Here is a 56719-nt window from a genome sequence, read left to right as displayed (position 1 = left end):
GTAGCGTTGGATGGCCCCCAAGGCCCCGCTGCCAAGGTCCATGACGATTTTCCATTTGCGCTCACCATCATGTGCGGTGAGCAAATAGCATGACGCGGGCGATCCCGGACCAGGAAATGAACCCGTACAGCCAACGATGGTCAATTTCACTGGATGCGGCCCCCGCGTGATGAGCCGAATTCGTTCCCGGCAAAGGGTGCGGGGGAAACGAAGTTGGACGTCCTCGCGTGCTGGCCGCCGGCGCGTGCGGCCTCCAGCATCTCCGGAGTGATCCGCGCGAGGCTTCCCGTGGGGTACTGGGCCGCGACGTGGTCAACGTGGCGGACCGAGAGCACCTCGGGACCGAGGAAGCGCCGGGCGAGGGTTTCGAATTGGGCTGCATCGCCCGTGGCCATGAAGTCGTGCTTGGGCTGGCCGGAATCGCTGCGTTGAATCCCGTGGGTGGCGAGCGCCCGGTAAACGTCCTTGGCGGTTTCCTCGGCACTCGATACCAAGGTGACGTCCTCGCCCATGACATACGAGATGACGCCGGTGAGCAGCGGATAGTGCGTGCACCCCAGGACCACGGTGTCCACTCCGGCAGCCTTGAGTGGTTCCAGGTATTCGTGCGCGGCGGCCAGGAGTGCGGGACCGGTGGTGATGCCGGCTTCCACGAAGCTCACGAACTCCGGGCAGGCTGCGGACGTGATGTCGAGGTCGGGAGCGGCGGCGAAAGTGTCCTCGTACGCCCGTGAGCCCACTGTGGCTGAGGTGCCGATGACGCCGATTTTCCCCGACCTCGTCGCGGCGACGGCACGCCGAACTGCCGGCTGGATTACTTCGATCACCGGAATTCCGTAACGCGCCGTGTAGCGTTCCCGGGCATCGCGCAACACCGCGGCCGACGCCGAGTTGCAAGCTATGGTCAGGAGCTTGACTCCCGAATCCACCAGTTCGTCCATGACACCCAGCGCGTTGGCCCGGACTTCGGCGATAGGCAACGGCCCGTACGGGCCGTTCGCGGTGTCCCCCACATAGATGATCGACTCATTCGGCAATTGGTCGATGATTGACCGCGCGACGGTGAGTCCGCCTACGCCGGAGTCGAAGACACCGATGGGCCGTGATCCCAGCAAAGCCTTGTCCGCATTGTCGTGTAAGGACTCCGGCGCCGTGGCGGCGCCCTTTCCGTCAGATACCAAATCCGATGCTGAGTTCATGATTCTTAGAGAATAAGGCAAGGCATGAGCGGCAGCCATGACTTGTGGTCCGGCCCTCGTGTCTGTTTTGTCACACGAAAGGACGCGGGCGCGCCGTCTCCGCCTTAGCCTTTCCGGTCCATCGAGGCCATCATGGCCTGGACCAGCGACTCCTGGAGCCAGGTGGTGAAGTTGTATACCAGCGCCAAGTAGCTCTCGACGTCGTCCGCCTGCGACCAATCCTGCATGGCGTGCACGTGGTCCGCGTCGGCTTCGTCGCGGATGTCGAGGCGTTCAGCCAAGACGAGCCGGACATCGTTAAAAGCCATCGACCACAGCCTCGCCTCCTCCGGCGTGAGGACGAGGTCGTTCCGATCCAAGCCCATCGCCGTCGCCCGGAGCGCACCGATTTTGGTCTCCCGCAGGGAACGCTCGGTGAGTTGCCGGAACTCAAGGGACGCGGCGCCGTCGTTCTTCATGACGTTCGGCAAGAGCCGCAGCAAGGCGCGGTCGGACGGTTCCCGCACGTTCATGTCGAGGCCGATCAGGGCGGTCAACGGGTCCTCGTCCGCCGACGATTGCGGTTCGAGCATCGAAATGACGTCGTCCACAAGGCCGCGAAGGAGTTCGCGCTCGGTAGGTTCGAGGTAACCCGTGATGCCTTTAAGTCCGTACTTGAAGGCCTTAGCCACGCGAACCGCCCTTCCGTCCTTGGCCGTCTCCACTGCTGCTCGCCTTTTCGACCGTGGCCCACAGCCCGTATCCGTGCATGGCGACGGCGTGCTGCTCGACCTGTTCCTTGCCGCCGTAAGCGACGATGGAGCGGCCCTTCCGGTGGACCTCCAACATGAGTTTGTTGGATTTGGCCTCCGAATAGCCGAAGTAGCTTTGGAACACGTAGCTCACGTAGCTCATGAGGTTGACGGGATCATTCCAGATCACCAGGTTCCATGGAACGTCCGCCGCGGTCAGGAGGTCGGTAGCTGACTCCTGCGCGAGATCCGTGCGTTCTTCTCCCTTTAAGCCTGCGTCTGTCACTGCGTTGGTTCCTGTACAGGTGCCAGAGGCAAGCCCGGGGGCAACGGTAGTGGTCATCTGTCCATTCTAAGGCGAGGGACGGGCCCACGACGGCGAGGGCCCCACGTCGAGCGGAGCGAGACGAGGGAGCCGGTGGGTGGGCCCACGACGGCGAGGGCCCCACGTCGAGCGGAGCGAGACGAGGGAGCCGGTGGGGACTAGAGTAAATTTCGTGAGTAGATCCGTTGCTTGGGACCACCCCCGCACGTCGCTGTACACCGATCATTACGAGCTGACGATGCTGGAGGCCGCCCTCCGCTCAGGTGCGGCGCACCGGCGCTCCGTCTTCGAAGTGTTCGCCCGTCGCCTTCCCGACGGCCGGCGCTACGGGATTGTCGCCGGAACCGGCCGCCTTCTGGAAGGGATCAAGGACTTCAAGTTCGGCGACGCCGAACTCGCCTTCCTGGACCAGCACGAAGTCGTGGATAAGGAAACGCTCGACTACCTCGCGGACTACCGGTTCTCCGGCGATATCTGGGGCTACCCGGAAGGGGAAGCGTACTTCCCCCACTCCCCCATCCTGATCGTCGAGTCGACGTTCGCGGAAGCATGCATCCTCGAAACGTATGTCCTTTCCGTCCTCAACCACGACACCGCCATCGCCTCGGCGGCCTCCCGGATGACCAGCGCGGCGGGGAACCGCCCCTGCATCGAGATGGGCTCCCGGCGCACCCAGGAGGAATCGGCGACGGCGGCGGCCCGCGCCGCCGTCATCTCCGGCTTCGGCAGCACCTCCAACCTCGAAGCCGGCCGGCGCTACGGGATCCGGACGGTGGGTACCGCGGCCCACTCGTTCACGCTCCTGCACGATACCGAGCGCGAGGCCTTCGAAGCCCAGATCTCCGCTTTCGGCCCGGGCACCACCCTTTTGGTGGACACCTACGACGTCGACGCCGGAGTGCGGACCGCCGTCGAACTCGCCGGAGACAAACTCGGCGCAGTCCGCCTCGACTCGGGTGACCTCGTCGCCCAGGCGCAATGGGTCCGCGAACTCCTGGACAACCTCGGAAACGTCAATACCCGGATTGTGGTCACTTCAGACCTTGACGAATACGCGATCGCCGCCCTGCAGTCGGCACCCGTGGATGTCTACGGCGTCGGCACGTCCCTGGTCACCGGATCTGGAGCCCCGACGGCAAGCATGGTCTACAAACTCGTGAGCCGTACCAACGATGCCGGCGAATTCATCTCGGTGGCCAAGGCCGCGAAGAACAAGGCGAGCGTCGGCGGACGCAAGTATGCCCTCCGCAAGCTCGATGAGCACGGAATCGCGACGCACGAGGTCGTGGGAATCGGACACCCGCCCGAAGACGACGGCAATGACCGGCCCCTCCTCCAGCAGTTTGTGAAGAACGGCGAACTACTCCCGGGGTGGACTGGACATGAGGGCGTGGTCCGGGCACAAAAGCGGCACGCGGACACCATGGCCGAACTCCCACCCGTGGTCCGGCGGCTGCAACGCGGCGAACCGGCGATCCCCACCATCTACGAGGAGGACTGAATGTCCCGCGCCTTGATCATCGTCGATGTCCAGAACGACTTCTGTGAAGGCGGTTCCCTCGCGGTGGAGGGCGGCGCGGCCACGGCAGCGGCCATCAGCGAGTACCTCGACACCCACTACCAACAGTTCGACCACATCGTGGCCACCCAGGACTGGCACGTGGAACCCGGCAGCCACTTTTCGGATAGTCCGGATTGGGTGGACAGTTGGCCTCCGCACTGCCGGGCCGGAAGCAAGGGGGCTGAACTCCACCCCGACCTGGACGCCGAGTACATCCAGGCCTACTTCCGCAAGGGACAATTCACGGCCGCCTACTCCGGATTCGAAGGGATCCTGGCTCCCGAGGACGAAGTGCCCACCGGCGAACTCACTCCCGGCGTTGCCGCTTCGCTTGAAACAGACGAAGACGCCCTAGGACTCGATGACTGGCTGCAAAGCCACGGCGTGGAAGACGTCGTGGTGGTGGGCATCGCCACCGATTACTGCGTCAAAGCGACCGCCCTCGACGCCGTCCAGGCCGGCTACGCCGTGACAGTGATCGGTGACCTCACCGCCGGAATCGCCGAGGACCTCGGCGACACCTATGCGGAACTCGAAGAGAACGGCGTCGAACTCAGCCAAGGCTGACGCCGACGCCGGACCTCCGGTTCCACCGGGGTGGGTTCCACCGGACTACTTGCGCCCGACGAACCAGTCCTGGAGCTTCCGGAGCCGGGCCTGCAGTTGTGCTTCGTTCGCTTGGGCAACGGCCGGTCCGCCGCACACCTCGCGCAGTTTGGTATGCACAACGCCGTGCGGCGTACCCGTCCTGGCGGACCAGGCGGAAACGTTCTTGGCGAGCTCATTGCGAAGGTCCATGAGCATGCGGTGGTCCGGAACGGCCGGCGCCGCCGGTTCGGACGAGGCGCCCTGGCGCTTCTTGCGCGACTGTTGGTCGTGCTGCCGCTGCCGCAGCAAGGTTCCCACCTGCTCAGCGTCGAGAAGACCGGGAATTCCTAGGAAGTCCAGCTCGTCCTCCGAACCGATATCCGCTCCCGTACCGAACTCGCCGCCGTCGAACAGCACGCGGTCAAAGGACGCCTGGGAATCGAGTGCCTCGAACTTGCCCTTTTCCAGGGAGTCCGAAGCCTTCTCCTCACGGTTGGCTTCATCCATGAGGCTCTCTTCGGGGTTGAAGAGTCCGTCCGGATCTTCCTTCTCGGGCCGGTCCAGCGCGTGATCGCGCTCGGCCTCCATGGAGTTGGCCAAGATCATGAGCGGTGGCACGGACGGCAGGAAGACAGAAGCCGTTTCCCCGCGCTTACGGGCACGGACGAAGCGGCCCACAGCCTGCGCGAAGAACAGCGGCGTGGAGGTGGACGTTGCGTAGACCCCGACCGCAAGCCGGGGAACGTCGACGCCTTCGGACACCATGCGGACGGCCACCATCCAGCGTTTGTCGCTGGCAGTGAATTCCTCGATCTTGTGCGAAGCCTTCGAATCGTCCGACAAGATGACGGTGGGTGACTGGCCGGTGATTTTCTTGAGTTGTCCCGCGTAGGCGCGGGCGTCATCGTGGTCGGTGGCGATCACCAGTCCGCCCGCGTCGGGTACCGTGCGCCGCACTTCGCTGAGGCGCTTGTCCGCCGCCGCAAGGACAGCGGGGATCCACTCACCGTTCGGGTTCAGGGCGGTGCGCCACGCTTGGGAGGTAACGTCCTTCGTCACAGCCGCTTCGCCGAGGGATGCGGCCATTTCGTCACCGGCACTGGTCCGCCAGCGCATCTGGCCCGAGTACGCCATGAACAAAACCGGACGGACAACGTGGTCCTTCAGGGCGTTTCCGTAGCCGTAGGTGTAATCGGCCTTCGAGCGCCGGATACCGTCGCGGTCCTCGGCATACTCGACGAACGGAATGGGCGAAGTATCGGAGCGGAACGGAGTACCGGTGAGGGCGAGGCGGCGCGCTGCCGGGTCAAAAGCTTCCCGAAGGCCGTCGCCCCAGGACAACGCTTCGCCGCCGTGGTGGATCTCATCCAGGATCACCAAGGTCCGGGCGGCTTCCGTCTTGGCCCGGTGCAGCATGGGCTTGCTGGCCACCTGGGCATAGGTCACAGCGACGCCGATAAATCCCCGGCCGTGCTGACCGTCGGAATTCTTGAAGTTGGGGTCGATCGCGATGCCCACCCTCGCCGCCGCGTCCGCCCACTGCCGCTTCAAGTGATCGGTCGGGGCGACGATCGTCACCCGGTTCACCGTTCCGTTATCGATCAGGGTGGAGGCGATGCGGAGCGCGAAGGTGGTCTTTCCGGCGCCCGGCGTTGCCACCGCCAGGAAGTCCCTGGGACTGGCGTTCATATACAGGTCCAGAGCTTCCTGCTGCCAGGCGCGAAGCTTCGGGGCAGTTCCCCACGCAGCCCGCTCCGGGTAGGCAGGAGGCAGCGCGGGGCCGCCGAAAAGGGTTTCGGTCATGCGGAATTAACACCAATCTGTTCCGGATGCGCAGGATCACGCTGGGGCAGAAACAAAGACTCAGGCTAAGCGCCAAGCGAGCGGCGCACAAAATAGCGGCCACCGCGAACGGCGGCCATCACCCGCGGGGTGGATGGCCGGCGCGGCAGGCATCATTGCCGGCGGACGAAGGCCCGCCTACTTGTTGTTTCCCTTGTCTCCGCCGTCGTTTCCAGGGCGAAGTCCGTCATAGATTTCTTTGCATTCCGGGCAGATGGGGAATTTCTGCGGGTCCCGGCCTGGAGTCCACACCTTACCGCACAAGGCGATGACGGGCTCGCCGGTCATCGCGGATTCCATGATCTTTTCCTTGCGGACGTAGTGCGCGAACCGCTCCCGGTCGCCGGGCTCCACTTCCTGGCGCGTTTCCTCGCGCTCAATGGTTGCAGTGGAAGTTCCGGCTCCGGAAAGCTCGCGCATGGGGTCGTCTTCGAATGGGTCCGGAGGCAGCGTTGTCATGCCTTCCATCTTAGCGGCTCGGCCTTCGCCGTCAGATGACCTGCCATTTCGGCTTGTTGTCATAGGTGTGGCGATAGTAGTCGGCAAGCTTGAGGGACGAGGCAGCAGCTTCGTCGATCAGGATGGTCGCGTGCTGGTGCATCTGGAGCACGGAAGCAGCACAGATGGCGGCGACCGGACCTTCCACAAAATCCCGGACTGCCTGGGCTTTCTGTGCTCCAGTGGCGATCAGGACAACGTGGCGGGCATCCATGATGGTGCCAAGCCCCTGGGTGACTACGTGGTGCGGGACCTCGTCGATGTTCTTGAAGAAACGGGCGTTGTCCTTGCGCGTCTGCTCTATCAAAGTCTTGATCCGGGTCCTCGAGGCGAGCGAGGATCCCGGTTCGTTGAAGCCGATATGCCCGTCGGTGCCCACGCCCAGGATCTGGAGGTCGACGCCGCCAAGCGCCCGCATGGTTTCCTCGTACGCTTCGCAAGCCGCGGGCAGGTCAGCCGCCATACCGTCAGGGCTGTGGACATTGGCGGGATCGATGTTCACCTTGTCGGTGAACTCACGGCGAATCACTTCCCGGTACGACTCATGGTGGCCTGGCTCAAGCCCGACGTATTCATCCAAGGCGAATGCGTGGGCTTGGCTGAAATCCAAGCCGTTTTCCCGGTGACGCCGTGCGAGTTCGTCGTAGACGGGCAATGGCGACGATCCGGTGGCCAGGCCGAGGACGGCGTTCGGCTTTCGCCGCAGCAGCGCCTCGATGGCGTCGGCCGCGAGCGCCCCGATCTGCTTGCTTCCCGTCAGGATGACAATTTCCATCGGCGAGGACCTCTCTGGTGGTGTTTCCGGCGGTGGATCAATTCTAATTCGAGGTTATCCCATGTCCCATGACTTGTCACTGTTGCGCATTGTCATCGGTTGACGATCAGTTGGGCAAAAAGTTCGGGGCCGCGGCGGTCCAACCATCCGCCGCCAATGCGGATTCCAGTCGCGAAAAGCACCGGACCGAGCACAAGGCCGATGCCAAGGGTGACCCAGCCCCAAGCGGACTCGCCCGTGGCGGCTTGAACGATCACGAAAACCACTTCCGGAACAACGAGCAGCAAAAGCACCCCCATGCCACCCAGTTGGACGGCGAGCGTCTGGGCGACATTTCCCGGAGGCTTCTTGAAAGGACTGTCTCCAGGAAGCGGCACGCTTGAGGTATATCGCGCCGAGACGATCGAAGACAAGCCCAATCCCGAGAACAAGACTCCAAAGGACAATCCCAGGATGCCAGGCAACCAGGCCCAGTCACCCGTCAGGAAGAAGGGACCGACTGCGAAAATCAGCACTATCGGAAAGGCGAGCGAAAGGCACGCCAACGCCCTTCCCAAACGGTCGTGGACCCCACGCACGCCGGTCGCCAGGTGCAAGGCGAACGCGGTGTTGTCGTAGGAAACGTCCGCGGCAATCGACCACGCGAGGATGAAGGCTCCCATGGGGCCGAGGATGACAAGCATGGAGTAACTGCCGGCCTGGGCGGACTGGAAGAGGAAAATGACCGGCAGCAACGGAATGACCAGCAGGGATGCGGCGTACCGCGGGTCCCGGATCCAGTAGCTGAGCGAACGTGCCGCGATGGCACCGGTAGGCGTCGCCGGAAACAGCCCGAACAAGCCGAGCTTGCCGCCGCGCTTTCCCGATCCCCCGGAGTATGGCGGAGTGACCAGTGCACGCTTGAGCAACGCGTTCCAACAGACGAACAGGACCCCGAGGGTTGCAAGGGAGATGAGCGCTTTCACGATTGCGGCCAGGACATCGCCGGACGCCAGGTCTCCGCCGATGGACCAGGGAGCACCAAGCGGTGTCCAGGACACGGTCCGGGCCAAGTCCGGTAGATAGTAGGTGGATCGGGAAACGCCCTGCACAACGCTGGCAAAAATCGGCCCCATCAGTATCAGCGGGACAAAGATAACGATGCTGCTCACGTCCTTGAAGCGACGGGACGCGGCCAGGCTCGACGTCGCCGTCGTCACCACCTTGGACAGGACCACGCAACTGAGGACTCCAACGACGGCCCCCAGCAGCGCACCGCCCACGGCAGGAACGCTGCGCCACCACGTCACGGTAGTGAACAACGCCACAACCAAGGTGGCGGCACCCGGCAGTCCGATCAGGCCGGCAAGGGCCAGGCCGGCCAACAACTGCCGCATGGGGATGGCCGACGTCGCGAAACGGGCGGGATCCAGGGTCATGTCAGCAGCCGAAGCAAGCAACGGGACCAAAACCCACCCCAACATCGCGGCCGCCCCGCCGAGGACAACCGCGCTGTGGGCGGTCTGCACGTCCGCCCACCGCAACACGACAAGGGCCACAGCGAGCCCTGCCGCGGCTCCGAAAGCGTAGAGCGCGCCGATCGCCATGCCGACGAGCTGCGCCGGACTTCGGCGGACGCCATTGAGCAGGAGCCGCCACTTCAAGCTCAGAAGGTGCGCAACCATTCCAGGCCTTCCGTCCGGGATCCGCCGCCCACCAACTGCACAAAGCGGTCCTCGAGCGACGCGTCGCCGCGCAGCTCGTCCACCGTTCCCGCCGCCAGGATCCTGCCAGCCGCCACCACAGCGACATGGTCACACATGCGCTGTACCAGGTCCATTACGTGGCTCGACACAATCACGGTGCCGCCCGAGGCCACATAGCTCTCAAGAATTCCCCGGATATTGGCAGCCGACACCGGATCCACCGATTCGAAGGGTTCGTCCAGGACCAGCAGCCGCGGGGCATGGATGAGGGCCGAAGCCAAGGCGATTTTCTTGGTCATGCCGGCGGAGTAGTCCACCACGAGGGTGCCCGCGTCGCCTCCGAGATCCAGCGCCTCCAGCAGTTCGCCGACCCGTTGGGCAACGACTTCCTTGTCCATCCCCCGCAAAAGTCCGGCGTAAGTGACAAGTTGCTCACCGGTCAACCTGTCGAAGAGGCGCACGCCGTCAGGCAGGATGCCCATCAGCTTCTTGGCTTCCAACGGCTTGGCCCAGACGTCCACCCCGTGGATGAACGCCGTGCCGAAGTCCGGGCGTAGAAGGCCGGTTGCCATAGACAAGGTGGTCGTCTTTCCTGCACCGTTAGGTCCGACTACTCCGTAGAAGGAACCGGCGGGGACGTCCAGGTTGATGCCGTCGACGGCGATCTTCGCGCCAAAGCGCTTCGCCAGTCCGCGCAGGGCTAATGCCGGAACCGGTGGAACGGCGGGGGAATCGGGGTGCGGGTGAGTCATGCAGTCAGCCTAGCCCTGGCGGCATCTCCGGGAGTCGTCCTGGAGGGGGAACTCGCGCAGCGGCTTGCGGGGCTTCCTCATCCCAAAGGACTACAAGGGGAAACCCGCACACCTAGAAACTGTGGCGCGGAACTGCACGGTGGTACTGGGGTACCCATTCGAGGGGATGGCCGAGCTCGAAGGCTGCGCGAAGCCACCAATGCGGATCCCGCAAAGCAGCCCTCGCCATGAAAACGCCATCGGCCTGGCCGGTAGCAACCGTGTGCTCAGCCTGCCCCGACGACGTCAGGAAACCCACAGCGCCTGTGGGAACACCCGCCTCGCGCCGGATCTGCGCCGAGAACCCCGTCTGGTAGCCAGGACCGGCTTTGATCCGCTGATGGGCAACCGCGCCCCCGCTGGATACATCCACCAAGTCCACGCCCCGCGAAGCGGCCTCCCGCGCCAAGCGGACCGAGGCCTCGATGTCCACTCCGCCTTCGGCCCAATCGCTGGCGGAGATCCGCAGCAGCAACGGCATGGAATCGGGAATGACAGCCCGTACGGCGTCCACCACGGCAAGCATCAAGCGGTTGCGGCCGGACTCGTTTCCGCCCCAGGCGTCGTCGCGATTGTTGATAAGCGGGCTTTGGAATTCGTGGAGTAGATACCCGTGGGCGCCGTGGATCTCGACGGTGTCGAACCCGGCATCCACTGCCCGCTTGGCCGCCGCGGCGAAATCGGAAATCACGGCTTCAATGTCGGCTTCGTCCATTTTGGCCGGGCTCGCGAGGCCGGCAAACGCTCCGTTGCCCGGACCCTGCGTAACCCAACCGCCGTCGTCCTCCGGCACTGATCCGCCCTGCTCAGCGAAAGGCCAATATGTCGACCCCTTGCGGCCCGCGTGCGCTAATTGGGCTCCGATCTTGCCGCCGGCCGCGCTGTTCCGGTGGACAAAATCCACAATCCGTTCCCACACGGCAGCTTGCTCGTCCGTGTACATTCCGGCGTCCCGCGGGCTGATCCGCCCGCCAGGATTGACCGCTGCGGCCTCCGTGAGGATGAGCGCCGCGCCGCCGGTGGCAAACGCGCCAAGATGAACCAGGTGCCAATCGTTCGGAACGCCGCCGCCGTCGTCGGGCGAGCAACTGTATTGGCACATCGGCGACACCCAACCGCGGTGCGGAAGGGTCAGGGAGCGCAACTGCAGCGGGCTGAACAGGGCCGACTGCGTCATTAGAAGAGGACCCGGGCCAAGCCTTGGCGGGCCTTGGCCACGCGTTCGTCCGAAATGCCCACGACGTCGAAGAGTTCCAGGAGCCGTACCCGGGCGGTTTCGCGGGCCGGCCCGAAGTTACGCCCGATGAAGGCAATGACGCGGTTGAAGGCGTCCTCGATGTGTCCGCCCGAGATGTCCAGGTCCGCCACGCCCAACTGGACGTCGATGTTGTCCGGTTCCTCCGCCGCTTTCTGGCGCAACGCTTCCGCATCCGGAGCGGTCAACGACTCCAGGCGCCCCATCAGCTCAACCTGGGCGAGGCCGGCCTTGGCGTCGGCGTCGGCGGGTTTCTCGGCGAGCGCCTGGCGGTAGGCCGCGGCCGCGGCTGCGTAGTCGCCGACCTCGATCGCGTCGAAGGCTGCTTGGTGGAGCGGCGGCAAAGGCGGCGCCTCGCCGGACGGAGCGCCGCCCCCGATGCTGCCGGTGACCCCGTTGGCTTCGGCCACTTTGAGGAGTTCATCGATGAGGCTGCGGATCTCGGGATCCGAAGCGGGCCCTTCGAACAGCGGGACAGGCTGGCCCTTGAGGACCGCCACGGCAGTCGGAATGGCTTGGATCTGGAAAGCCTGGGCAAGCTGAGGGAATACGTCGATGTCGGCGGCCGCGAGCACGATTTTGCCCGCGTAGCTGTCGACCACCGATTCCAGGCCATGCAACAAGTCCGCCGCTTCGAGCGAGCGCTTGGACCACAGGAGGAAAAGGACAGGGACTTGCGCGGACAATTGCACAAGGTCCTGGAAATTACCCTCGGTGGCATCCACGCGCAATGGCTGGCCATTCGCGTTGCCATCGGCGGAAGCGGCCAGGGTGCCGCCCGACGGCGACGGCGCCGGCCGACGCAAAGCAGAGAGGTCGACGGCGCCGCGAAGGTTGAGCTGGCTGGCGGCGGCTGGAGAGACGGGACGGGAACCTTGCGAACTCATACCGTCCACTCTAGCCGCTGCGCCAACAGCGTTTGCTTACTGGAAGCTTGCCCCCACCAGGCCGCGGACGGCCGCAACGAGCTTCATCGGGCCCGTGGTCCCGGTCGGCGGAATGTAGATTGCCACCGATTCCGCGAAGTTCTGCACCAGTCCGACCTTCGTGGAATCACCGCCGGCAAGCACAGCGGCCGCCTTGTCCACGTTCAACGTATCGCCGTCGGCCTTCGGCTTGCTGGTGAAAGTGAAGTCCACCCTTCCGATGACCAAAGCACCGCCGTCGGACGTACGGAACACTGATGTTTCCGGGGCAGCCGGTGTGTGGGTGAAGGTGAAGTCGCCGTTCGTGCCGGATTTCACGGTGCTCGACTGGTAGTCCAGTACGTCCGCGATGTACGGCGAATTGGTTCCCTCCACCAGCTTGTCCTTGAACGCCGAGTCAGGCTTGGTGAGGCGGTCGGCGAGGGCTGCCATGGCTTCGGTCCCGCTGTACTGCAGGCCCGTCTTGTCCCCGGCAGCGATCTGCTGGGTTCCGCCCAGCGGAATCGCCGGGAAGGACGTTCCAGGCTGGAGCGGGGCGGTGTCCTTGAGCTTGTAGTTATCGCGCGGAGAGGCCTGTACGAGGGTCAGGACCTGGGGAACCACGTTGCCGTCGCCTTGCGTCACGGCAACCACCGTGCGCGGCCACGAGCGCTGCGTGGTGATGACGCTGCCCAGCAGCTTGGTGGACCGGACCGGCATCCGTGCCTCAAACGTCGCCACCTGGGAGCGGATCTTGTAGTTCTGGGTCCGAACCTGCATCTCCGTGCCGTCTACCCGCGGGGCGAGCTTGGCGGCGTCCCGCGCAGCGTCGCCGGCTGCAACGGCACTGGCGACCTGCTCGAGGATGCGCTTGAGCTGCGAGTCCAAGAGGACGGGAGAAGACTGCGCTGCGTCTTGGGCGGACGGGGTCGCCGTCGAGGATCCCGACGGCGACGGCGACTCCGCGGCTTGGGCGCCTACCGCGGCACCGCCCACGAGGGAGGCCGCAACAGCGGCTGCAACGACGGAAACGCGCAGTGCCGCACCGCTTCCCGATCCCTCCCTGGAGTCTTTGCCCGGGGCGTCTTCAGGAACGTCGCTTCCAGCAGCGTCGGTTTCCGGAGTTTCGAGTACGCCGGTTTCGCTCGCGCCGTCTGCGACGGCCGGGGTTTCAGCCCGGTTCAGGAACGGATTCCGGGGACCGCTGCCATTGCCGCCGATGAACCTGCCGATGAACGGCAACGCGGCGCCGACGAGAATGAGGATGGCACCGATCACGATGAGGGGGACGGCCCACGGCATGCTCGTGTCGTTGGGGAACGTCAGAGACACCGACGACGGCGCTGGCTTGGTTCCGTCACTCGCCACAAGGAGCGACCAATTTCCGCTGGCCGGAGGCGTCCAGGTGTAGTCCAACTGTCCGTTGGCGTTCTCGGTCTGCACCCAGAGATCCGAATTCGCCGGTGACGGGGCCTTCGCATCACCTGCGGCGGCAGAAACCTGCAGGGACTTGCCGTCTTCGGAAACTCCCGTGACGCTGTTGTGTGCCGTCTTGCCTACCCAGGCATCCACGTCGTCGGGACGACCGACCGCCAGCACGAAGTTTCCGTCGCCTTTGATGCTGATCTTCGTCGGGCCGCCCTTGTGGGTCAGCACGCTTTGGTCGATCACGGTCAATGGAGCGGATTTGGTGTCGGCCGGAGCGGACGCGGTAATGGTCTCGGCCGGAGCCCAAAAGGTCAGCTGGCCGATGCCGGCCAACAGTGTCAGCAGGCCAAGCAGCACCAGCGAAACTGCAGTCTTCAATCGCACAGGAATACCTATCATCAGCGGTCGTTGAACTACAAGGGTAACGGTTTCGTTACCTTCGAGTCAGTTCGGCGCCGTCCGCCAACGAGCTGCCGGCCCCCGGTTAACCGCGGGAAACCGGCAATTCCGCGCGGCTGATAGTGTGGCGAACAACATGATATCGGGCGCCGCCGGGGCCTGATCGCGGAACGAAAAGGCAGCGAAACCACGTGAAAGAGCGCAAGGATCCGAGTCTCCCAGGCCCCGGGGACGGCCGGGAGGGTTCGTCCAATGGCGCTGGCCCCAACGGCAACGGCTCCAGCGGCCCTGGCAACAACGTCCGGGACCATGGAGACGGCCTGATGGCATCCTTCGTTCGGCGATTGCGCCAGCCCATTCCCGGCGCACAGCCCAGGGTCCGTTTCGAAATGCCGCCGGACCTCGAACGCGATATGGCGTCCGACGTCGAAGAGGACGAAACAGACGGTCCACGTTTCGGCTCCCCCGGTCCGCGGATGTCTTCGCAGCATCCGCTCTACGTCGGATTCATGGGAACCGCGGGCGTCGGCGTCGCACTCATGCTGTATTACATCGGCATGAACACAGCCCAGCTGCTGTTGTGGATCGTGACCGCACTGTTCATTGCACTTGGCCTCGACCCGGTGGTCCGCTGGTTCGAAAGCCGGAAGGTCCCGCGGCCCGCCGGCGTCGTCATTGCCGTAGGAGCCCTCGTCGCCGGAGTGGCGGCCTTTTTCGCCACCCTCATTCCCACGATCGTGGAACAGGTAACCCAGATCGTCCGGGAGGCCCCGGATTGGATCCGGAGCTTCGTGGATTCCGATTTCTTCCGTTCCTTGGACAGCCAATTCGGCGTGCGCGACAGGATCAGCCAGGAGCTGGACAAGTTCGTCAAGAACCCGGACGCCATGGGCGGTATTTTCGGCGGCGTCGTCGGATTCGGGTCCACTGTTGCCAACGGCATCTTCGGTACGCTCATCGTCCTGGTCCTGAGCCTCTACTTCCTAGGCGCCCTTCCTGCCATGAAGAGATGGGGCTACCGCCTTGCTCCACGCTCCCGCAGGGTCCGTGTGGAGGCATTGTCCGAGGAAATCACCCGTTCCGTAGGCAACTACGTCATCGGGCAGGTGTGCGTGGCTTTGCTCAACGCCCTGTATGCCTTCATCGTCATGAGCATCCTGCGTATTCCGTTCAGCGTCCTGCTGGCGTTCGTGGTGGCGTTGCTCGCCTTCATCCCGCTGGTGGGCGGCATGATTGCCGCCGTCGTGGTCATCCTGGTTGCCCTCACGGCCGGCTGGCAGACGGCGTTGGTCTATGCCATCTGCTACTTCGCCTACCTCCAATTCGAGGCGTACTTCATTTCGCCGCGCATCATGCAGAAGGCCGTGGCTGTTCCCGGAGCAGTCGCCGTCATCTCGGTGATCGCCGGCGGCAGCCTGCTCGGGGTCCTTGGCGCCTTGATCGCCATTCCGACCGCGGCAGCCATCATGCTGCTCATGAAGGAAGTCTTCATCGCCCGCCAAGACCGGCACTAACGGGACCGACGCTGACCGGACCGGCACTGACCAGGCCGCGGGCCGCCGTCGGGCACTGACCGGCCCGCGGACGGGAACCGCAGCTACCTAGGCCGTGGCGACCGGGCCGCTCCATTGGCGCGGGAGTCCTTCGACGCCCGATCCCGACGGCGTGACGTCGTCCACAATCTCGTCCAGGACACGTGCCGCATACTTCTCGCCCACCCAAAGGTGCTTGGCGCCGTCGACTCCCAGCACGCGCGCCTGGGGCACGAGCACGAAGCGATCAGCGGCTTCCGCGGGTTGGAGGTAATCGTCGTGTTCCGGCACCAGAACGGTCAGGGGCATGCCCGAGGCCGCCCATTGCTTCAAATGCACGTCCGTGGCCCGGTGCAGCGGTGGGGACAACAGCACAGCGCCCTCGATCTGTGAGGCGACGGGTTCGACCGCGCCGTACATCAAAGCCAGTTCGGTGCCGAAGGACCAACCCACTAGCCAGCGGTTCGGCAGCCCGCGCTCGACAGCGAAGCGAACGGCGGCCTCGACGTCGTAACGCTCGCCGATGCCCTCTTCAAAGTGCCCTTGGCTGGTGCCCCGTGGGGAGTGAGTGCCACGCGTATTGAAGCGCAGGACCGCGACGCCGGCCAGGGCCGGGAGCCGGTAGGAGGCTTTGCGGTAAACGTGCGAATCCATGAAACCGCCGTGCGTGGGCAAGGGGTGCAGGGTGATGAGCGTCGCCACGATCTCCCCCGATTCGGGAGTCGCCAGCTCGCCCACTAGCAGCTTTCCGTCTTCGGTCACGAACTCCACGTTTTCCCGGCGCGCGGGCAATACGGTGGACGCGCGGATTTCCGTGGCCGATTCGGGCTGGCTGAAAACGAGGGACGCAGGATCGAAACTCATGTTTCCAAGCCTAAGTGCTCAGCGGTACCTGTACGTCCGGCCGGTCCAGCAATTGGTGTGCCAGTGGCGGCGTTCCGCCAGTCCGGCGGCGGCGCCGAAAAGGTGTGTATCCGACCACACCACCAAGTGTGCGATCCCCGGCATGATCGCCGTGTGACAACCGGGGCAGATGTACGTCTTCTCGGCATTGCGCGCCGTCATGGTCCGGACCATCCAGTCGCCGTCCGGCGCACTTTCCCGGCGGGCGATCCCCGCCCGGGCACGCTCCAAATCCAGGTCCGGCGACTGCCCGGTCCGTTTCCAGCTGGCTTTCGCTGATTCGGAACGCCGGGGACGGTTGGAGCGAGGCATGACTCCATTCTGCCCCAGCAGACAGGCCCGATCGCCAGAGGGAGCGCCAGAGGAAGTAAAGTGGAGCGGGTGCGACTCGTCATAGCCCGTTGTTCCGTTGATTACGTCGGCCGCCTCAAGGCCCACCTTCCCCTGGCCACCCGGCTCTTGCTCGTCAAGGCTGATGGCTCGGTGCTGGTGCACTCCGACGGCGGTTCCTACAAACCGCTGAACTGGATGAGTCCGCCCGCTACTTTGCGCGTGACAACCCCTGAGGAGACGGACGTCGAAGAAGGCGTCGTGGAGCAGTGGTCGGTGCAGTCCGCCAAGACCGACGACCGGCTCATCATCAACATCTACGAGCACGTCCATGACACTTCCCACGAACTCGGCGTAGACCCCGGGCTCATCAAGGACGGCGTCGAAGCGGACTTGCAGCGTCTTTTGGCCGAGCAGATCGAGACGCTCGGTCCCGGCTACTCCCTCATCCGGAGGGAATACTTCACTGCTATCGGTCCCGTGGACATCCTCGCCCGGGACGGACAAGGCGGGACGGTCGCCGTCGAACTCAAACGGCGCGGCGATATCGACGGCGTCGAGCAGCTCACGCGCTACCTCGAACTTCTCAACCGCGACCCCCTGTTGGCGCCGGTACGCGGCATTTTCGCCGCCCAGCAGATCAAGCCACAGGCGAAAGTCCTTGCCAACGACCGCGGAATCGATTGCGTCACTTTGGACTATGACGCTATGCGCGGCGTCGACGATTCCGAGAGCCGGCTGTTCTAGGTTTCCACCGCCGCCAGGTTCCCGCACCTGCTCAAAGTTCCGCACCGGCGCCTGCTGGACACCGGCAACTAGAATCGAACCATGACTGCCACAGACCAGCCAACATTCTCGTCTGCGCCCGTACGCCACCTCATCACCGGAACGATCGTCACGGACGCCACGGTGATCGAGGACGGCCTGGTGGCCGTCGAAGACGGCCGCATCGTTTTCTCCGGGGTCGCCGCAGAGTTTGACGAGGGTTCCTTCGAAGGCTTCGAGGAAACCCTCAGGACCGATCTCCCGTCCGAACGGTACCTCGTCCCCGGATTCGTGGACGTGCATTGCCACGGTGGCAACGGGGGCGACTTCCCCGGCGCGGAAGAGGCGTCCGCCCGGAAGGCCATCGATTTCCTTCACCGTTCCGGAACCACAACGTTCCTGGCCAGCATGGTTACCGCGCCGCGCGAAGACCTCCTGCGCGGAATTGAACTCTTCGTGCGCCTGGCCGACGAAGGGCTGGTTGCCGGAATCCACCTCGAGGGACCGTTCCTCTCGCATGCGCGGTGCGGCGCCCAGAACCCCGCCTACCTGCTGGAGCCAGACCTCGGGCTCTTGAACGAGCTCGTCGAAGCGGCGGCGGGCAAGCTGGCCACCATGACCTACGCGCCTGAGTTGCCTGGCGCTGCCGAACTCGTGGACCTCATGACGTTCCACGGCGTCACCCCGTCGCTTGGTCACACGGATTGCGACGACGCGACGGCGGCCGCGTCCTTGGCCGCCGCGCGCGAGGGCCTGGAATCTGCCGGCTTCGACGGTGTCAGCTCCCTGCCGACAGTCACGCATTTGTTCAACGGGATGCCGCCCATGCACCATCGCACCCCCGGCCCTGTGTCGGCCTGCCTCCGCACCGCCCAAGAAGGCAAGGCGGTGCTGGAGCTGATCGCGGACGGCACACACCTGGATCCCAGCATGGTCGCGACTGTCTTCCAGCTCGTGGGTGCCTCGAATATCGTCCTCGTCACGGACTCGATGGCCGCCGCCGGGCTTTCCGACGGAAACTACATGCTTGGCCCGTCTCCTGTGACGGTGACGAACGGCGTGGCCACTTTGGACTCGACGGGTTCCATCGCCGGCGGCACCGCCACAATGCTCGACGTCGTGCGGCACACCGTGCGCGCCGGCGTCGGACTCGCCGACGCCGTGTCATCGGCGACGGCGGTGCCCGCGGCTGTCCTGGGGCTTTCGGACGAACTCGGGGGCCTTCGCAGGGGCTTGCGGGGGGACCTCGTGGTGGTGGACAAGGAACTGCAGCTTGCCGCGGTATTGCGCAATGGGGATTGGATAGCGTAGGCGGAATTCAAGTGCGCCCCAATGGGCCACCTACCCTTTTTGGCGTCACCTTCTTTTTACTTAAATTTTGCCGGAATTCCCGAGCAGACCGTTGACCTCCCGTAGCCGCCATGAAAGTGTTGTAGCAGTCTTTGTGTAGGTGTGATTCATGCTCGCAAGACGTGTTGCGAGCGTGAAGCTCCTGCCAGCCAAGCCCGGCTTGGAGGGAATACCAGGTCTTCTCGCGGAGTAACAAGGCCGGCACGCCGTGTGCCGAACTTAAAAGTTCCACAATGAGGAGAAACAAAAAATGGCACTGGGCACTGTCAAGTGGTTCAACGCTGAAAAGGGCTTCGGCTTCATCACCCCGGACGACGCTGAAGGCGACGTCTTTGTCCACTACTCCGAGATCCAGACCGGCGGCTTCCGTACCCTCGACGAGAACCAGCGTGTTCAGTTCGAGATCGGTCAGGGCGCGAAGGGTCCGCAGGCCACGGGCGTCACCGCCATCTAGTTTGGCCGCTTGAATTCTGCTTCGCAGATTTCATGAAGGGGTTCCGCGCAGGCCGCGGGACCCCTTTTCCTGTATTTCGCAAGAGTTTCTTATTCGGAGGAAACTAATGGCGCTTTTGACGTCTTAAAGCGCGAATATTACAACAGCTGAGCGTCTGTTGCCTGCTTAGGCAACGAGTGTCCGGAGTAGCCTGGCAGTTTGGCGAACAGACAAGCCTGGCAAATATGCGCGGCTTAATGCGGCCCCGATCGCCGGAATCTCCAAGCTGTCCTGGTAGTACATGTACAACGTCCTGTACTCGGGCTGGAACCTGGATTTAAAGCGGGCCAAAGATCGGAAACCATAGACGGGCTCCAACGTCCTGCCGACCAGATCGAGGATATCGGCGAGACCTGCTTCCCCGCCGTGCGATTCATCGGGCTCGGCGGCCAAGGGAGAGCCGGAGAGGGATATGACCTCCACGTCGTGCCGCAACTCCTGTACGGCCGAGGCAATCATGAACTCCATGAGCCCCGGAAAGGCGTCACTGCGCCGCCTCATGAAGTCCAACGTCCAGCTGACCACCTTGCCCTCGCGGAAGACCGGCAACCAACTGGTCACACCATAGACGAACCCCTTGCCGTCCACGGCGACGCAGCACAAAACATCGTCATCCATGAGCTCGTCGAGCGAACCCAAGGTGAAGCCCATTTCCGGCACCTTTTTCCGTGCGGCCCACTCCTCGGAAACCTCCCCGAGCTGGGAACGTACATGCTGCGGGAATTCGGAGTATCGTCCCCAGCGGGCTTCGACGCCGGCCTTGACCGCCCGGTTCCTTGCCGTTCGCACGTTTTGCCACGCCTTGCCCGTGAATTCCAGGCCCCGGACAAATAGCCTGGTTTCCTGGGCGACGGCGATGCGGCGGAATCCCGCGCTCCTGAGCATGGGCCACAATTCCTCGGTGCATGAATAGAGGCACGGCACCAATGCATGGTCCGCGCAATAGTCGAGGAATCCTTCAGTTGCGGTGCTGGAGTGGCGAAGGTCGCCGAAAGGTCCGGACAAGGTCAATGCGACATTTCCGTGTTGCTGGTAGGCAATGCCGGCATCCCCGTTGGGAGTGAACCAGAACTTGTTGGGCTCCCACAGCGCCATCCACGAAAGCGATCCTCCGCCTTTCCTCACCAAGTCCCTGGCCAAGAAGCGCGCGGGGTCATCTCCACCAGGACCATGCTGCCGCTTGAGCAGCAACGTCCACACAGTGGCAAGGGCAACCAGCCAGAAAACAATCCCTGACCAGGCGAACAAGATCGATTCCACGGCACTCCGCGCGGCGAATACCCGGCCAAACGTGGCGGGAATCGGCAACGGCAAATATTGCCGGACGAGTTCGCCAGCGAGACCCAGTACTCCCCCGTCATGGGCCGGACCCCCGGCGCCGAGCCAGGCTCCCGTATAGGCGCTGGCCAGGACCAGCCACGTCGCTCCAACGAGCCACGCCATCTTCCGTCGAAGCGGCGTCCTTGAGCCGACCACGAAATTTCCGCGGAACAGGAAAAGCAGGACAGCGAGGACCAGCGGCACAAGCACCAGGGTAAGGATGTGGAAGACTGCGGGTCCCATCAGTACCGTCCGGCCGCGACCTGGAAAATGCGGAATGCTGGCGAACAGGACCAAATAGGCGAAGGATAAGGCAACGACCCCGAGTTGAACCGCGATCGCGATCTTCAAAGCCAGGCGCCTTCCTTGGCGCATGCCTACTGCACAAATCAGGAGCAGCAGCGCGGGAACCACCGCGAGGGCAACACCTGCCGGCCCGGGATAGCCTTGACGGCCGAGTTCGAGGCACCGGATATCAACGGTCCCGCCGCAATTCGCCTGCAGCTGCGTGAGCGTGGGCACGGGGTTCAAGACCATTTCCCGGAGCAGCGCCAAAGGTCCTGCCGGACTCCGTACTGCACCGGCCACAAGGGGCCCGACGCCGAAAATCGCCACCATGAGCGAGAGCAGGTTCCGCGTTTCGCGCCTCGTCGCGCGATGGCTTGGTTGGATGCCTTGTCCGAATTGGAGCCAAAGGCCGGAACCAAGGCCCAGGAGTGCTCCGGCCAGCGCCATGACGGCCGAGGGATCGCCCACGTACAGGACCAGCAGGACGGCAAGCGAAACCACAGTTGCCCTGAGGCGTCGACGCCACAGAGTGGGCAGGAGTCCGCTGGCTGCCATCGAGACGAAGAGGATCGCGGGCAGCGGCCCGGAAGTCTTGGCATCCATCATGCGCCCAAGCCAGCCGTCGTCGCCGTACGCGGCAATTTGGACCACCAGCAGGAAGACCGTCACAGTGGCGAACTGGCCGCCAAGGAATCCCACTGCGGTACGGAACCAGCCGAGTTTCCGCTCGGACGAACCGAGGAGGACCAGAAGCAGGAGCGCGCTCAGGACATAATCAGCCGGATTGGCGGCAAAGACGAGGGACGTCCAGATGGTCCACCAGTCCCCCGCTTTCAAGCCGCCACCGCTCACGCTGGCAAGGTGACGCAGCGCGTCCGGTCCCGCCACATCGGCGTCGAAGATCGCTGGCGAAAGGAGATAGAGGGCGAGGACGGCTACCGTGAACGGAATCGCTCCGATGTGGGTCGCGACCTTCTCAAGGAACACCCGGCCAAACGCTGCCAGCATTTTTCGGGCAGGCTTCGCGTCCGCGCGGGTTTCCGACTGTTCCTGCTGCCGCTGTGCTTCATCGATGCTCATTGCTTCAGTCCCCATCGCGGGGCAAGGAACTCCATTGCCGACGGAAGCTCCTGCACGGCGACAGCCCAGGAATGGCCGGCCCCTGTTACCGAAGACTGCCTGAGTTCAAAGCCCGAAGCGCGTGCGGATACGGCAAGTTCGTCGGCGAAACGGCCGAATTCTGAATCTGAAGCACCAACCGCGATGAAGCCTGCGTGACCCGTGTAATTCCGCTGCTTCATGTTCGTCAAGGGAGTCAGTGCTTCGAAAGCCACGCTATCTCCCCCGAATGCCGTCGCAATGGTCCGTGTGCGGTCCGGTCCGAGCGAGGGTTCGCGTTCCCCCGAGAAGGCGATGAAAGAGGAATAAGTGTCCGGGTGCAGCGTGGTCATCTGCATCGCACAGGTCGCACCAAAGGAAAAGCCACCGACCGCCCACCTCGTCGGATCCGCAGACACCCCCAGCGTCGCAGAAATCCAACGGGGAACGTCGACTGAAAGGTACGTGTCCGCTTGGGCGATCCGGCTGTCCATGCACATGGTATTTGCGGTATCGGAACCATTCGGATCGACCACCACCACAACGGGCGCCCGGCCTCCATGCTTGGCCGCAAACGTATTCATGGTTGGTTCGAGGAGTCCGCCCGTCAGCCAATCAGCAGGACGGCCGGGTTGCCCGGCGAAAAGGACGAGCAAGGGTAAACCGACCCGTTCGGAGGAAAGGTACGCCGGTGGCAAATAGATGAAGGCATCTTGCGCCTTGAAACCTGAACTCGTTCCAGGGATCGTTGCCCTACGAACCAGGCCCTCAGTGGGCATGGGTCCCGAAAAGGCTCCTGCGGCGCTTTTCGTCAAGACGTCCTCAAGCTGGGGAATGCGGCCAACTTCATGTCCTAAGAGGTCCGACACCGTGTGGTTCAAACCAAAATAGCTGTTGATCTGCAACGAGCACGCAAGAAGGACAGCAAGAAGGGAGACTCCGGATGCGGCGTTCGCGCGCCAGGAAGAGCCCTGAATCCGGAAAAGGAAAAGAAACAATGCCGCGACGGCCAGCACAGACCACGCCAGCACGTCCAAGGGAAGGTCTTCGGGAAAGACAAGGAGCACGTTGACCAGCAACCAGTGGGCGATGGAGACAACCACGAATGCTAAGGCCAGAGCGAGGACAATCAACAGCAGCCAACTCCAGCGCCGCCGGAAAAGAAGGAAAGTGCCGCCCAACACGCCGGCGACTAAAAGAGTCCAAAAAAGGGGCCCGTCAACCAGGCTCAGTTTGTTGAAGGAGTCCACCGGGGTCAGCGCCAGGTGCCGACGCCCACCACAGGGCCGGCTTCAAGCCAGGAAGACAGCCCGGCATAGGCCTCGAACCTCATCGCCAACATGAACGACTGCCCCTCGTGCTGCAGTTCCACTACCACGACGTCGGGCTGGAGCCGTGTCCGTTCTTCTTCGGTGGGCTTCCTGCGGCCAAGGAGCTCGAGGGAACTTCGGCGGAAGCTGTGCCTCGGCCTGAAGCTGAGGGAAAGGAGCCGGAACCATTCCAGCTCCGTGTCCTGATAACGACAAACCCCCATCCGCCAGCTGTTTCCAGCCATGCAAATGGAGGCGTCGACCGTGCCGAGGGCGCGCCGCAGGTTGAAGCGGCGCACCCCTACAAGGCACAGTGTAAGAATCAGCAACGCAAACGCCGTTGCCAGGGCGATGAACGGAAAAACAGAATCGTCCATCAAGGTCTTGCTATCGGATCCCCGCAGTTGCTGCTTCACCCAGTTGGGCGTTGTCAGCCACGATCACCACGCGGTTGTCGTCGACGGAGAAGAATCCGCCGTCCACAACAACCGCAAGGCGTTCTCCGGAAACCGGCTCGATGGCCAGCTCGCCCGCAGCCAGAATGGCCAGGAGCGGCGAGTGGCCCGGCAGGATCCCGATCTCACCATCGCTGGTGCGGGCCTTGACCATCTTGGCCGCACCGGACCACACGAAGTGGTCCGCCGCGACAATCTCAACCTCGAGCTCAGCCATGCTACTTGGTCTGTTCCTGGATCTTGGCCCACTGGCGCTCGACGTCGTCCAGGCCACCGACGTTGAAGAACGCCTGCTCTGCGATGTGGTCGAGTTCGCCGTCGCAGATCGCGGTGAAGCCTTCCACGGTGTCCTTGATGGACACGGTGGAACCCTCGACGCCGGTGAACTGCTTGGCCGTGTAGGTGTTCTGGGACAGGAACTGCTGGATGCGGCGTGCGCGGGACACGACGATCTTGTCTTCTTCCGACAGTTCGTCAACGCCGAGGATGGCGATGATGTCTTGGAGTTCCTTGTTCTTCTGCAGGATCTGCTTCACACGGACAGCCGTGTTGTAGTGGTCCTTGCCGATGTACTGGGGGTCCAGGATGCGGGAGGTCGACGTCAGCGGGTCAACGGCCGGGTACAGACCACGGGACGCGATTTCACGGGAAAGTTCCGTGGTGGCGTCGAGGTGTGCGAAGGTCGTTGCCGGAGCCGGGTCGGTGTAGTCGTCAGCAGGGACGTAAATGGCCTGCATGGACGTGATCGAGTGGCCCTTGGTGGAGGTGATGCGCTCCTGCAGGAGGCCCATCTCGTCGGCGAGGTTCGGCTGGTAGCCAACGGCGGACGGCATGCGGCCGAGCAGCGTGGAGACCTCGGAACCGGCCTGGGTGAAGCGGAAGATGTTGTCGATGAAGAGCAACACGTCCTGGTTCTGAACGTCGCGGAAGTACTCTGCCATGGTCAGGGCGGAGAGGGCGACGCGCAGACGCGTTCCCGGCGGCTCGTCCATCTGGCCGAACACCAAAGCGGTGTCCTTCAGAACGCCTGCTTCTTCCATTTCGACCCAGAGGTCGTTGCCCTCACGGGTACGCTCGCCGACACCGGCGAAGACGGAAGTACCACCGAAGTTGCGGGCAACACGGGTGATCATTTCCTGGATCAGAACGGTCTTGCCGACGCCGGCGCCACCGAACAGACCGATCTTTCCACCCTTGATGTACGGGGTGAGGAGGTCGATGACCTTGATACCGGTCTCGAGCATCTCCGTGGAGCCCTCGAGGCTTGCGAAGGACGGAGCCTTGCGGTGGATCGGCCAGTGGTCGTCAGCCTGGATCTCCGACTCGGCAACATCCAGCGGCTTGCCGAGGACGTTGAAGATGTGGCCCTTGACGCCGTCGCCGACGGGGACGGAGATGGGGGCACCGGAGTCCTTGACAGACGTTCCACGGACGAGGCCGTCGGTTGCCTGCAGGGAGATGGCGCGAACGAGGTTGTCGCCAAGGTGCTGCGACGTCTCGAACGTGATGGTCTTGGTTTCACCGTTGAGGGTTACCTCGGTGGTGAGCGCGTTGTAGATCTCGGGGATTGCGTCGGCCGGGAATTCGACGTCGACAACCGGGCCAATGACACGGGCAATGCGGCCGGTGGCACCGGCCGTGGCTACGTGCTCGGTAGCGGTGGCAGTCATCTCTCTCACTTCACTCAGTAGATGGCGTGGGGTTAAGTTTATCTATGTGGTGCAGGTGCCGCTTGCGCCGGACCATGCACCGGCGATTACGCGTTCAGCGCGTCGGCGCCGGCCACGATCTCGGAAAGCTCCTGCGTGATCTCGGCCTGGCGGGCCGTGTTGCGCAGACGCGTGTACTTCTTGATCAGTTCCGTCGCGTTGTCGCCCGCGGACTTCATGGCGCGCTGACGGGCTGCGAGCTCGGAAGCCGCTGCCTGAAGCATTGCCGCGAAGATGCGCGATTCGATGTAACGCGGAAGCAGGGCGTCAAGAACTTGCTCCGCCTCCGGCTCGAACTCGTACAACGGCAGGAGCTCGGATTCGGTGACTGCCTGCTCTTCAACCTCGAGCGGCAGCAAGCGGATGACCGTGGGCTCCTGGGTCACCATTGACTTGAAACGGGTGTAGACGACGTGGATCTCGTCCACGCCACCATCGACGAAGTCATTGGCGAACTCTTCGAGGAGGGCCGCACCGATTTCCCTGGCGGTCGCGAACTCGGGCGCATCGGTTCCACCGGTCCACACACGGGCGTAGTCACGTCCGCGGAACTCGAAGTAAGCCTGTGCCTTGCGTCCGACCAGGTAGGTCTTGACTTCCTTGCCCTCTGCGCGGAGGAGTTCGTTGAGTCCTTCGGCCTGCTTGAGCACGCTCGCGGAGTAGGAACCGGCAAGGCCGCGGTCAGAGGTGATGACCAGGACAGCGGCACGGCGGATCTGCTCCGGCTCGGTGACCAGCGGGTGATCGATTTCGTTCTGGCTTGCGACAGCAGAAACGGCACGGGTAATCGCGTTTGCATAGGGCAGCGAAGCTGCCACGCGGGCGCGGGCCTTACCAATGCGCGAGGTAGCGATCAGCTCCATCGCCTTGAAGATCTTGCGCATCGACGTCGTCGAGCTGATCTTCTGGCGGTAGACCCGGATCTGGGCTCCCATACATTTCCTTTCCTAAGATCCCGGAGGATCCGGGCTAAGGCTTTGGCGAGGGCCCCGTGCCTGCGTAGCTACGCAGGCACGGGGCCAAGGCCCTAGCGCTTCTGCTTGACGATCTTTTCCTGGTCGACCGAGCCGCCGGCGATCGCTTCGTGCTCTTCGTGGCCGGCTCCAACCAGGCGGTTGTCACCTTCCCCGAAGAAACCCTTCTTGAAGGAAACGATTGCGGTCTTCAGGGCCTCAAGGGTGTCGTCGTCCAGCACGTTCGTCTGTGCAAGCGTCGTCAGGATGGAGGACGTGTGCTTCAAGTGCTCAAGGAACTCGGCTTCGAAGCGGTTGATGTCCTCAACAGGAACGTCGTCGAGGTAGCCGTTGGTACCTGCCCAGATGGACACGACCTGGTCCTCGACCGGGAACGGCGAGTACTGGCCCTGCTTGAGCAGCTCCATGAGGCGGGCACCACGGGTCAGCTGCTGGCGGGAAGCGGCGTCCAGGTCCGAGGCGAACATGGCAAATGCCTGCATGTCGCGGTACTGGGCCAGGTCCAGCTTCAACGTACCGGAGACCTTCTTCATGGACTTGACCTGGGCTGCACCACCAACGCGGGAAACCGAGACACCAACGTCAACAGCAGGACGCTGGTTGGCGTTGAAGAGGTCCGACTGCAGGAAGATCTGGCCGTCGGTGATGGAGATGACGTTGGTCGGGATGTACGCCGAAACGTCGTTGGCCTTGGTTTCGACGATCGGGAGACCGGTCATCGAGCCTGCGCCCAGTTCGTCGGAGAGCTTGGCACAACGCTCAAGCAGACGGGAGTGCAAGTAGAAAACGTCACCCGGGTAGGCTTCGCGTCCCGGCGGACGGCGGAGCAGCAGGGACACTGCACGGTAAGCTTCAGCCTGCTTGGACAGGTCATCGAAGATCACCAGGACGTGCTTTCCGCCGTACATCCAGTGCTGGCCAATGGCCGAACCTGCGTAGGGAGCCAAGTACTTGAAGCCGGCGGGGTCGGATGCCGGGGAAGCCACGATGGTGGTGTACTCAAGCGCGCCGTGGTCTTCCAGAGTCTGGCGGACAGCCGCGATCGTGGAAGCCTTCTGGCCGACGCCAACGTAGACGCAACGGACCTGCTTGTTCACATCGCCGGAAGCCCAGTTGGCCTTCTGGTTGATGATGGTGTCCACGGCGATGGCCGTCTTACCGGTCTGGCGGTCACCGATGATCAGCTGACGCTGGCCGCGGCCGATCGGAATCATGGCGTCAATGGCCTTGAGGCCAGTCTGCATGGGTTCGTGAACCGACTTGCGCTGCGTCACGCCCGGAGCCTGGAGCTCCAATGCTCGGGTGGTCTCGGCCTTGATCTCGCCGAGGTCGTCAATCGGTTGACCGAGGGGGTCAACAACACGGCCCAGGAAGGCGTCGCCTACCGGGACGGACAGGATTTCACCCGTGCGGTGAACTTCCTGGCCTTCTTCGATGCCGGTGAAGTCACCGAGGACGATGACACCGATTTCGCGGACGTCAAGGTTCTGGGCGAGGCCCAAGGTGCCGTCTTCGAAGCGAAGCAGCTCGTTCGCCATGACCGAGGGAAGGCCCTCAACACGGGCGATGCCGTCACTTGCGGCGGTCACGCGGCCGACCTCTACGCGCTCTGCGTTTCCGGGTTCGTAGGACGCCGCGAACTCGTTCAGCGCATTACGGACGTCGTCGGCGTTGATGGTCAATTCGGCCATCTGCAGTCCCTGCTCTCCTGTTTCGTGATCATCGTTGCTCACGATGACCGGGTTTTGTATCAGTTAAGTTGTGCTTGTCTGGCTAGCCAGCGAGTTGCCGACGGAGCTCGGACAGTCGGGCCACGACGGAAGCGTCAAGCACTTCGTCCCCAACCTGGACCCGAATTCCGCCGATCAACGTCGGATCAACGGTGGCGTTGACCTTCAATTCGCGGCCGTAGAGGGCGTTAAGCCCTGCCTGCAGACGGCTGGCTTGCGCTTCCGTCAATGGACGGGTAACGCTGACAGTTGCGATCCAGCGGTGCTGGCGCTTGGCTGCAAGCTTGGCGAAGTTCTCGACGAGCTTGCTCGGCTTGATGCCGCGCGGCTCCGAGACTGCCTGGCCGATGAGCAGGAGGGCTTCCGGGCTTGCGCCGGGTACCAGCCTCTCCGCCAGGTTGACCTTGGCCGCGGCACTTGCTTGCGACTCTCCCAGGGCACGTTGTACTTCGTGGCTGGAAGCAACGGCCTGGTTGAAAGCAAACAGATCGTTTTCCAGCTCTTCCAGCCCCGTGATTCCGGAGGCAGAAACGGCCGACTTGTTTTCAGCCACGGCAATGACCACCGTGGCGGCAAGAGTCTCGAGTGCATCGCCGATATCGCGTGCGGACGCCCAGCGCGAGCCGGCCAATCCACTCGCGATTTCCGCAGCATCAGCGGAGACTTTCCCGCTAAACAACTGCCTGACCAGCGCCGACTTTTCTTCTCCGCTGCGGGAAGGGTCAGTCAGGGCGCGGCGCAAGCCAGCCGAGCTGTCCACCGTTCCCAGGATTCCGAAGAGGTCCTTAGCCAACTGCAGCGAGGCCAGCGGAAGCTTGGCTTCCAGCTGCTCCAACGCATTGGTCAGCGATTCGCTCGATACACCTGCCATTACTTAGCTGCACCTGCGCTCTGGGTCTCCAGATCTGCCAGGAAACGGTCCACCACTCGGGCTGCGCGCTCGTCATCGCTGAGCGTTTCGCCAACGATGCGCTCGGCCAGGGTGGTGGCCAAGGTGCCTACCTCGGAACGCAGGGAAACAACGGCTGCCTGGCGCTCCGACTCAATCTGGGCGTGAGCCTGCTCGGTGATGCGGGCCGACTCGGCTGCTGCCTTGCTCTTCAGGTCCGCAAGGATCTGGGCACCTTCGGCGCGTGCTTCCTCGCGGATGCGGTTGGCCTCGGCGCGGGCGTCGTGGAGCTGCTGCTTGTACTCTTCAAGAGCAGCAGAAGCTTCCGCCTGGGCCTTTTCGGCTTTGGCAATGCCGCCCTCGATCGCCTCGGCACGCTCGGCGAAGGTCTTCTCGAACATCGGGACAACAAACTTGACCACGATGAAATAGAGGACCGCGAAGCCGGCGAGGACGACGCCCATTTCCCAAAGGTTGGGAACGAGCGGATTAGCCGACTCGGCGGCGCCTTGAGCGGCGGCTGAGATGATCTGCTGATTCATGTTTCACCCGTCCTTATCTACTCGGTTCTGAATGTTCGCTTGTTCTTAGCGGTTTACTTGAGAACGAAAGCGAAGACAAGGCCGAGGATCGCGAGGGCTTCAGTCAGGGCCAGACCAAGGAACGCGATCGGCTGAAGCACGCGCTGTGCTTCCGGCTGACGTGCAACACCGTTGATGTAAGCAGCAAAGACGAGACCCACACCGATACCACCGCCGATTGCGGAGAGACCGTAGCCAATGAGGTTAAGGGAGCCGTTGATGTCGCCGTTCATTGTTTTCCTTTCAAGATGCCGCGTTCGCGGCAGGTTGTTTGGTTTGCTTCATCCCCCGAAGGGGAAGATTGAGGGATGCCTAGTGGCTGTCGGCGTGGAGTGCGCCTTCGATGTAGATCGCGGTCAGCAAGGTGAAGACGTAAGCCTGCAGCACCATGATCAGGGCCTCAAGCATGTACATCGCGATGGCGCCCGCAAGGACCAGGACGGAAGCGCCTTTCAGGAGGAAGTTTTCCTGCATCACGAGGAACTCGATGCCCGATCCGGCGATCATCACGATGAGGTGGCCTGCCAGCATGGTGGCGAACAGACGGAGGCTGTGCGTGACCGGACGGACCAGGAAGTTGGAAATGATTTCGATCGGGATGACGATCGGCAGGATGTAAACGGGAACACCAGAGGGTACGGTGGCGAGCTTGAAGTAGCGCAGACCGTTCTTCTTGATGCCAATCCCGATCCAGGTGACGTAGACGAGGACGGCCAACACGTAGGCTCCGCCGACGTGCGAGAAGCTTGGCAGCTGGATCAGCGGGATCGCGCCGTAGATGTTGTTCACCAGGATGAAGAAGAACAGGCTGAACAGCAGCGGAACGTACTTCATGAAGTCGCGGCCGCCGATGATGTCCTTGGCGATGCTGTTACGGACGAAGCCGTAAGCCATCTCGCCTGCGAACTGCAGCTTGCCGGGAACGAGCTGGCGCTTGCGTGCGGCCAGGACGAAGAAGGTGGCGATAATAACGACCGAAAGGATGACAAGCAGCATCTGCTTGGAGAATCCTTCGGACGCACCCCAAGGCAGGATTGCCGGCAGGTGCAATTGGTCGATTCCGGGAGGAGTGAAGGTCCCTGAATCCTGGGCCGGGAGCGCAAGCGCGATCAACGCGTTTCCTCTCTGCAGTGTCCATCATTGGGCGTTGTTGAGGATCCAGCCGCGTTCTCTGCAGCCTTTTCCCGTGTGAAATTATTTGGCATTACTGTCCCCGTCGTCGGACGGTCCGCTGTCTGCTGCGCTTCCACCAGATGAAGTCCGCTGGCTGGTGAGGCCGTGCATATGGGAAAGATAGAACCCCCCTGTGGCTCCAAGCAGAGCGCCAAGGAGCACAATCCAGCGGGTCCCCCACAGATAATCCAGACCCCAGCCTATCAAACTCCAGACTATGATTCCGCCAATTATGTAGCTGAAGACGGCTATTCCGGCGTTGTATCCGCCGTCGCCTCCGTCACGTTCAACCTCAGTGGAATCGCCGGAATGCCGGGACTTGCGGGGGGTGGGCATACCGTCGTCTTTACGGGCGGACATCGGAGTCCCCCTTACCGGACGCGGGGTCGTTGTAGATCTGCAGGCGCGCCTTGCTGAAGCCGTAAATTTCGGCCGCTTGCCAGAAGACGACGGTGACGACGGCGCCGATCACGAACCAGCGGCCGTGCAGCCAGGCGGGGGCGCCCATCACGAACAGCACTACCGCGAAACCGACTACCTTGACAAAGTAGGTGGCGACAAAGAGGCCGACCGCGCCGGAAGGATTGCCTCGGCCGACGAAGTGGCCGATCAGCAGGCTGATCGCGAAGAACACCATCACGAGCACACCGCCGAAAGCGGCCGACAAGGCACCGACTCCGCCGTTCATGGCCGCGGCGATGACGCCGGTAACAACCAGGGCGAGGATGGCCGCCGTCGAACTCATGAACAGGAGCCGCAGCCACAAGGAAGGTGTGGAGCGGTCGACAGCAACGCCGCGGGAGTCGGACTGCTGTCCGCCGGCGTTGGAAGTCATGGGGATGCCGATCGTCGTGGCGGTGACGCCAAATTCTCAAAAGGGTGGGTGCGCGGGCGAGTGACTGTCCGCCCTAAAATTCTACATGAGATAGAACTGTGATGTTAACGCCCTTGTCACACATTGACTACAGCCGTATTGAGGCTATCGGGCTTCGCGCCCTTTACGGACCATGTACGGCCATGCCGTGACCCCGGCCATGATGAGGGCCGCAACGATGTCCACGGTGAGGACGAATTGCCACTTGAAGATCGCGAAGGCCAAGCCGCCGAACGCGAGGATACACGTCCAGACGTACATCATGAGCACCGCTGTCCGGTGGGTGTGCCCCAACTCGATGAGCTTGTGGTGCAGGTGGCCGCGGTCGGCCGACCATGGCGATTGTCCACGCGCTGTCCTGCGTAACACGGCCAGCCCAAGATCCAGGAGCGGAAGCGAAAGGATCGCGAAAGGAAGCAGGATGGGCACGATCGTCGGTATACCGTTGGCGCGGTCGTAAAGGCCCGAACTGATCTGGCCAGTGGCAACGACGCCAGCGGAAGCCATGACGAGTCCCAGGAGCATGGCGCCGGAGTCGCCCATGAAGATCTTCGCGGGAAACCAGTTGTGGGGCAGGAAACCGATGCAGCAGCCCACGATGATGGCCATCAGGAGGGCCGCGAGGTCCGAGCGGTCAGTCAGGACGGCATTGCGGTGGACCCAGTACGCGGTCAGAAAGAAGGCAACCGCACCGATGGCGGCGACGCCGGCTGCCAGGCCGTCGAGGCCGTCGATGAAATTGACGGCGTTCATGGTTGTCACAATGGCAAGTGCCGTCAGGACGATCCGGAGCGGCTCCGATTCGATGCGGATGGGCTCAGGGACAAACGGAATGACTGACATCTGCACGCCCCAGACAGCGACGACCGTCCCCGCCGTGCATTGCCCGATCAGCTTGATCCACCACTTGATGTCCATGATGTCGTCGGCAACGCCCACCGCGACGATGACGAACGCTCCCGCGAGGATCCCCCAGGGCCCGCTGTTGTTGTGGAAGATGTCCTTGACGAAGAACGAGTTGTTGGCCACGACAAGCGCCACTGCGAACCCCGCGAAGAGCCCGAGGCCGCCAAGGCGGGAGATTGGTACCGAATGCATGTCACGGCTGCGGATCGGGGCGAAAAGCCGCAGCTTGTTCCCCATCTGGCGCGCTATCCACGTCGCAAGGTACGACACGATGGCAGCCGTGAGCATCATGAGCGAGTACATGATCACGTGGCGGCTCCTGGTTGCGGTGGTGGATGGATTTGGCCCTGGCGACTAGCTACCGGCACAAACCCGCAGGCACCCCTGCGCACCGCCGAATGTTGCTGTACTACAGTTGGACTCTGTCAAGATACTAGCGGCTACGGCAGCATTGCTCCGTTTCACGCGCCCCTAGGGCGAGCCGGGGAATCCCCACCCGCTGCTGCCCGGAAGGAACCCTACATGACTGTCTCCGTTGCCGTTGCGGCCGTGACTTTTGACCGCCCCGGAGAGCTTGGAGTCCTGCTCGACGCCGTCAACAAGCAGTCGATTCCGGTTGACACTGTATGCCTCGTGGACAGCGGGACGACGCCCTCCAAGGAGGTTGCCGCAAGCCATCCGAATGTCGACTACGTGCGCTCCGAAGCAAACCTCGGAGGCGCCGGAGGCTTCGCACTCGCGATCCTGAAGGCGGTGGCGAGCGGCGCCGAATGGGTATGGATCATGGACGATGACGCCGAGCCGGGCGACCCCGAGTGCCTGGAAACCCTGGTCCGCGAAGCCGAAGCCCGAGGCTTGGATGCTGTGGTTCCGCTCGTGGTGGCACCTGGTCACCCGGACAAACTGTCGTTCTTCTTCCGGATCGACGGCAAGGTGACCCACGACCGCGCCGAGGTCGAAAAAGCCGGGTTCCTGCCCGACGTCGGGCACTTCTTCAACGGTGCGCTCATCCGTTCCAGCGTCTTCTTCAAAGTGGGCGTACCCGACATCCGGCTGTTCATCCGCGGCGACGAGGTGGATTTCATGATCCGCTTGAGGAAAGCCGGGATTCGCTTCGGCACGGTCGCGACGGCGTGGATTACGCACCCGCACGCGTTTTCGGAAACGAAGCACGTTTTTGGCGCCCGCTGGCACGTGATCGTGCCGGATTCCGCGTTCAAGCGGCATTTCTACTACCGCAACCGTGGCTATCTGATCCGCCGCTACCGCCGCGGCAAGTCCATGGTGGCCGACGTCGGCGGGTACTTGGGCTACTTCCTCCCCCGCGGCGACTTCCGCGGGCTCGCGGAATGGTTCCGCGCGTTCTCAGCGGGACTGCGGAACAAGGGGTTCGGGCCGTTGGAGGACCAGAAGTTCTAGGGCCGGCGCTTGGGTTGTTGGTGCCTGGGTTGTTGCCGGAGTCCTGTCAGCGTGACGCTTTGCCGGAGAAGCGCCGACGGACCAACAGCCCGAGCAGGACCCATGGCTCCCCGAAGACTCTGTACGCGACGCGTCCGGGGTGAAGGACGAGCCTCCAGGCCCATTCGAGCCCCAGCCGGCCAAGCCAGCGCGGAGCAAGCTTCTGCAGGCCGGCTAGCTGCTCGATGGCTCCTCCCACGGTGCAGTACACCGCCGGCGGCAGTTCCTCCAGGCGACGGTGGAGGACCGATTCCTGCAGCGGCATGCCCAAGCCGAGGAGGACCAATTGGGGGCGGAATTCCGACAACCATTCAACGGTGGCCTCTTCGCCGGCATCGTCCCAGTTCTCACCGGGCCTGCCGACAACTTCGGCGCCGGAGACGATCCCGCGGAGCCGTTCAACCGTCCGGGCGTTGGCCTCCGGACCGGCCCCAACGACGGCGATCCGGTCCAGCCCGTCGACACCGCCCAGCGAGGGCACCCAGTCGGTGGACCCCAAGCGGTATTCCATGATGCCGGGCCCGGAGCTGCGCGTTGAACCGTGGCCGAGCCCCCACAGCATCGCAACAGGTGCACCGTCCAAAAGGACGACGTCTCCGCGTTCATAGAGCTTGCGGAACTCCGCACGCGAATGGAACAGGGTCACGCTGTGGAGGTTGTGGCCCAGGACCAGCCGGGTGGTTCCGTCGGAGACGAACCCGCTGATGGCTTCGATGAGTTGATCGGTGCAAAGCGCGGTGACATCGACGTCCAGGAGGGGAACGCGATCACGGACCAGGCTCATTCGGCCCTGGTCTCGCCGGAAACCGGAGCTTCGGTGGCACCGGGTGCTTCAACCGGTTCTGCCAGCCCAGCCGCCGGCTCAGAGGGCTCGGCGGCCGCGGGCTCAGGCTCTGCCGGCGCAGCCGCAGACTCAGTCTCCCCCAGGCCTAGGACTCCGGGAACCACCTCGCGGAGGCGTTCAAGCGAAATGGCGCCATCGCGCACCACCCGCAGCGGCGACGCCGTGGCATCGACGATGGTGGATGGCACGGAGTCGGTGCCCACGAGGGGACGGAATCCGCCCTCAAGGTAAACCTCCACCGACTCGGCAAGCTGCGTCCGTGCTTCGGCAGCGGTCTGGGCGGCGGGCTGCCCTGTGCGGTTCGCCGAGGAAACGGCGAGGGGCCCCGTCCGGTTGAGGAGTTCCAGGGCGACTTCGTCGTCCGGCATCCGAAGCGCGACGGTCCCGCGGGTATCGCCCAGGTCCCAATCCAAGGATGGCTGGGCGTGGAAAATCAGCGTCAGGCCGCCGGGCCAGAACGAGTCGGCGAGCTTGCGTGCGTCTTCCGAAACCTCGGTTGCCAGGCCGTCCAAGGCATTGAGCCGAGGGATGAGGACCGGCGGCGGCATGTGGCGACCGCGGCCCTTCGAAACAAGCAGCATGGTGACGGCCTGGGGCGAAAACGCATCCGCCGCGATGCCGTACACCGTGTCCGTCGGCATGACGATGCATTTCTTTTCGTTGATGGCGCGCTGCGCGTGCTCGAGGCCTTCGGCGCGCTGTTCCTCTGAAGTGCAGTTGTAGCTTGTGGTCACAACGCTATTCTTTCATTCCTCTGGGCCCGCAATTGCCAACACTGCGCTCGTGGCCCGTTCCTTGCCGTTGAGGTCGACGTGCGTCGTGACGTCTGTCCAGCAACCGGCAGCGCGTAGATGGTCCGCAATCCAGCCCGCCTGGACTTCGGCGTGTTCCATCACGAAGTAGCCGCCCGGCTTCAAGAGCCGGGCAGCCGAGGCGGCGGCCGCCGTCGGGAGCTCCATGCCGTCCGCTCCCCCGCCGTACAAGGCTTCGGGCGGATCGTGGAGCGCGACTTCGGGTTCGTTGGGGATGGCTTCTGCGGGAATGTATGGCGGATTGGAGACGACGACGTCGAAGGTTGCGTCGTGTTCGGGCAGTGCGTTGCGCAGGTCCCCGTGGACGAGCTTCACACCCAGGGGCTGCAGGTTCCGTGCTGCCCAAGCGTGGGCAAAGTCGCTGAACTCGACAGCGTAAACGTCAGCTTCGGGAACTTCGTGGGCAATCGAACCGGCGATTGCCCCGGATCCTGTGCCGAGATCAACCACTTTCGGGTGCGGATGCCCGCGAAGGTGGTCAATGACCAATTGCACAACCGATTCCGTCTCGGGACGCGGAATGAAAACCCCCGGTCCGACGGCCAGCGTCAGGTAGCGGAAGTGGGCGACGCCGGTGATGTGCTGGAGCGGAACGCGCTGTGCACGTTCCGCCACCAGGTCACCGTAGCCGTCCGGGGCCGCTGAATCCCCGAGCAGCATGGCCCGCAAGCGGCCAAGGCCCACGCCGAGGAGGTGCTCAGCCAGGAGTTCGGCATCCACCCGCGGGGTGGGTACTCCGGCGTCGGCCAGGATGGTGGTTGCCTCCCGGACGGCGTCCGCGAGGCTTTGTCCAGGAAAGAAGCTCATGGCGGTCCCGGCGACTATTCGCCGAGCGCATCCAGGCGGGCTTGCTCGTCCATCTCGATGGCCGACTGGATGACCGGTTCCAGGTCGCCGTTCATGACGGCGTCCAGGTTGTAGGCCTTGTAACCCGTGCGGTGGTCGGCGATCCGGTTTTCCGGGAAGTTGTACGTGCGGATGCGCTCCGAACGGTCCATCGTACGGATCTGCGACTTGCGCTGGGCCGAGTTTTCGGCGTCGATCTGTTCCTGCTGGTGGGCCAGGATGCGGGCGCGCAGGACGCGCATGCCGGCTTCCCTGTTCTGCAGCTGGGACTTCTCGTTCTGCATGGCCACCACGATGCCCGTGGGAAGGTGGGTAATGCGAACAGCGGAGTCGGTAGTGTTCACCGACTGGCCGCCAGGACCGGAAGACCGGTAAACGTCGATCTTGAGGTCGTTCTGGTTGATTTCGAGCTCTTCGGGCTCGTCAACCTCGGGGAGCACCAGGACACCGGCCGCCGAAGTGTGGATACGGCCCTGCGACTCGGTGACGGGAACACGCTGGACGCGGTGCACGCCGCCTTCGAACTTCAAACGGGCGTACACGCCTTCGGCGGGATCGTTCGAATTGCCCTTGACGGCCATCTGGACGTCCTTGTAGCCGCCCAGGTCCGATTCAGTGGCGGAAATGAGTTCGGTCTTCCAGCCCCGCGACTCGGCATAACGCATGTACATACGCAGGAGGTCGCCGGCGAACAGCGCGGCTTCGTCGCCGCCTTCACCGCCCTTGACTTCAAGGATGACGTTACGGGCGTCGTCAGGATCCCTCGGAATCAACAAACGGCGCAGCTTTTCCTGAGCCGCAGGCAATTGTTCCTCGATGTCCCCCACTTCAGCAGCAAAGTCGGGGTCCTCAGCAGCCATCTCCTTGGCCGCATCAAGATCGTCCATGAGCCCGCGCCAACGATTGTACGCCTCCACGATGCCCTGCAACTGCGCAGAACGCCGCCCCAGCTTCCGGGCCAAGGACTGGTCGGCATAAACGGCAGGATCACTCAACTGCGCCTGGATAGCAGCATGCTCATCAAGCAATCCCTGTACGGACTCAAACATTTCAAACCTCTTTCGACTTGTGACCAAGTCTAGTTGCGCCTACGAATTCAACCATGTGCCAGGCCTCGGGAGGCCAAGCGTTTGGTGACCCGACCGCGCCGCGCGGAATTCCCGCCCCGGGAGTGGCATCGGGCCTGCCGGAGCGTGGCGGCTCAAGTCCAAAGGACCTGAGCCGCCACGCGAAGGGGCGGGGGCGGGAATTCCGCGCGGCCCAAGCCGCAGAGAACTCACCGACACCCCGCCCCTAAAACAGCTATTTGTCGTTGTCCGACTTAGCCCCAAGAGTCGTCTTCTGCACCTGCATGAGGAACTCGACGTTGCTCCCGGTTTCCCGGATCTTGTTGGTCAACAGTTCGAGGCTCTGCTGGGTTTCAAGGCCGGAGAGGACCCTGCGCAGCTTCCACATGATCTTGACTTCCTCAGCCGAAAGCAGGTTCTCTTCGCGGCGCGTACCGGAGGCGTTGACGTCCACGGCCGGGAAGATGCGCTTGTCCGCGAGCTGGCGGGACAGGCGCAGTTCCATGTTGCCGGTGCCCTTGAACTCTTCGAAGATGACTTCGTCCATCTTGGAGCCGGTCTCGACGAGCGCGGTGGCCAGGATGGTGAGTGAGCCGCCGTTTTCGATGTTGCGGGCGGCACCGAAGAAGCGCTTGGGCGGGTAGAGGGCTGCGGAGTCCACACCACCGGACAGGATGCGGCCGGAGGCCGGCGCTGCCAGGTTGTAGGCACGGCCCAGGCGGGTCATGGAGTCCAGGAGGACCACCACGTCCATGCCCATTTCCACGAGGCGCTTGGCGCGTTCGATGGAAAGTTCGGCAACCGTGGTGTGGTCATCGGCAGGACGGTCGAAGGTGGAGGCAATGACCTCGCCCTTGACGGTGCGCTGCATGTCCGTGACTTCTTCGGGGCGTTCGTCAACCAGCACCATCATGAGGTGCACCTCAGGGTTGTTGGTGGTGATCGCGTTGGCGATGGACTGCAGGATGAGCGTCTTGCCGGCCTTGGGCGGGGAGACGATCAGGCCGCGCTGGCCCTTGCCGATCGGGGCCACGAGGTCGATGACGCGGGGGCCGATCTTCTTGGGGTCCGTTTCGAGGCGCAGGCGCTCGGACGGGTACAGCGGGACGAGCTTGGCGAATTCAACGCGGTCCCTGAGCTCTTCCGGAGTCTTGCCGTTCACCGACGTGACGCGGACGAGGGCGTTGAACTTCTGGCGGGAGTTCTGCTGGTTGCGGTCTTCGCCGTCCCGCGGTGCGCGGATTGCGCCGACGACGGCGTCACCCTTGCGAAGGTTGTACTTCTTCACCTGGGCGAGGGACACGTAGACGTCGTTCGCGCCCGGAAGGTAGCCCGAGGTGCGGATGAACGCGTAGTTCTCGAGAACGTCCAGGATGCCGGCGACGGGCAGCAGGACGTCGTCTTCGGTGATCTCGACGTCTTCGACGTCGGGGCCCTGGCCGCGTCCACGGCGACGCTCGTTGCGGTCGCGGAAACGGTCGCTGCGGGTGTTTCCGTCGCGGTTGTCCTGCGTACCTGGGCGCTCGTTGCGGTCGCGACGGTTGCGGCGGTTACGGCGGTTGCCTGTCTCGTCGCCTTCGTCTTCGCGGCGCGGACGCGTGTTGTCGCGGCGTTCCCGCTGTGCGGGTTCCGGCGCTTCGACGAGTGCCTGCTCGCCTTGGCGGGACTGGGCCTGACGAGATTCGGCCTGACGGCCTTCGCCCTGGCGCTGTCCAGCCTGGCGTGGCTCCGCCTGGGGCTGTTCAGCCTGGCTCGGTTCGGCCTGCGGCTGCTCGGCAGCGCGGGATTCGCCGGTTTCGACGGCCTCTGCCACGGTTTCACCACGACGACGGTTCCGTGTGCGGGGCTGGCGGCGTTCGGTAGCGGTTTCGCTTGCCTCGGCCGGAGCAGCTGCGGGAGTTTCGACGGCGGCGGGGGCCTCGGCGGTTTCTGTCTGGGCCGGGGTGGCTACTACGCCGTCGCTGGTCGCGCGACGGCTGCGTCCGCGGGTGCGGGGGCGCGTGCCTTCCTGCGCAGCGGCTTCGCTGGACGGAGCCTCGGTGGCCTCCGCGGCAGGCGTTGCTGCTGCGGATTTGGCGGCCGCAGCCCTTGCGGGAGCCTTGGCCGGTGCCTTGGTAGTTGTGGCACCCGCACGATGGGCTGAAATGGCCGAAACCAAGTCCCCCTTGCGCATGCGGGATCCCCCCGAAATACCCAGCTGGCTGGCAAGTGCCTGGAGCTGCGCGAGCTTGAGGCCTGCGAGGCCGCTGCTCTTGGCGGTTGCGGCCGTTGACGACTCGTCCGCAGAAGATGTTGTGTCCACAGCTGAAGCCAGCTCAGTGGTTTCTGTCACGAAGGATCCTTCCCCCTCGACGGCGTCCAGATCTGGAGCTAGACGCGATGATTTGTTCTGGACTGCAGTTCAGATCTGCAGCCGTGTGTTGTCGGTCTTGCCGGTGTAGTTTCAGCAGGCCCGGATACTGATGCGTCTTCGTTGCTCCGGCTGGCGGGGCGTGGGCGGACGGTCCAGGAAACAGAAAGGGTTCTGCGGCACCTGCGACAGGCCGATAAGGAGACGACACCGGCAGACTTCGACACAGTAGAAGACGGAATCGGCATGAGCCGGAATCCAATGTCAGGGAACTGCCCGCGGTTCTACCGCCGGTGCAACTCCACTCTAGCACCTTCAACGTCTACCGCCAGCGTCATCACGCGCCAAGAAACGTCGGGAGTGTTGCCCGCCGTGAAGGAGGCGATCAATGCGCTGACTTCTTCGGCTTCCTGGACACCATTCGCGAGGGCCAGGACAGTCGGTCCGGCACCGGAAACGACGGCGGCGTGGCCGGCGGACCGCAGCGCACCGATCAGGTCCGCGCTGGGCCGCATGGCTTCCGCGCGGTAGCTCTGGTGGAGGTAGTCCTCGGTACCGGGAAGCAGGAACCGAGGCTCGGTGGTCAGTGCGTGGATCAGGAGCGCGGCACGTCCGGAGTTCATTGCGGCGGCATGGTGCCCAATGGACGCGGGGAGCAAGCCACGCGCAGTTTCGGTGGACAACTCATAATCCGGCACGGCGACGATCGGAATAACGGACGGTGCCACTTCAGCGCGCGTGCTGCTGTACTGCTCGCTGTCCTGCCATGACAACGCCAATCCGCCGAAAATCGCCGGTGCGACGTTGTCCGGGTGCCCTTCCATCTCGCTGGTGAGCTGCAGGATCCATTCCCGATCACGCTGCGCGGACTCGGGAACCATCGCGTTGGCTACCGTCACCGCCGCGACGACGGCAGACGCAGAGGAGCCGAGCCCCCGACCGTGCGGGTTGACGTTGTCAGCGGTGATCTTCAACCCGTTGTGACGGAAGCCGAGGCGTTCCAAAGCGGTGTTGATGGCGCGGACCACGAGGTGGCTTGCGTCGCGCGGCAGGGTGTCGGCACCCTCACCGGAGAGCTCGAACTCGAGCTCTCCGGTGGTAAGCGTCTCGACGGTCAGGGTGTCGTAGATCGACAATGCCAGGCCGAGGCTGTCGTAGCCGGGGCCCAGGTTGGCGCTGGTTCCCGGCACCCTGACGGTAAGTTGCTGGCCCGCCGCGACGAGTTCGAGTCCGGTCGCGGTAGGCTGCGTGGTTTCCACTCTTAGTTTTCTTCCAGTCCTAGTTCGGCTGCTACGGTGACGACATCGTTCGGCACCTTGACGGGCTGGACTTCGCTGCCGTCCTCGGTGCGGAGGGCCCACTGCGGATCCTTGAGCCCGTGCCCGGTGACTGTGATGACGATCGTTTTTCCGGCAGGTACCTCACCTGCAGCGTGCTTCTTGATGAGGCCCGCGACGCCCGCGGCGGAACCGGGTTCCACGAAGACGCCTTCCTTGGAGGAGAGCCAGCGGTGCGCGTTGAGGATTTCCTCGTCGGTCACGGAATCGATGAAGCCGCCGGATTCGTCACGCGCTGCGATGGCGGTGTCCCAGGAAGCCGGGTTGCCGATGCGGATCGCCGTGGCGATGGTGTCCGGCTCCGTGATGGGGTGTCCGGCGACGAAAGGCGCGGCGCCGGCAGCCTGGTATCCCCACATCGCCGGAGTCTTGGTGGAAACGGCGGGAAGTGTGCCCGCGGTTGCCGACTCGAACGGCGCGGAGTATTCCTTGTAGCCCTTCCAGTAGGCGCTGATGTTGCCGGCGTTGCCAACCGGGAGGACGTGGATGTCCGGAGCGTCGCCGAGAGCATCGACGATTTCGAAGGCACCGGTCTTCTGTCCCTGGATACGTGCAGGGTTGACGGAGTTCACGAGGAAAACCGGGTAGGAATCGCCGAGCTTGCGTGCGATGTCGAGGCAGTTGTCGAAGTTGCCGTCCACCTGGAGCAAGGTGGCGCCGTGGGCGATCGCCTGGCTGAGCTTCCCCATGGAGATCTTGCCTTCGGGAACCAGCACGGCGCACTTCAGCCCGGCAGCCGTTGCGTAGGCGGCGGCGGACGCCGAGGTGTTGCCCGTCGAAGCGCACACAACTGCCTTGGCGCCGGCCTCGACGGCGGCCGTCATGGCCATGGTCATGCCGCGGTCCTTGAAAGAACCGGTCGGGTTCATGCCTTCTACCTTGAGGTAGACAGCGGATCCCGTCAGCTCGGAGAGCTTTTGGGCGTGGACCAACGGAGTCCCGCCCTCGCCCAGGGTAATGACCTTCGTGGCTTCCGTTACCGGCAAACGATCAGCGTATTCGCGGATTACTCCGCGCCATTGGTGAGCCACTTAGACCCCTTCTACCCGCAGGACGGATGTCACAGAATTGATGACGTCCAGGCCCTTGATGGCCTCGACGGTTGCCGCGAGTGCGGCTTCGGATGCGCGGTGCGTGACGATCTTCAGTTCTGCCGACTCGTTTTTCGAGGCCGCATCTCGGTGGATCGTCTGGCGCATGATTTCGATGGATACGCCGTGTTCGGCGAAAATGTGGGCGATCCGGGCGAGCACGCCCGGCTGGTCCGCTACGTCGAGGCCGACGTAGTAGCTCGTGGTCGACGCCGAAACCGGCAATGCGGGTACGTGCCCTGTGGTGGTTTCGGTCCGGCCCGGGCCGCCCAACACCACGCGGCGGGCAGCGGACACGAGGTCGCCCAGAACGGCAGACGCCGTCGGGGTTCCTCCGGCTCCCTGCCCGTAGAACATCAGTTCACCGGCGTTTTCCGCCTCAATGAAAACAGCGTTGAATGCGCCACGGACAGCGGCGAGCGGGTGTTCGCGCGGGAGGAGGGTCGGGTGTACGCGGACCGAGATGCCTTCTCCGCCGCCGTTGCCGTTGTTCTCCTTGGTGATCTTCTCGGCGATCGCCAGGAGCTTGATGACGAATCCGGCATCCTTCGCTGCTGCGATGTCCTCGGCGCTGACCTTCGTGATGCCTTCGCAGTAGACGTCTTCGAGGGCGAAACGCGAGTGGAAGGACAGGGAGGCAAGGATGGCCGCCTTGGCCGCGGCGTCATAGCCTTCGACGTCGGCTGTCGGGTCGGCTTCCGCGTAACCCAAACGCTGCGCTTCGGCGAGGGCGTCGGCGAACTGTGCGCCGGTGCTGTCCATTTGGTCGAGGATGAAGTTGGTGGTGCCGTTGACGATGCCGAGGACGCGCGTGATGCGGTCACCGGAGAGGCTGTCGCGGATGGGCCGCAGGATCGGGATCGCGCCCGCCACGGCGGCTTCGTACGAAAGCTGGACCCCGGCCTTGTCGGCTTCTTCGTAAAGCGTCGGACCATCCTGCGCCAGGAGGGCCTTGTTGCCGGTGACCACGCAGGCGCCGTTCTGGATGGCGGTCAGGATGAGCGAGCGGGCAGGTTCGATGCCGCCCATGAGCTCAATCACGAGGTCGGCGTCCTTGGCGAGGGTGTCTGCGTCCGTGGTGAACAGCTCCCGCGGGAGTTCGACGTCGCGTTCGGCGTCTATATTGCGCACAGCAATGCCGGTCAGTTCAAGCCGGGCGCCGCTGCGGGCGGCGAGGGCGTCGGCGTCGTCAAGCAGAATCCGCGCAACCTGGGCTCCAACGTTGCCACAGCCCAGCAGGGCCACCTTCAGGGTTCGCACTTCAGACATTCGCCACTCCCATGTCGCGGTTCAACAGATCTTCTTCGGTTTCCCCGCGGACAATCAGCCGGGCGGATCCGTTGCGCACAGCGACAACGCCAGGCCTGGCCAGATAGTTGTAGTTGCTTGAGAGGGCCCAGCAATAAGCGCCGGTTCCCGGTACAGCGAGCAGATCACCGGCTGCCACGTCTTCGGGCAGATATACATCTCTAACAACTATGTCGCCGCTCTCGCAATGTTTGCCCACTACTCGGGACAACTGCGGAGCCGCTGAAGACTCGCGGGAGGCCAGAATTGCCGAATAATCCGCGTCATACAGGACCGGACGGGCGTTGTCGCTCATCCCGCCATCCACCGACACATAGCGCCGCGGGAACGTAACGTTCTCCTGCCCCGTAGTCCCGCCGGGAGCGTCCACGCGCACGGTTTTCAGCGTTCCCACCTCGTACAAGGTGAAGGTGCTGGTGCCCACGATCGCCCGGCCCGGCTCGATCGAGATGCGCGGCGGCACGATGCCGAGTTCCGCGCACTTCGAACGCACGACGGCGGCAAGGGCGTTGGCGATCTCCGCGGGCGGCCGCGGGGTGTCCACCGGGGTGTACGCAATCCCGTGCCCGCCGCCAAGGTCGAGCTCGGGCAATGTCATGGAGTATTTTTCCTGCATCCGGGCCAGGAACCCCAGGAGCTTCTCTGCCGCCAAGGCGAATCCGTCCGGTTCGAAGATCTGGGAACCGATGTGGCAGTGGAGCCCGAGAAGCTCGATGCCCGGGTAGGACGTCGCGGCCGCAACCGCTTCCTCCGCGGCGGACAATCCGGCTTGGTCGGTGGAGTCGTCGGCCATGGACAAGCCGAACTTCTGGTCTTCGTGCGCGGTGGCAATGAACTCGTGCGTGTGGGCGTGCACACCTGGTGTGAGGCGCAACATCACGTTGGCAACCTCGCCGCGGCTTGAGGCGATCTTCGCGACGCGATCGAGCTCATCAAGGCTGTCGACGACGATACGGCCAAGCTTCATGTCCAGCGCACGGTTGATCTCGGCGTCGGATTTGTTGTTGCCGTGCAGTCCGAGGTCCGGACCCTTGATCCCCGCGCGCGCAGCGACGGCGAGTTCCCCGCCGGAGCATGTGTCCAGGCGCAGGCCTTCGTCGGCCACCCAACTGGCAACAGCAGTGCACAGGAAGGACTTGCCCGCGTAGTAGACATCCACTCCCCCGCAGATGTCCTCGAACGCGGAGTCGAAGGCTTCCTTGAACGCCCGGGCACGGGACCGGAAATCGGACTCGCTCATCACGAAGAGCGGAGTGCCGAACTGGGCCTTGAGCTCGCTGGCTGTGATGCCGTCGATGGTGAGTTCACCGGCGTCGTCCCTGTTGACGCCTTCGGCCCACAGGGGCGCGTGGAGCGCGTTCACGTCGCCGGGGACGGCGAGCCATTCGGGAGCGAGCGGCGATGCGGTGCTGTTCGTATCCTGCATTTCGGTCACATCCGTTCCGGAGCGGAAACGCCGAGGAGATCGAGCCCGTTGGCGAGAACCTGGCTGGTGGCTTCGTTGAGCCAGAGGCGGGTGCGGTTGACGTCCTGTACCGGCTCGTCGCCCAAAGGCGAGACCCGGCAAGCGTCGTACCAGCGGTGGTAGGCACCGGCAATGACCTCGAGGTGGCGGGCCACGCGGTGCGGTTCGCGGAGCTCCGCGGCCTTCGCCACGATGGACGGGTAGCTGCCAAGGTAGGACAGCAGCTCGTTTTCCGTGGCGTGGTCCAGGAGGGACGCGTCGAATGCACTGAGGTCCACGCCGGCGTCGATCGCGTTGCGGGCCGTCCCACGGGACCGCGCATGCGCGTACTGCACGTAGAAGACCGGGTTCTCGTTGCTGTTCTTCTTCAACAGTTCCGGATCCAGCGTCAACGGAGAATCTGCCGGGAAGCGGGCCAGCGAATAGCGAACGGCGTCCGTCCCGAGCCAATCGATGAGGTCCTTGAGCTCAATGATGTTGCCCGCACGCTTGGACAACTTGGCACCGTTGACCGAAACCAACTGGCCGATCAGGACTTCGATGTTGACCTCGGGGTCGTCGCCCGCGCACGCGGCAATCGCCTTGAGCCGGTTGATGTAGCCGTGGTGGTCCGCGCCCAGCAGGTAGATCTTCTCGGTGAAGCCGCGGTCCTTCTTGGAAAGGTAGTACGCGGCGTCGGCGGCGAAGTACGTGGGCTCGCCGTTGGCCCGGATCATCACGCGATCCTTGTCGTCCCCGAAGTCCGTGGTGCGCAGCCACACCGCGCCCTCGTCGTCGAACACGTGGCCCTGTTCGCGGAGGCGCGCGACGGCGGATTCGATCGCCCCGGCGTCGTGTAGTTCCTGCTCGGAGAAGAAGACGTCGAAGGACACGCCGAACTTTGCCAGAGTGGCCTTGATGTCCTTCATCTGGGCTTCGTAGGCCGCGGCGCGGATCACGGGCAATGCCGCTTCATCCGTCAGCTCCCGGATCGCCGGGTGCGCCTTCAGGACCTCGTCTCCGAGTTCCCTGATGTACTCGCCGGGGTAGCCGCCTTCCGGAACATCCCGGCCATGGAGGCGGGACAGGACGGAGTTAGCGAACACGTTCATCTGCGAGCCTGCGTCGTTGATGTAGTACTCCGCGGTGACATCTGCCCCGGACGCGCGCAGCACGCGCGCAATGGAATCACCCAGGGCAGCCCAGCGCGTGTGGCCGATGTGGAGCGGACCGGTGGGGTTGGCCGAGACGAACTCCATGTTGACTACATGGCCTGCGAGCGCCTGGTTGGTACCGTAGGAGCGTCCGGCTTCGACAATTGCCTTTGCAAGGGCGCCCGCGGCAGCGGCTTCGACGGTGATGTTGAGGAATCCCGGACCGGCGATGTCCACGGACTCGACGCCGTCGATCGCTTCGAGCCTTTTGGCAAGGATCGAGGCGAATTCGCGCGGGTTTGTGCCGGCTTGCTTCGCCAATTGCAACGCAATGTTGGTGGCCCAGTCGCCGTGCTCCCTGTTCTTGGGTCGCTCCACGCGCACGTCCTCGGGAAGGGCCGATTCGGAAAGGGCGAGTTCGCCGGCGGCGACAGCGTCCTTCAGGCAGGCGGATATGGCGGATGAGAGTTCTTCGGGAGTCACCCGTCTAGCGTACCGGTGGGGCTTGCAAGTGGAGGAATTCGGGACGCACGTGATGATGCACACGCAGGCACAGCCTGCACACAGCTGGCTCACAGTTTGGGCGGGTGGAGCTCACAGCCTGAACCGATACGCTGAGTCCGACGTTTTAAGGGGTGATCTGTGTCCAGCCCGGACCATGTGCCCAATCCCACTTCTTGTCCAGTTGAAACGAGCAGAAATATGACCACGCCACTTCGCAAGAGCCTCCTCGTCGGCGCCGCCGGACTTTCCCTCGCCGGCTCGGTCGCGGGGTGCGCGCCGACTGCCCAGGCCGGATCTACCGACCTCGCCAAATCGGGTTCCACCATCACCGGCCCTTACAAGGACGGCACGTACAGCGCCGACGGTGATTACTTCTCGCCCAACGGCGGCGAAACAGTCGGAGTGCAGCTGACCTTGTCCGGCAACGCGATTTCTGCTGTGGACATTACCGTCCACGCCGACAACCCGAACACCCAGAAGTACCAAGGTGAATTCAAGGACGGGATCGCCGCCCAGGTCGTGGGCAAGAAGCTGGACGAGATCAACGTCACGAAGGTTGCCGGCTCCTCGCTGACCAGCGGCGGCTTCAACAAAGCAGTGGAAAAAATCAAGTCCGAGGCCAAATAGCCGCCGTGCCGTACGCGGGCTGGAGTGACTTCAGCTTCGACGGTATCGGGACCCGCTGGGAGATTTCGACGCCGGAACCGCTCACCAGCGCGGTTCGCCAACTCCTCCTCGACGTCGTGGAGGATTACGACCGGAGCTACTCGCGGTTCCGGAACGACGCCGTGATCGCACGGCTGGGACAGGACGCCGGGAGCATTACCCTGCCGGTAGGGGCTGCCGACCTCGAAAGGCTGTTCAGGACCCTGTATCGCCTGAGCGGAGGTGCCATGACTCCCCTGATCGGCAAAAGCCTTGAACAATTGGGTTATGGCGCGGACTACGCCTTGCGTCCGCTTGGCGGACCGCTGCCCGCGCCGCGCTGGGAGGACGCCTTGCGCTGGGATGGCCGGGAAATCTCCGCCTCCGAACCGGTAGTGCTGGATATCGGCGCGGCCGGGAAAGGCCAATTGGTTGACCTTGTGGCTGAGGCCTTGCTCTCTGCCGGGATTCCCGGGTTTGTGGTCGATGCGAGCGGCGACATGCTCCACCGCGGTGTGCAACCGCTCAGGGTCGCCCTCGAACACCCGTACGACCCCTCCCGGGCGATTGGCGTCGTCGAGCTCCGGGACCGAGCCTTGTGCGCCTCGGCGGCCAACCGCAGGGCCTGGGGCGACGGTTTGCACCACGTCCTTGACGGATCCACGGGCCGTCCCGTGGAAACTGTTGTTGCGACGTGGACCATGGCTGCCACGGCGATTGAGGCCGACGCGCTTGCCACGGCGCTCTTCATGGTGGAGCCGGACGTCCTCGAGGATGAGTTCGATTTCTCCTGGCTCAAGGTTTACTCGGATGGACATGCTGCTTTCTCGGCCGGATTCGAAGGGACGCTTTTCTCATGAATGCCACTAAAGCGCGGGTGGACGCCTGGCTTGGCCGAATGACCATGTACCGGCTCATCCTGTGGATCCTTGCGATCCTGGCGGCGTATAGCCTGCTGCTGGATGTGTTGGGCTGGCTCACGTTCGGCGTCACGGACATGCTCGTCCACCTTGCGCTGTGCCTGGGCCTGACGTACGCCTCCAATCGCCTGGTTGCTTTGTTGTTCCGGGTCAAGCCGCATTCGGAGTCATCGCTCATCACGGGCCTGCTCCTCTATTTCCTTTTCTGGCCAAGCACCCTGGCGCCTTCTGCGCAGGTACCGGATCTCGCCGGAGTCGCCTTGGCCTGCGTAGTGGCGTCGGCGTCGAAGTACGTCCTTGCGTACCGGGGCCGCCATATTTTCAATCCCGCAGCGGCCGGAGCCTTCATTGTCAGCCTGACGGGATTGAACATCGCCACGTGGTGGGCCGCGACGCCCGCCATGCTCTGGCTCCTGGTGCCCGGGGTTGCCCTGGTGCTGTACCGCACGAAGAAGCTGCCGATGGCAGGGGTATTCCTCGTGGTGACGGTGGCGATCGTGGCAAGCGCGCTGCTTCGTACAGGGGTGGACGTGGGGTCGGCCATCTGGCAACCCCTCGCGCAGCAGCCGCTCCTGTTCTTCGTCGGTTTCATGCTGACCGAGCCGTTGACGCTGCCGCCGCGGCGATGGCAGCAGTTGGCGATGGCCGTCGTCGTGGGCGTCCTGTTCGCGGTGCCATACAACCTGGGCGGGGTGGCGAACTCGCCGGAGCTCGCCCTGCTCGTGGGCAATATCCTCGCGTTCCTCGCCGGGCAGCGGCGCGGGGTCATGCTGACTTTCAAGGGCTCGCGTCCGCTGACGCCTTCCACGACGGAATTCCGGTTCGTGCCGAAGCGACCGGTCCGCTTCCTGCCCGGGCAGTTCATGGAACTGGACCTTCCGCACTCCCGGTCAGACGGAAAGGGCTGGCGGCGCGTCTTCAGCATCACGAACGCGACGGACTCGCCCGAGGTGACGTTCGGCGTCGGAACGGCCGAACCGGTCTCGGCCGCCAAGCGCGCGCTGTTGGCGCTCACGCCCGGCGAGCGCGTCCGCGGGACCGCGGTGGGAGGTGACTTCGTGCTCCCGCCCGACGCCGGAGCACCGGTCCTGCTCATTGCCGCCGGAATCGGGATCACTCCTTTCCTGTCGCAACTCGCGTCGCTCAGTTCCGTTCGCCGCGACATCGTGGTGCTGTATCTCGCCCGGAGTGCCGCCGAACTCGCCGGGAGCGACGTCCTGGAGGCCTCTGGGGCACGCGTGATCGCCAGGCTTGCGGACGGATCGGCCCCGCCGGAGTTCATGCACGACGCCGGCCAGGCACGGATCGATGCCCACTCACTGTTGGGATTCGTTCCCGACGTGGCACAGCGGATCGTGTACGTTTCGGGGTCGCCCGCGCACGTGGACTCGCTCCGGGCAGCCGCACGACGCGCGGGCGCCCGGCGGATCCATGTGGACTCTTTCGCGGGCTACTGAGGGCGCGCCGCAGCGCCGTTTTCCATTGCGGCGCGGTGGCTGCTAAGCTCATGGACGTCCCACCGGCAACGGATGGGAGCCCCGGATGCCCTCGTAGCTCAGGGGATAGAGCGTCTGCCTCCGGAGCAGAAGGCCGTAGGTTCGAATCCTATCGAGGGCACCAGAGAAACCCTGCCAGTTCCTAGACTGGCAGGGTTTCTTTTTTTGTTTTCGACACCCGCAGGCGCCCCTCCACCCCCACTCACGGACATACCTTTGATGTCCGGCTAAAAAGTCAGGGGCCCCTCCTAGGCTGTTTCGTACCCGGTTACGTCCACGGCAGGAAGGGTCTTCCATGATCTGCTCCATAGTTCCGCCCTACATGCTGCGCAGGCTGGCGGCACAGCATGAGCCCCGGTTGCGGGCCATTGCCCGTGCGGCAAAAGAAGGCCTCGTCCACATCAAGTCCCTCCAGGCTGCCCGGGCGCTCCCGGTGCCTATACCGGTTCCCACCGCCCGTCAGGCCAAACCAGGGCTGCCTAAGCGGACAATCTACGACGCCGGCTCCGCCGAGAACCTGCCCGGCAAGCTCATCCGCAAAGAAAGCGGTCCGGCCACCGAAGATCCCGCCGCCGACGAAGCGTTTGACGGGCTGGGCGATACCCACCGCCTCTATGCCGAGGCCTTCGGGAGGAACTCCATTGACGGCGCCGGGCTCAAACTCGATGCCACCGTCCACTACGGCGAGTTGTATGACAACGCTTTCTGGAACGGTAGCCAAATGGTGTTCGGTGACGGCGACGGGCAGATCTTCCAGCGATTCACCAAATCGCTCAGCGTCATCGGCCACGAACTGGCCCATGGAGTCACGCAGTACACGGCAGCCCTCGCCTATCGGAACCAGGCCGGTGCGTTGAACGAATCCATGTCCGATGTCTTCGGGGTATTGGTGGAGCAATATGCCAGGAAGCAGCCGGCCGCGGAGGCCAGTTGGCTCATCGGAGAAGGCCTCTTCACCGACGCCGTCCAAGGTGCGGCGCTGCGCTCCATGAAGGCACCGGGCACCGCGTACGACGACGCCGTCCTCGGAAAGGATCCGCAACCGGACTCCATGGACACCTACGTACGGACGACGGCGGACAACGGCGGAGTGCACATCAATTCCGGCATTCCCAACCGGGCCTTCGCTGTCCTTGCCCTGGAGCTCGGCGGCAACGCGTGGGAATCGGCCGGACAGATCTGGTACAACACTTTGAGCTCCGGTTCGCTGCCTGCGACCTGCACGTTCACCCGCTTCGCCAAAGCCACAGTCGCGTCCGCCGTCGAGTTGTTCGGCGCTGGATCACCCGAGCATGACGCCGTCCTGAAGGCGTGGGAGACTGTCAAGGTAAAGGCCTAGCCATCACTATTGGCTGGCGGAAGTTGCCGACCACGAAGACCACTCGAGCATGGAAAACCGGTCGGACATGAAGATCACCCTGACGTGAAGATGGCCGCGACATGAAGATCACAGTGCAGCGCAGCGGCGGCGTCGCGGGGGTAACCCGCGTGTGGACTGTGGTCGCCACGAGTCCGGAAGACAAGCGCCGCTGGATGCCGATCGTGGAGGCCTGCCCGTGGGATACAGTGCCCCCGCGCTGGAAGGTAAGTCCAGCCGAAGGCACTCAAGCCGGAAGCCTGCAGGCGGTAAAGTCCGAAGGACAAGCGAGTGCGCCGGTGAGTGGCTCCGCGGGCGCGCCGGCGGGGCAAGCCGACCGTTTCATGTATTCGATCCGTGCGGGACAACGCCGGGCGACCCTCCCGGAGGCCTCCATCACCGGACCGTGGCACACCCTCGTGGAAAACGCCAAGAACGAGGGCACGGAGACGTTGGGCCGGTGACGTTGGACCGGTGACGGATTCGGGCATTCAGCCTTTCGCCAGCCGACTGACTGAGGACAGCTAGCCGACCTCGGCCAGTTGCCCGCGGAATGCCCGCCGATACGATTGCGGACTTGTGTCCAAGGCCTTGGCAAAGTGGTGCCTCAACAGCACGGAGTGCCCGAAGCCCGCGCGTCGGGCCACCTCGTCAATGTTCAATTCCGTGGTTTCCAGGAGTTCCTGTGCCCGTAGCACCCTCTGGGAGTTGAGCCAAGCCGCGGGCGTGGCTCCCGTCTCTGCCCGGAAGCGGCGCGCGAAAGTGCGCGCCGACATGTGCATGCGGGCCGCCAACTCGTTGACGCTGTGGTCGTGCTCAAGGTTTTCCACCATCCAACGCAGCAAGGCCTCCATGGGCGCGGACCCGCACGTTGGCATGGGGCGTTCGATGAACTGGGCCTGCCCGCCATCCCGGTGTGGCGGGACCACCATGTCACGTGCGATTGCCGCGGCAACGTTGGCACCCAGTTCGATGCGGACCAGATGCAGGCAAGCGTCAATTCCGGCCGCAGTCCCGGCGCTCGAGATGATTGTTCCGTCCTGGACGTACAGGACGTTTTCATCCACGCAGACCTTCGGATACCGACTGGCCAGCTCCTGCGAGTAATGCCAATGAGTCGTGCAGCGGCGGCCGTCCAACAACCCCGCCCGGGCGAGGGCAAAGGCTCCGGAACAGATCGACATGACCCACGCACCGCGCGCATGGGCGGCCCTCAACGCTTCCAACACGGGCTCGGGAATGTCCTGGTCACGGCCAAACGGGGCCATGATGACCAGATCGGCGTCGTCGGCCGCGGCAAGTCCGTGGTCAACGTGCATGGACAAGCCGGACTTCATCGGAACGTCGCCCGGGACGGGCGTGCACACCCTGAATTCGAAGCGCGGAACACCCGTCCCGCGGTCTTCCCGGTTGATCCCGAAGACCTCGAAGGCGGTCCCGAATTCGAAGATCGAGAAGTTGGGAACAACTATGATCGCCACCGTTTTCAACATGATTCCAGTGTGGCAGAAAATCGTCGATAGTGGGCATTTCTGCCACTGTTTTGTGGGCGGGATCGGGAACACGATGGAGTCATGGAAATCGTCGGAGTCTTAGTGTTCATCGTCCTCCTCATGACGCTCGCAGGCACCGTTTCGGCGGTCCTTCGCGGCGGCAGCAGCAACATTTCTCCCGATCGTTCAGAGCCGTGGACCTCGCGGGAACTGCCCAACAACTCGTGCTGGACGGCGCGCGTCTTCTAGCGCCGCCCGCCGAGCCCCGCCGGATCAACGCCGCCCGTTAAGGGTGCCCTCAAATAAGGACGATTGTTGTCCGTATAGCCTGGATGGTGGGCTAGATTCAATCCATGATTCAAACTTCCGCCAGGCTGCTGCAATTGCTTTCCTTGTTGCAGGTCCGGCGTGAATGGTCGGGTCCGGAATTGGCCAAGCGCATGGGAGTCACTGAACGGACCGTCCGGCGCGACATCGATAAACTCCGGAACCTCGGATACCCCATCCATGCGTCACCAGGCATCGCAGGCGGCTACCAGCTGGGTGCGGGAGCCCAGCTCCCGCCGCTCCTCCTAGACGACAACGAAGCACTCGCTGTCGCCTTGGGATTGAACTCCGTGGCAGCCGGTCCTGTTGCCGGCATCGGCGAAGCATCGGTACGCGCACTCGCCAAACTCGAGCAAGTGCTGCCTTCACGGCTCCGGCCCAAATTCGCGATGCTGAAAGCTGCCGTGACCACCTGCCAAGCAATGCAGCGTCGGTGGACCCGCAACAACTCACGGTTGTTTCAGCCGCCATTGCTGACAAGCGCCAGCTCAGCTTCGATTACGCCAAGGCCAACGGCGATACCGCGCGGCGGCTCGTGGAACCGTACGGTTTGGTGGACACCGGCCGACGCTGGTACTTGGTGGCATGGGACGTTGATAGGGAGGACTGGCGGACCTTCCGGGCCGACCGGATCGCTTCACTGCCCGTGGAACGCAGGAAATACTCACCACGACCACTGCCCGCCAATGACCTGGCGGATTATGTCCAACGGTCCGTGACGCGGTCCCCCTACCGCTATGACGTCGTCGTCCGCCTGCACGCGCCGCTCGGCGAGGTGGCCGCCGTCGTGGGTCCGCAACTGGCCAGTTTGAGCGACGACGGCGGGAACGCGACGCTGCTGCGCGCCGGCTGGGACAGCCTGGCGCAGCCTGCCGCCCACCTCGCATCCTTGGGCATGGACTTCGAAATCATCGCCCCGGAGGAATTCAAGGATTACGCCCGCACCATGGCCGCGCGGTTGGGGAAGGCTGCCGGAACCCGCGTCCTGCAAGCGGAGGCGCCGCCACAGTAGACTGTCAGCAGCCATGACACTTCACATTTCCTACCCCGCAGAGCTGCCGGTCTCCGAGCGCCGCGAGGACTTGATGGCGGCCATCGCCGCTAACCAGGTGACCATCATCGCCGGCGAAACTGGTTCCGGCAAGACCACCCAGATCCCCAAGATGTGCCTTGAACTCGGCCTGGGAGACAAGGGTTTGATCGGCCACACCCAGCCGCGGCGCCTCGCCGCCAGGACTGTTGCCGAACGCATCGCTTTCGAGATGGGCGTGGAGATCGGGCAGGAGGTGGGCTTCCAGGTCCGCTTCACCGGCGAGGTCAGCAAGGGCACCAAGATCAAGCTGATGACCGACGGCATCCTCCTGGCGGAAATCCAGCGGGACAAACTGCTGCGGAAATACAGCGCCATCATTATCGACGAGGCACACGAGCGAAGCCTCAACATCGACTTCATCCTCGGCTACCTCAAGCGGATCCTGCCGCAGCGGCCGGACCTGAAGGTCATTATCACCTCGGCCACAATCGACCCCGAGCGGTTCGCGAAGCATTTCGGCAGCGAAGAGGAGCCGGCGCCGATCATCGAGGTCTCCGGCCGGACCTACCCGGTGGAAATCCGCTACCGCCCGCTGTCGCAACCGTCCGCCGGAACCGGCGAAGATGAGGACTCGTCCGACGACGAACTCGAGGAAGACCGCGATCCCCTCGACGCGGTGTGTGACGCCGTCGACGAACTCGCCCTCGAAGCGCCGGGAGACATCCTGATCTTCTTCTCGGGCGAGCGTGAAATCCGGGACGCCGCGGAGGCGCTTAACGGCCGGATCCAGTCCAATCGGCGGCTGACCGGCACCGAAGTCCTGCCGCTGTTCGCCCGGTTGAGCCTGCAGGAGCAGCACAGGGTCTTCAACCCCGGCGGCAAAAGGAGGATCGTCCTCGCCACCAACGTCGCGGAGACGTCGCTGACGGTTCCCGGCATCAAGTACGTCATCGATACCGGCACGGCCCGCATTTCCCGATACTCGCACCGGACCAAAGTGCAGCGGCTGCCGATTGAACGTGTTTCGCAAGCATCGGCAAGTCAGCGCTCGGGCCGTTGTGGCCGTGTCTCAGAGGGCATCGCCATCCGGCTCTATTCGGAAGAAGACTTCGAGTCCCGCCCGCAATTCACCGATCCCGAGATCCTCAGGACCAACCTGGCCGCCGTCATCCTGCAGATGACGGCAATGGGCGTGGCCCGGGGCCCTAAAGACGTCGAGAACTTTCCGTTCGTTGAGCCTCCGGACTCCCGCGCCATCAACGACGGCGTCATGCTGTTGCGCGAGCTCGGTGCCCTCAGCGCTGCCCGTCCAGGTGATGCGGGCGCGCCCCGGGCCGGCGACGGCGGAAACGGGCGCCGAGGCGGCCAGGCAGCAAGGGGCGGCCAGGGCAGCGGCGGCGGGCTGACCGCCGTCGGGCAGAAACTCGCGCAACTGCCGGTCGATCCCCGCTTGGGCCGCATGATCGTCGAGGCCGGAAAGCGCGGCTGCGTGAAGGAAGTCATGATCCTGGCAGCTGCACTCACCATCCAGGATCCTCGCGAGCGGCCAACCGACAAGCAGCAATTGGCGGCGGAGAAGCACGCCCGCTTCCGGGACGAAAACTCCGACTTTACGGGGTTCCTGAATTTGTGGAACTACATCCAGGAGAAGCAGCACGAACTCTCCTCCACCCAATTCCGCCGTTTGTGCAGGAATGAGTTCATCAACTACCTCCGCATCCGCGAGTGGCAGGACCTCTTCCAGCAATTGCGCCAACTCGCCAAGCCGCTCGGCATCACGATCGACAACAAGCGCGAGGCCGATCCCGTGGGCAACAACGAGGGCATCCACATTAGTTTGCTGTCCGGCCTGCTGAGCCACATCGGCCTGCTGGATGAGCGGAAGCGCGAATATGCCGGAGCCCGCGGCAGCCGCTTCGCGATCTTTCCGGGCTCGGCCCTTTTCAAGAAGTCACCGGCGTTCGTCATGGCGGCCGAACTGGTGGAAACCAGCCGGCTGTGGGCCAGGATCGCGGCGAAGTTCGATCCCCTGTGGGCCGAGCAAGTCGCTCCGGAGCTCGTCAAGCACTCCTACAGCGAGCCCCACTGGTCTGCCCGGAGCGGCTCGGTCATGGCGCACGAGAAGGTGACGCTGTACGGCGTTCCCATCATCCCGAACCGCCGAGTCAACTATGGCCGGATCGACCCCGAACTGTGCCGCGAACTCTTCATCCGCCATGCCCTCGTGGAGGGCGACTGGAAAACCCACCACAAGTTCTTCCACCGCAACCGGGCCTTGCTCAACGAGATCGAAGAGCTGGAAACCAGGATGCGCCGCCGCGACATCCTGGTGGACGACCACACCCTTTTCGAGTTCTACGACGCCCGGATCGGCAAGGACGTGGTCTCCGAACGGCACTTCGACAAATGGTGGAAGGATGCCCGCCAGCAGGATCCAACCCTGCTTGATTTCGACCAATCGCTCCTGATGAGCGACGACGCGGAATCCCTGGACGATTCCGCGTACCCGAAAACCTGGCTGCACAAGGGTTTCGAACTGCCACTGAGCTACGAGTTCCACCCGGTGGCGCC

54 protein-coding genes, 1 tRNA gene and 1 pseudogene (2 of these 56 cut by a window edge) are annotated in these 56719 nt (G+C 63.8%); 17 read left to right on the top strand and 39 right to left on the bottom strand.

Translation table 11 applies throughout. The features are described 5' to 3' along the window. From E1809_RS09780 to clpS, 4 genes are all read right to left on the bottom strand, one after another. A protein-coding gene (locus E1809_RS09780; RefSeq protein ID WP_133204036.1) for an MBL fold metallo-hydrolase crosses the window boundary here: on the bottom strand, positions 1 to 150 show its beginning. Its footprint begins 648 nt before the window's first position; the window shows 150 of its 798 coding nt (coding positions 1-150); it begins with the start codon at positions 148 to 150; its stop codon lies beyond the left edge, outside the window. Next, the gene (murI, locus tag E1809_RS09775) at positions 147 to 1199 is read right to left on the bottom strand and encodes a glutamate racemase (RefSeq protein ID WP_374102686.1); all 1053 of its coding nucleotides are present in this window, start codon (positions 1197 to 1199) and stop codon (positions 147 to 149) included. The genes E1809_RS09780 and murI overlap by 4 nt, the downstream gene beginning before the upstream one ends. A gap of 104 nt (positions 1200 to 1303) precedes the next feature. After that, positions 1304 to 1870: a DUF2017 domain-containing protein gene (locus tag E1809_RS09770; protein WP_133204035.1), complete on the bottom strand. Its 567-nt coding sequence runs from the start codon at positions 1868 to 1870 to the stop codon at positions 1304 to 1306. Beyond that, positions 1863 to 2273, bottom strand: a complete 411-nt coding sequence (gene clpS, locus E1809_RS09765) for an ATP-dependent Clp protease adapter ClpS (protein WP_133204034.1) — start codon at positions 2271 to 2273, stop codon at positions 1863 to 1865. Before clpS ends, E1809_RS09770 begins: the two co-directional genes overlap by 8 nt. Positions 2274 to 2427: 154 nt before the next feature. Here clpS and E1809_RS09760 point away from each other — a divergent pair, with 154 nt between their 5' ends. After that, on the top strand, positions 2428 to 3756 hold the full coding sequence (locus tag E1809_RS09760) for a nicotinate phosphoribosyltransferase (protein ID WP_235835529.1): 1329 nt from the start codon (positions 2428 to 2430) through the stop codon (positions 3754 to 3756). After that, the gene (locus E1809_RS09755) at positions 3757 to 4383 is read left to right on the top strand and encodes an isochorismatase family protein (RefSeq protein WP_133204033.1); all 627 of its coding nucleotides are present in this window, start codon (positions 3757 to 3759) and stop codon (positions 4381 to 4383) included. It abuts the gene before it with no gap. Positions 4384 to 4428: 45 nt separating this feature from the next. Here E1809_RS09755 and E1809_RS09750 read toward each other — a convergent pair whose 3' ends face one another. From E1809_RS09750 to E1809_RS09715, 8 genes are all read right to left on the bottom strand, one after another. After that, on the bottom strand, positions 4429 to 6207 hold the full coding sequence (locus E1809_RS09750; protein ID WP_133204032.1) for a DEAD/DEAH box helicase: 1779 nt from the start codon (positions 6205 to 6207) through the stop codon (positions 4429 to 4431). A gap of 177 nt (positions 6208 to 6384) precedes the next feature. Continuing rightward, complete coding sequence (locus E1809_RS09745) at positions 6385 to 6714, bottom strand: DUF3039 domain-containing protein (RefSeq protein ID WP_133204031.1); 330 nt, start codon at positions 6712 to 6714, stop codon at positions 6385 to 6387. 22 nt (positions 6715 to 6736) lie between these two features. Continuing rightward, entirely contained in the window at positions 6737 to 7519 is a 783-nt protein-coding gene (nagB, locus tag E1809_RS09740) for a glucosamine-6-phosphate deaminase (RefSeq protein WP_133204030.1), read from the bottom strand. A 92-nt stretch (positions 7520 to 7611) separates the two neighbouring features. After that, positions 7612 to 9183 (bottom strand): transporter, encoded by a 1572-nt coding sequence (locus E1809_RS09735; RefSeq protein ID WP_133204029.1) that lies wholly within the window; start codon positions 9181 to 9183, stop codon positions 7612 to 7614. Beyond that, positions 9165 to 9956, bottom strand: a complete 792-nt coding sequence (locus E1809_RS09730; RefSeq protein WP_133204028.1) for an ABC transporter ATP-binding protein — start codon at positions 9954 to 9956, stop codon at positions 9165 to 9167. Before E1809_RS09730 ends, E1809_RS09735 begins: the two co-directional genes overlap by 19 nt. Positions 9957 to 10068: 112 nt before the next feature. Continuing rightward, positions 10069 to 11172 (bottom strand): NADH:flavin oxidoreductase/NADH oxidase, encoded by a 1104-nt coding sequence (locus E1809_RS09725; protein ID WP_133204027.1) that lies wholly within the window; start codon positions 11170 to 11172, stop codon positions 10069 to 10071. After that, entirely contained in the window at positions 11172 to 12137 is a 966-nt protein-coding gene (locus E1809_RS09720) for a tetratricopeptide repeat protein (protein WP_133204026.1), read from the bottom strand. Before E1809_RS09720 ends, E1809_RS09725 begins: the two co-directional genes overlap by 1 nt. Before the next feature lie 36 nt (positions 12138 to 12173). Next, entirely contained in the window at positions 12174 to 13982 is a 1809-nt protein-coding gene (locus E1809_RS09715; RefSeq protein WP_133204025.1) for a DUF2905 domain-containing protein, read from the bottom strand. Between the two features lie 323 nt (positions 13983 to 14305). Between E1809_RS09715 and E1809_RS09710 the strand changes: the two genes are divergently transcribed. Further along, positions 14306 to 15496: an AI-2E family transporter gene (locus E1809_RS09710; RefSeq protein WP_205754151.1), complete on the top strand. Its 1191-nt coding sequence runs from the start codon at positions 14306 to 14308 to the stop codon at positions 15494 to 15496. A gap of 87 nt (positions 15497 to 15583) precedes the next feature. On the opposite strand, the gene E1809_RS09705 is transcribed toward E1809_RS09710, so the two are convergent. Both E1809_RS09705 and E1809_RS09700 read right to left on the bottom strand, forming a co-directional pair. Further along, positions 15584 to 16378 carry an alpha/beta hydrolase gene (locus tag E1809_RS09705; protein ID WP_133204023.1) on the bottom strand — a complete coding sequence of 265 codons (795 nt, stop codon included), beginning with the start codon at positions 16376 to 16378 and terminating at the stop codon, positions 15584 to 15586. An 18-nt stretch (positions 16379 to 16396) separates the two neighbouring features. Further along, positions 16397 to 16729, bottom strand: coding sequence for an ATP/GTP-binding protein (locus E1809_RS09700; RefSeq protein WP_133204022.1), 333 nt, complete (start codon positions 16727 to 16729; stop codon positions 16397 to 16399). Between the two features lie 69 nt (positions 16730 to 16798). On the opposite strand from E1809_RS09700, the gene nucS reads away from it, so the two are divergent. The 3 genes from nucS (at position 16799) to E1809_RS09685 (ending at position 19316) form a co-directional block, all read left to right on the top strand. Continuing rightward, a complete protein-coding gene (gene nucS / locus E1809_RS09695; RefSeq protein ID WP_133204021.1) occupies positions 16799 to 17494 on the top strand; it encodes an endonuclease NucS in 696 nt (231 codons plus the stop codon). A gap of 81 nt (positions 17495 to 17575) precedes the next feature. Beyond that, positions 17576 to 18823: an N-acetylglucosamine-6-phosphate deacetylase gene (nagA, locus tag E1809_RS09690; protein WP_133204020.1), complete on the top strand. Its 1248-nt coding sequence runs from the start codon at positions 17576 to 17578 to the stop codon at positions 18821 to 18823. 289 nt (positions 18824 to 19112) lie between these two features. Further along, the gene (locus E1809_RS09685) at positions 19113 to 19316 is read left to right on the top strand and encodes a cold-shock protein (RefSeq protein WP_133204019.1); all 204 of its coding nucleotides are present in this window, start codon (positions 19113 to 19115) and stop codon (positions 19314 to 19316) included. A gap of 165 nt (positions 19317 to 19481) precedes the next feature. Here E1809_RS09685 and E1809_RS09680 read toward each other — a convergent pair whose 3' ends face one another. The 14 genes from E1809_RS09680 to E1809_RS09615 form a co-directional block, all read right to left on the bottom strand. After that, a complete protein-coding gene (locus E1809_RS09680) occupies positions 19482 to 21971 on the bottom strand; it encodes a bifunctional lysylphosphatidylglycerol flippase/synthetase MprF (protein ID WP_133204049.1) in 2490 nt (829 codons plus the stop codon). Between the two features lie 68 nt (positions 21972 to 22039). Next, entirely contained in the window at positions 22040 to 23245 is a 1206-nt protein-coding gene (locus E1809_RS09675; protein ID WP_235835527.1) for an alpha/beta hydrolase, read from the bottom strand. A gap of 71 nt (positions 23246 to 23316) precedes the next feature. Further along, positions 23317 to 23748: a DUF2550 domain-containing protein gene (locus E1809_RS09670; protein ID WP_133204017.1), complete on the bottom strand. Its 432-nt coding sequence runs from the start codon at positions 23746 to 23748 to the stop codon at positions 23317 to 23319. A 10-nt stretch (positions 23749 to 23758) separates the two neighbouring features. Beyond that, the gene (locus tag E1809_RS09665) at positions 23759 to 24043 is read right to left on the bottom strand and encodes a F0F1 ATP synthase subunit epsilon (RefSeq protein WP_133204016.1); all 285 of its coding nucleotides are present in this window, start codon (positions 24041 to 24043) and stop codon (positions 23759 to 23761) included. A gap of 1 nt (position 24044) precedes the next feature. After that, positions 24045 to 25496, bottom strand: coding sequence for a F0F1 ATP synthase subunit beta (gene atpD / locus E1809_RS09660; RefSeq protein WP_133204015.1), 1452 nt, complete (start codon positions 25494 to 25496; stop codon positions 24045 to 24047). A gap of 86 nt (positions 25497 to 25582) precedes the next feature. After that, positions 25583 to 26470, bottom strand: coding sequence for a F0F1 ATP synthase subunit gamma (locus E1809_RS09655; RefSeq protein WP_133204014.1), 888 nt, complete (start codon positions 26468 to 26470; stop codon positions 25583 to 25585). A gap of 92 nt (positions 26471 to 26562) precedes the next feature. Continuing rightward, a complete protein-coding gene (gene atpA, locus E1809_RS09650) occupies positions 26563 to 28200 on the bottom strand; it encodes a F0F1 ATP synthase subunit alpha (RefSeq protein WP_133204048.1) in 1638 nt (545 codons plus the stop codon). Positions 28201 to 28282: 82 nt separating this feature from the next. Further along, positions 28283 to 29110 carry a F0F1 ATP synthase subunit delta gene (locus tag E1809_RS09645; protein ID WP_133204013.1) on the bottom strand — a complete coding sequence of 276 codons (828 nt, stop codon included), beginning with the start codon at positions 29108 to 29110 and terminating at the stop codon, positions 28283 to 28285. Continuing rightward, positions 29110 to 29670, bottom strand: a complete 561-nt coding sequence (locus E1809_RS09640) for a F0F1 ATP synthase subunit B (protein WP_133204012.1) — start codon at positions 29668 to 29670, stop codon at positions 29110 to 29112. The genes E1809_RS09645 and E1809_RS09640 overlap by 1 nt, the downstream gene beginning before the upstream one ends. Positions 29671 to 29723: 53 nt before the next feature. Further along, entirely contained in the window at positions 29724 to 29942 is a 219-nt protein-coding gene (atpE, locus tag E1809_RS09635) for an ATP synthase F0 subunit C (protein ID WP_028264751.1), read from the bottom strand. A gap of 79 nt (positions 29943 to 30021) precedes the next feature. Continuing rightward, positions 30022 to 30822: a F0F1 ATP synthase subunit A gene (atpB, locus tag E1809_RS09630; RefSeq protein ID WP_133204011.1), complete on the bottom strand. Its 801-nt coding sequence runs from the start codon at positions 30820 to 30822 to the stop codon at positions 30022 to 30024. Positions 30823 to 30903: 81 nt separating this feature from the next. Then, entirely contained in the window at positions 30904 to 31218 is a 315-nt protein-coding gene (locus tag E1809_RS27385; protein ID WP_133204047.1) for an AtpZ/AtpI family protein, read from the bottom strand. 10 nt (positions 31219 to 31228) lie between these two features. Further along, positions 31229 to 31717, bottom strand: a complete 489-nt coding sequence (locus E1809_RS09620; RefSeq protein WP_133204010.1) for a hypothetical protein — start codon at positions 31715 to 31717, stop codon at positions 31229 to 31231. A 144-nt stretch (positions 31718 to 31861) separates the two neighbouring features. After that, a complete protein-coding gene (locus E1809_RS09615) occupies positions 31862 to 32971 on the bottom strand; it encodes an MraY family glycosyltransferase (RefSeq protein ID WP_133204009.1) in 1110 nt (369 codons plus the stop codon). Positions 32972 to 33184: 213 nt separating this feature from the next. On the opposite strand from E1809_RS09615, the gene E1809_RS09610 reads away from it, so the two are divergent. Then, on the top strand, positions 33185 to 34081 hold the full coding sequence (locus E1809_RS09610; RefSeq protein WP_133204008.1) for a glycosyltransferase: 897 nt from the start codon (positions 33185 to 33187) through the stop codon (positions 34079 to 34081). A gap of 46 nt (positions 34082 to 34127) precedes the next feature. On the opposite strand, the gene E1809_RS09605 is transcribed toward E1809_RS09610, so the two are convergent. The 10 genes from E1809_RS09605 to argS form a co-directional block, all read right to left on the bottom strand. Continuing rightward, positions 34128 to 34904, bottom strand: coding sequence for a WecB/TagA/CpsF family glycosyltransferase (locus E1809_RS09605; protein ID WP_133204007.1), 777 nt, complete (start codon positions 34902 to 34904; stop codon positions 34128 to 34130). After that, the gene (locus E1809_RS09600; protein WP_133204006.1) at positions 34901 to 35698 is read right to left on the bottom strand and encodes an L-threonylcarbamoyladenylate synthase; all 798 of its coding nucleotides are present in this window, start codon (positions 35696 to 35698) and stop codon (positions 34901 to 34903) included. The genes E1809_RS09605 and E1809_RS09600 overlap by 4 nt, the downstream gene beginning before the upstream one ends. A gap of 12 nt (positions 35699 to 35710) precedes the next feature. Then, entirely contained in the window at positions 35711 to 36583 is an 873-nt protein-coding gene (gene prmC, locus E1809_RS09595; RefSeq protein WP_133204005.1) for a peptide chain release factor N(5)-glutamine methyltransferase, read from the bottom strand. A gap of 14 nt (positions 36584 to 36597) precedes the next feature. Next, complete coding sequence (gene prfA, locus E1809_RS09590) at positions 36598 to 37671, bottom strand: peptide chain release factor 1 (protein ID WP_133204004.1); 1074 nt, start codon at positions 37669 to 37671, stop codon at positions 36598 to 36600. A 253-nt stretch (positions 37672 to 37924) separates the two neighbouring features. Next, positions 37925 to 40021, bottom strand: coding sequence for a transcription termination factor Rho (gene rho, locus E1809_RS09585; RefSeq protein WP_133204003.1), 2097 nt, complete (start codon positions 40019 to 40021; stop codon positions 37925 to 37927). A gap of 302 nt (positions 40022 to 40323) precedes the next feature. Then, positions 40324 to 41298 (bottom strand): homoserine kinase, encoded by a 975-nt coding sequence (gene thrB, locus E1809_RS09580; protein ID WP_133204002.1) that lies wholly within the window; start codon positions 41296 to 41298, stop codon positions 40324 to 40326. A gap of 2 nt (positions 41299 to 41300) precedes the next feature. Next, complete coding sequence (thrC, locus tag E1809_RS09575) at positions 41301 to 42407, bottom strand: threonine synthase (RefSeq protein ID WP_133204001.1); 1107 nt, start codon at positions 42405 to 42407, stop codon at positions 41301 to 41303. Continuing rightward, positions 42408 to 43736 (bottom strand): homoserine dehydrogenase, encoded by a 1329-nt coding sequence (locus E1809_RS09570; RefSeq protein WP_133204000.1) that lies wholly within the window; start codon positions 43734 to 43736, stop codon positions 42408 to 42410. Continuing rightward, a complete protein-coding gene (gene lysA, locus E1809_RS09565; protein WP_133204046.1) occupies positions 43729 to 45201 on the bottom strand; it encodes a diaminopimelate decarboxylase in 1473 nt (490 codons plus the stop codon). The genes E1809_RS09570 and lysA overlap by 8 nt, the downstream gene beginning before the upstream one ends. Before the next feature lie 5 nt (positions 45202 to 45206). Next, positions 45207 to 46856, bottom strand: a complete 1650-nt coding sequence (gene argS / locus E1809_RS09560; RefSeq protein ID WP_133203999.1) for an arginine--tRNA ligase — start codon at positions 46854 to 46856, stop codon at positions 45207 to 45209. A 219-nt stretch (positions 46857 to 47075) separates the two neighbouring features. Here argS and E1809_RS09555 point away from each other — a divergent pair, with 219 nt between their 5' ends. The 6 genes from E1809_RS09555 (at position 47076) to E1809_RS09530 (ending at position 51759) form a co-directional block, all read left to right on the top strand. Further along, the gene (locus E1809_RS09555; protein WP_133203998.1) at positions 47076 to 47504 is read left to right on the top strand and encodes an FMN-binding protein; all 429 of its coding nucleotides are present in this window, start codon (positions 47076 to 47078) and stop codon (positions 47502 to 47504) included. 5 nt (positions 47505 to 47509) lie between these two features. Further along, on the top strand, positions 47510 to 48382 hold the full coding sequence (locus tag E1809_RS09550) for an FAD:protein FMN transferase (RefSeq protein WP_133203997.1): 873 nt from the start codon (positions 47510 to 47512) through the stop codon (positions 48380 to 48382). Further along, entirely contained in the window at positions 48379 to 49899 is a 1521-nt protein-coding gene (locus E1809_RS09545) for an FAD-dependent oxidoreductase (RefSeq protein ID WP_133203996.1), read from the top strand. The genes E1809_RS09550 and E1809_RS09545 overlap by 4 nt, the downstream gene beginning before the upstream one ends. A gap of 87 nt (positions 49900 to 49986) precedes the next feature. Beyond that, positions 49987 to 50062, top strand: a tRNA-Arg gene (locus E1809_RS09540). Between the two features lie 171 nt (positions 50063 to 50233). After that, the gene (locus E1809_RS09535) at positions 50234 to 51277 is read left to right on the top strand and encodes a M4 family metallopeptidase (RefSeq protein WP_235835526.1); all 1044 of its coding nucleotides are present in this window, start codon (positions 50234 to 50236) and stop codon (positions 51275 to 51277) included. Positions 51278 to 51378: 101 nt separating this feature from the next. Next, positions 51379 to 51759 (top strand): hypothetical protein, encoded by a 381-nt coding sequence (locus E1809_RS09530; RefSeq protein WP_133203995.1) that lies wholly within the window; start codon positions 51379 to 51381, stop codon positions 51757 to 51759. Positions 51760 to 51819: 60 nt separating this feature from the next. On the opposite strand, the gene E1809_RS09525 is transcribed toward E1809_RS09530, so the two are convergent. Next, positions 51820 to 52788 carry a GlxA family transcriptional regulator gene (locus E1809_RS09525; RefSeq protein ID WP_133203994.1) on the bottom strand — a complete coding sequence of 323 codons (969 nt, stop codon included), beginning with the start codon at positions 52786 to 52788 and terminating at the stop codon, positions 51820 to 51822. Positions 52789 to 52869: 81 nt separating this feature from the next. Here E1809_RS09525 and E1809_RS26635 point away from each other — a divergent pair, with 81 nt between their 5' ends. The 4 genes and pseudogenes from E1809_RS26635 to hrpA all read left to right on the top strand — a co-directional run. Continuing rightward, on the top strand, positions 52870 to 53037 hold the full coding sequence (locus E1809_RS26635; protein ID WP_165962266.1) for a hypothetical protein: 168 nt from the start codon (positions 52870 to 52872) through the stop codon (positions 53035 to 53037). Between the two features lie 104 nt (positions 53038 to 53141). Beyond that, positions 53142 to 53267, top strand: a pseudogene (locus E1809_RS27980) (HTH domain-containing protein); the annotation flags it as partial. 281 nt (positions 53268 to 53548) lie between these two features. After that, positions 53549 to 54127, top strand: a complete 579-nt coding sequence (locus tag E1809_RS27975; RefSeq protein ID WP_235835525.1) for a WYL domain-containing protein — start codon at positions 53549 to 53551, stop codon at positions 54125 to 54127. A gap of 13 nt (positions 54128 to 54140) precedes the next feature. Further along, positions 54141 to 56719 carry the 5' portion of an ATP-dependent RNA helicase HrpA gene (gene hrpA, locus E1809_RS09515; protein ID WP_133203993.1) on the top strand. It continues 1438 nt past the right edge of the window, so the window shows 2579 of its 4017 coding nt (coding positions 1-2579); the start codon lies at positions 54141 to 54143; its stop codon lies beyond the right edge, outside the window.

The sequence above is a fragment of the Arthrobacter terricola genome (assembly GCF_004354015.1).
GTDB classification, from domain to species: domain Bacteria; phylum Actinomycetota; class Actinomycetes; order Actinomycetales; family Micrococcaceae; genus Arthrobacter; species Arthrobacter terricola.
Note: the sequence above shows the minus strand (reverse complement) of the source record. Positions and strands in the feature narration are given on the sequence as shown.

Excerpts from the sequence above, each read along its gene's own strand:
- E1809_RS09525 (WP_133203994.1), bottom strand. The coding sequence starts at position 52,788 with ATGTTGAAAACGGTGGCGATCATAGTTGTTCCCAACTTCTCGATCTTC.
- E1809_RS09700 (WP_133204022.1), bottom strand. The coding sequence starts at position 16,729 with ATGCCTCGCTCCAACCGTCCCCGGCGTTCCGAATCAGCGAAAGCCAGC.
- prfA (WP_133204004.1), bottom strand. The coding sequence starts at position 37,671 with ATGTTTGAGTCCGTACAGGGATTGCTTGATGAGCATGCTGCTATCCAG.
- E1809_RS09665 (WP_133204016.1), bottom strand. The coding sequence starts at position 24,043 with ATGGCTGAGCTCGAGGTTGAGATTGTCGCGGCGGACCACTTCGTGTGG.
- E1809_RS09750 (WP_133204032.1), bottom strand. The coding sequence starts at position 6,207 with ATGACCGAAACCCTTTTCGGCGGCCCCGCGCTGCCTCCTGCCTACCCG.
- E1809_RS26635 (WP_165962266.1), top strand. The coding sequence starts at position 52,870 with ATGGAAATCGTCGGAGTCTTAGTGTTCATCGTCCTCCTCATGACGCTC.
- E1809_RS09710 (WP_205754151.1), top strand. The coding sequence starts at position 14,306 with ATGGCATCCTTCGTTCGGCGATTGCGCCAGCCCATTCCCGGCGCACAG.
- atpD (WP_133204015.1), bottom strand. The coding sequence starts at position 25,496 with ATGACTGCCACCGCTACCGAGCACGTAGCCACGGCCGGTGCCACCGGC.
- E1809_RS09755 (WP_133204033.1), top strand. The coding sequence starts at position 3,757 with ATGTCCCGCGCCTTGATCATCGTCGATGTCCAGAACGACTTCTGTGAA.
- E1809_RS09535 (WP_235835526.1), top strand. The coding sequence starts at position 50,234 with ATGATCTGCTCCATAGTTCCGCCCTACATGCTGCGCAGGCTGGCGGCA.
- E1809_RS09605 (WP_133204007.1), bottom strand. The coding sequence starts at position 34,904 with ATGAGCCTGGTCCGTGATCGCGTTCCCCTCCTGGACGTCGATGTCACC.
- E1809_RS09735 (WP_133204029.1), bottom strand. The coding sequence starts at position 9,183 with ATGGTTGCGCACCTTCTGAGCTTGAAGTGGCGGCTCCTGCTCAATGGC.
- E1809_RS09545 (WP_133203996.1), top strand. The coding sequence starts at position 48,379 with ATGAATGCCACTAAAGCGCGGGTGGACGCCTGGCTTGGCCGAATGACC.
- E1809_RS09620 (WP_133204010.1), bottom strand. The coding sequence starts at position 31,717 with ATGACTTCCAACGCCGGCGGACAGCAGTCCGACTCCCGCGGCGTTGCT.
- E1809_RS09570 (WP_133204000.1), bottom strand. The coding sequence starts at position 43,736 with ATGTCTGAAGTGCGAACCCTGAAGGTGGCCCTGCTGGGCTGTGGCAAC.
- E1809_RS09745 (WP_133204031.1), bottom strand. The coding sequence starts at position 6,714 with ATGGAAGGCATGACAACGCTGCCTCCGGACCCATTCGAAGACGACCCC.
- E1809_RS09685 (WP_133204019.1), top strand. The coding sequence starts at position 19,113 with ATGGCACTGGGCACTGTCAAGTGGTTCAACGCTGAAAAGGGCTTCGGC.
- E1809_RS09655 (WP_133204014.1), bottom strand. The coding sequence starts at position 26,470 with ATGGGAGCCCAGATCCGGGTCTACCGCCAGAAGATCAGCTCGACGACG.
- nagA (WP_133204020.1), top strand. The coding sequence starts at position 17,576 with ATGACTGCCACAGACCAGCCAACATTCTCGTCTGCGCCCGTACGCCAC.
- E1809_RS27385 (WP_133204047.1), bottom strand. The coding sequence starts at position 31,218 with ATGCCCACCCCCCGCAAGTCCCGGCATTCCGGCGATTCCACTGAGGTT.
- E1809_RS09725 (WP_133204027.1), bottom strand. The coding sequence starts at position 11,172 with ATGACGCAGTCGGCCCTGTTCAGCCCGCTGCAGTTGCGCTCCCTGACC.
- E1809_RS09705 (WP_133204023.1), bottom strand. The coding sequence starts at position 16,378 with ATGAGTTTCGATCCTGCGTCCCTCGTTTTCAGCCAGCCCGAATCGGCC.
- atpA (WP_133204048.1), bottom strand. The coding sequence starts at position 28,200 with ATGGCCGAATTGACCATCAACGCCGACGACGTCCGTAATGCGCTGAAC.
- E1809_RS09715 (WP_133204025.1), bottom strand. The coding sequence starts at position 13,982 with ATGATAGGTATTCCTGTGCGATTGAAGACTGCAGTTTCGCTGGTGCTG.
- E1809_RS09640 (WP_133204012.1), bottom strand. The coding sequence starts at position 29,670 with ATGAATCAGCAGATCATCTCAGCCGCCGCTCAAGGCGCCGCCGAGTCG.
- E1809_RS09530 (WP_133203995.1), top strand. The coding sequence starts at position 51,379 with ATGAAGATCACAGTGCAGCGCAGCGGCGGCGTCGCGGGGGTAACCCGC.
- E1809_RS09730 (WP_133204028.1), bottom strand. The coding sequence starts at position 9,956 with ATGACTCACCCGCACCCCGATTCCCCCGCCGTTCCACCGGTTCCGGCA.
- atpE (WP_028264751.1), bottom strand. The coding sequence starts at position 29,942 with ATGAACGGCGACATCAACGGCTCCCTTAACCTCATTGGCTACGGTCTC.
- E1809_RS09670 (WP_133204017.1), bottom strand. The coding sequence starts at position 23,748 with ATGGACGATTCTGTTTTTCCGTTCATCGCCCTGGCAACGGCGTTTGCG.
- lysA (WP_133204046.1), bottom strand. The coding sequence starts at position 45,201 with ATGCAGGATACGAACAGCACCGCATCGCCGCTCGCTCCCGAATGGCTC.
- prmC (WP_133204005.1), bottom strand. The coding sequence starts at position 36,583 with ATGAGCTTCTTTCCTGGACAAAGCCTCGCGGACGCCGTCCGGGAGGCA.
- E1809_RS09720 (WP_133204026.1), bottom strand. The coding sequence starts at position 12,137 with ATGAGTTCGCAAGGTTCCCGTCCCGTCTCTCCAGCCGCCGCCAGCCAG.
- E1809_RS09555 (WP_133203998.1), top strand. The coding sequence starts at position 47,076 with ATGACCACGCCACTTCGCAAGAGCCTCCTCGTCGGCGCCGCCGGACTT.
- E1809_RS09610 (WP_133204008.1), top strand. The coding sequence starts at position 33,185 with ATGACTGTCTCCGTTGCCGTTGCGGCCGTGACTTTTGACCGCCCCGGA.
- murI (WP_374102686.1), bottom strand. The coding sequence starts at position 1,199 with ATGAACTCAGCATCGGATTTGGTATCTGACGGAAAGGGCGCCGCCACG.
- E1809_RS09680 (WP_133204049.1), bottom strand. The coding sequence starts at position 21,971 with ATGCTGGCAGCGTTTGGCCGGGTGTTCCTTGAGAAGGTCGCGACCCAC.
- nagB (WP_133204030.1), bottom strand. The coding sequence starts at position 7,519 with ATGGAAATTGTCATCCTGACGGGAAGCAAGCAGATCGGGGCGCTCGCG.
- clpS (WP_133204034.1), bottom strand. The coding sequence starts at position 2,273 with ATGACCACTACCGTTGCCCCCGGGCTTGCCTCTGGCACCTGTACAGGA.
- E1809_RS09645 (WP_133204013.1), bottom strand. The coding sequence starts at position 29,110 with ATGGCAGGTGTATCGAGCGAATCGCTGACCAATGCGTTGGAGCAGCTG.